Origin of the sequence: Comamonas fluminis, from assembly GCF_019186805.1 — a bacterium.
GTDB lineage: Bacteria > Pseudomonadota > Gammaproteobacteria > Burkholderiales > Burkholderiaceae_C > Comamonas > Comamonas fluminis.
The window spans coordinates 487,501-545,171 of sequence record NZ_CP066783.1; the positions used below are offsets into that span (position 1 = coordinate 487,501).

A 57,671-nucleotide genomic window follows, 5' to 3' on the forward strand; every position below is an offset into this window, starting at 1 on the left:
ATCACCTCCTTTCTGGAAAAACGCTGCTTAAAATTGAACGTCCACACTTATCGGTTGTTGGAACAAGCCAAGTCTGGTTGAAATCGAGAAATCGATGATGGCCAGGAATGGAATGGGTCTGTAGCTCAGCTGGTTAGAGCACTGTGTTGATAACGCAGGGGTCGTTGGTTCGAGCCCAACTAGACCCACCAAAGATTCCAATGTCTGGTTCGAGGATCCCGGGGGATTAGCTCAGCTGGGAGAGCACCTGCTTTGCAAGCAGGGGGTCGTCGGTTCGATCCCGTCATCCTCCACCAAAAAAGATGGCGCCGGAAGGTGCTATAATCGTTGGCTCAGCAGATGTGAAGCGCAAGCGGATCAAAAGCAGAGTAAAAGCGAAAAACCAAATTCAATATAAAAGCAGTCTGAAGCAGACTGCTTTTATATTGATCTTTGATCAATAGGCTGTTCTTTAAAAATTCATAGAGTCGAAATCAGCGTTGCTGGTGGAAAGCATAAATCAAGGTTTGTGCACCGTGCCATCAGCAACTTTTTGATTGCGTCAAAACAGATATTTTGCGAATGCAAATTTATCTAGTAATGACGAATATTCTCTAAGCTGCATTGAAAGATGCAGCCAAAGATATTCACATTACGGCATAACGCGTGAGGTGCAAGACCTCACCAGTCTTTGAAATCTAGAGCTTAGATTCTCGCAAGAGAGTCCAAAGTTATAGGGTCAAGTGACTAAGAGCATATGGTGGATGCCTTGGCGATGATAGGCGACGAAAGACGTGATAGCCTGCGATAAGCTTCGGGGAGTTGGCAAATAAACTTTGATCCGGAGATTTCTGAATGGGGGAACCCACCTCGCAAGAGGTATCGCATACTGAATACATAGGTATGCGAAGCGAACCTGGAGAACTGAAACATCTAAGTACCCAGAGGAAAAGACATCAACCGAGATTCCGATAGTAGTGGCGAGCGAATTCGGAAGAGCCTTGCAGTGATAGTCGACCGGTTAACAAAACGGCATGGAAAGGCCGACCATAGTGGGTGATAGTCCCGTATGTGAAAACCGATCGGTGGTACTAGGCTGCAGACAAGTAGGGCGGGGCACGAGAAACCCTGTCTGAATATGGGGGGACCATCCTCCAAGGCTAAATACTCATCATCGACCGATAGTGAACCAGTACCGTGAGGGAAAGGCGAAAAGAACCCCGGGAGGGGAGTGAAATAGATCCTGAAACCGTATGCTTACAAAAAGTCGGAGCCCTTAGGGGTGACGGCGTACCTTTTGTATAATGGGTCAGCGACTTACATTCAGTGGCAAGCTTAACCGAATAGGGGAGGCGAAGAGAAATCGAGTCCGAATAGGGCGACTAGTCGCTGGGTGTAGACCCGAAACCAAGTGATCTATCCATGGCCAGGATGAAGGTGCCGTAACAGGTACTGGAGGTCCGAACCCACTAATGTTGCAAAATTAGGGGATGAGCTGTGGATAGGGGTGAAAGGCTAAACAAACTTGGAAATAGCTGGTTCTCTCCGAAAACTATTTAGGTAGTGCCTCAAGTATTACCGTCGGGGGTAGAGCACTGTTTAGGCTAGGGGGTCATGGCGACTTACCAAACCTATGCAAACTCCGAATACCGACGAGTACAGCTTGGGAGACAGAGCACCGGGTGCTAACGTCCGGACTCAAGAGGGAAACAACCCAGACCGCCAGCTAAGGTCCCTAAAATTGGCTAAGTGGGAAACGAAGTGGGAAGGCTAAAACAGTCAGGATGTTGGCTTAGAAGCAGCCATCATTTAAAGAAAGCGTAATAGCTCACTGATCGAGTCGTCCTGCGCGGAAGATGTAACGGGGCTAAGCCAGTTACCGAAGCTGCGGATGTGCAATTTATTGCACGTGGTAGGAGAGCGTTCTGTAAGCCTGTGAAGGTGTCTGGTAACGGATGCTGGAGGTATCAGAAGTGCGAATGCTGACATGAGTAGCGTTAAAGGGGGTGAAAAGCCCCCTCGCCGTAAGCGCAAGGTTTCCTACGCAACGTTCATCGGCGTAGGGTAAGTCGGCCCCTAAGGCGAGGCAGAGATGCGTAGCTGATGGGAAACAGGTCAATATTCCTGTACCGATATGTAGTGCGATGTGGGGACGGAGAAGGTTAGCTCAGCCAACTGTTGGATATGTTGGTTCAAGCCTGTAGTCGTGCCTGGTAGGCAAATCCGCCAGGCTTAGATGAGGGGTGATAACGAGTGTGCTTGCACACGAAGTGAGTGATACCCTGCTTCCAGGAAAAGCCACTAAGCTTCAGCTACATACGACCGTACCGCAAACCGACACTGGTGCGCGAGATGAGTATTCTAAGGCGCTTGAGAGAACTCAGGAGAAGGAACTCGGCAAATTGACACCGTAACTTCGGGAGAAGGTGTACCCCAAGTAAGTGAAGTTGTACAAATGGAGCTCAAAGGGGTTGCAAAAAATTGGTGGCTGCGACTGTTTAATAAAAACACAGCACTCTGCAAACACGAAAGTGGACGTATAGGGTGTGACGCCTGCCCGGTGCTGGAAGATTAAATGATGGGGTGCAAGCTCTTGATTGAAGTCCCAGTAAACGGCGGCCGTAACTATAACGGTCCTAAGGTAGCGAAATTCCTTGTCGGGTAAGTTCCGACCTGCACGAATGGCGTAACGATGGCCACACTGTCTCCTCCTGAGACTCAGCGAAGTTGAAATGTTTGTGATGATGCAATCTCCCCGCGGAAAGACGGAAAGACCCCATGAACCTTTACTGTAGCTTTGTATTGGACTTTGAACGGATCTGTGTAGGATAGGTGGGAGGCTTTGAAGTGCGGTCGCTAGATCGCATGGAGCCAACGTTGAAATACCACCCTGGTGCGTTTGAGGTTCTAACCTAGGTCCATTATCTGGATCGGGGACAGTGCATGGTAGGCAGTTTGACTGGGGCGGTCTCCTCCCAAAGCGTAACGGAGGAGTTCGAAGGTACGCTAGTTACGGTCGGACATCGTGACGATAGTGCAATGGCATAAGCGTGCTTAACTGCGAGACTGACAAGTCGAGCAGATGCGAAAGCAGGACATAGTGATCCGGTGGTTCTGTATGGAAGGGCCATCGCTCAACGGATAAAAGGTACTCTGGGGATAACAGGCTGATACCGCCCAAGAGTTCATATCGACGGCGGTGTTTGGCACCTCGATGTCGGCTCATCTCATCCTGGGGCTGTAGTCGGTCCCAAGGGTATGGCTGTTCGCCATTTAAAGAGGTACGTGAGCTGGGTTTAAAACGTCGTGAGACAGTTTGGTCCCTATCTTCCGTGGGCGCTGCAGATTTGAGGAAGCCTGCTCCTAGTACGAGAGGACCGGAGTGGACACACCTCTGGTGTACCTGTTGTCACGCCAGTGGCATCGCAGGGTAGCTAAGTGTGGAAGAGATAACCGCTGAAAGCATCTAAGCGGGAAACTCGTTTCAAGATGAGATCTGCCGGGGCCTTGAGCCCCCTGAAGGGTCGTTGTAGACCACGACGTTGATAGGTTGGGTGTGGAAGCGCAGTAATGCGTTAAGCTAACCAATACTAATTGCCCGTGCGGCTTGACCCTATAACTTTGGGTTTAGCTCAGAATTTAAGACTGAATGATCTGGAGACGGACATTCAAGTTATGCCGAAAAGGCGCAATCGAAAAGCTGATTGAGACTCTATGAATTCGTTGGATTGAGAGGGAAGTCATTAAGAAGTTAATGGCAGCCGATTAATCTGACAAAAAGTTTATGCCTGATGACCATAGCAAGTTGGTACCACTCCTTCCCATCCCGAACAGGACAGTGAAACGACTTTGCGCCGATGATAGTGCGGGTTCCCGTGTGAAAGTAGGTCATCGTCAGGCTCTTACGCCAAAACGCCTGGCTCACGCCAGGCGTTTTCTTCTCTCTCTTCAAAAAGAGGGGTGAGAAGAAAACGCAAAAACGTTTTAAAAGTGCAGTGAAAACTGTGCTAAAATCTAAGGCTTCGCTGATCGCAGCAAAGCAAGAAATTTGAATCGGTTTTACCGGTTTTTGAATTCAGATCCTTAAAAAAATACAGCCGATAAGCGTGGGCGTTTGGTGGCAAGCAGCCAGTTCTACGGAACAAACTCTTCGGAGTTATCAAACGTTCACAAAAACAGTAATGAAGAAGATTTATCTTCTGATTTCCGTCAAGTGAATGAGCAGTCGAAAGACTTTAAATTCAAGATCGAACTATAGAGTTTGATCCTGGCTCAGATTGAACGCTGGCGGCATGCTTTACACATGCAAGTCGAACGGCAGCACGGACTTCGGTCTGGTGGCGAGTGGCGAACGGGTGAGTAATACATCGGAACGTGCCTAGTAGTGGGGGATAACTACTCGAAAGAGTGGCTAATACCGCATGAGATCTACGGATGAAAGCAGGGGACCTTCGGGCCTTGTGCTACTAGAGCGGCTGATGGCAGATTAGGTAGTTGGTGGGGTAAAGGCTTACCAAGCCTGCGATCTGTAGCTGGTCTGAGAGGACGACCAGCCACACTGGGACTGAGACACGGCCCAGACTCCTACGGGAGGCAGCAGTGGGGAATTTTGGACAATGGGCGAAAGCCTGATCCAGCAATGCCGCGTGCAGGATGAAGGCCCTCGGGTTGTAAACTGCTTTTGTACGGAACGAAAAGCCTGAGGCTAATATCCTCGGGTCATGACGGTACCGTAAGAATAAGCACCGGCTAACTACGTGCCAGCAGCCGCGGTAATACGTAGGGTGCAAGCGTTAATCGGAATTACTGGGCGTAAAGCGTGCGCAGGCGGTTTTGTAAGACAGTGGTGAAATCCCCGGGCTCAACCTGGGAACTGCCATTGTGACTGCAAGGCTAGAGTGCGGCAGAGGGGGATGGAATTCCGCGTGTAGCAGTGAAATGCGTAGATATGCGGAGGAACACCGATGGCGAAGGCAATCCCCTGGGCCTGCACTGACGCTCATGCACGAAAGCGTGGGGAGCAAACAGGATTAGATACCCTGGTAGTCCACGCCCTAAACGATGTCAACTGGTTGTTGGGTCTTAACTGACTCAGTAACGAAGCTAACGCGTGAAGTTGACCGCCTGGGGAGTACGGCCGCAAGGTTGAAACTCAAAGGAATTGACGGGGACCCGCACAAGCGGTGGATGATGTGGTTTAATTCGATGCAACGCGAAAAACCTTACCCACCTTTGACATGTACGGAAGTTTCCAGAGATGGATTCGTGCTCGAAAGAGAGCCGTAACACAGGTGCTGCATGGCTGTCGTCAGCTCGTGTCGTGAGATGTTGGGTTAAGTCCCGCAACGAGCGCAACCCTTGCCATTAGTTGCTACATTCAGTTGAGCACTCTAATGGGACTGCCGGTGACAAACCGGAGGAAGGTGGGGATGACGTCAAGTCCTCATGGCCCTTATAGGTGGGGCTACACACGTCATACAATGGCTGGTACAAAGGGTTGCCAACCCGCGAGGGGGAGCTAATCCCATAAAGCCAGTCGTAGTCCGGATCGCAGTCTGCAACTCGACTGCGTGAAGTCGGAATCGCTAGTAATCGTGGATCAGAATGTCACGGTGAATACGTTCCCGGGTCTTGTACACACCGCCCGTCACACCATGGGAGCGGGTCTCGCCAGAAGTAGGTAGCCTAACCGCAAGGAGGGCGCTTACCACGGCGGGGTTCGTGACTGGGGTGAAGTCGTAACAAGGTAGCCGTATCGGAAGGTGCGGCTGGATCACCTCCTTTCTGGAAAAACGCTGCTTAAAATTGAACGTCCACACTTATCGGTTGTTGGAACAAGCCAAGTCTGGTTGAAGTCGAGAAATCGATGATGGCCAGGAGTGGAATGGGTCTGTAGCTCAGCTGGTTAGAGCACTGTGTTGATAACGCAGGGGTCGTTGGTTCGAGCCCAACTAGACCCACCAAGATTCCAATGTCTGGTTCGAGGATCCCGGGGGATTAGCTCAGCTGGGAGAGCACCTGCTTTGCAAGCAGGGGGTCGTCGGTTCGATCCCGTCATCCTCCACCAAAAAAGATGGCGCCGGAAGGTGCTATAATCGTTGGCTCAGCAGATGTGAAGCGCAAGCGGAGCAAAAGCAGAGTGGAAGCGAAAAAACAAAATTCAATATAAAAGCAGTCTGCATCAGACTGATTTTATATTGATCTTTGATCAATAGGCTGTTCTTTAAAAATTCATAGAGTCGAAATCAGCGTTGCTGGTGGAAAGCATAAATCAAGGTTTGTGCACCGTGCCATCAGCAACTTTTTGATTGCGTCAAAACAGATATTTTGCGAATGCAAATTTATCTAGTAATGACGAATATTCTCTAAGCTGCATTGAAAGATGCAGCCAAAGATATTCACATTACGGCATAACGCGTGAGGTGCAAGACCTCACCAGTCTTTGAAATCTAGAGCTTAGATTCTCGCAAGAGAGTCCAAAGTTATAGGGTCAAGTGACTAAGAGCATATGGTGGATGCCTTGGCGATGATAGGCGACGAAAGACGTGATAGCCTGCGATAAGCTTCGGGGAGTTGGCAAATAAACTTTGATCCGGAGATTTCTGAATGGGGGAACCCACCTCGCAAGAGGTATCGCATACTGAATACATAGGTATGCGAAGCGAACCTGGAGAACTGAAACATCTAAGTACCCAGAGGAAAAGACATCAACCGAGATTCCGATAGTAGTGGCGAGCGAATTCGGAAGAGCCTTGCAGTGATAGTCGACCGGTTAACAAAACGGCATGGAAAGGCCGACCATAGTGGGTGATAGTCCCGTATGTGAAAACCGATCGGTGGTACTAGGCTGCAGACAAGTAGGGCGGGGCACGAGAAACCCTGTCTGAATATGGGGGGACCATCCTCCAAGGCTAAATACTCATCATCGACCGATAGTGAACCAGTACCGTGAGGGAAAGGCGAAAAGAACCCCGGGAGGGGAGTGAAATAGATCCTGAAACCGTATGCTTACAAAAAGTCGGAGCCCTTAGGGGTGACGGCGTACCTTTTGTATAATGGGTCAGCGACTTACATTCAGTGGCAAGCTTAACCGAATAGGGGAGGCGAAGAGAAATCGAGTCCGAATAGGGCGACTAGTCGCTGGGTGTAGACCCGAAACCAAGTGATCTATCCATGGCCAGGATGAAGGTGCCGTAACAGGTACTGGAGGTCCGAACCCACTAATGTTGCAAAATTAGGGGATGAGCTGTGGATAGGGGTGAAAGGCTAAACAAACTTGGAAATAGCTGGTTCTCTCCGAAAACTATTTAGGTAGTGCCTCAAGTATTACCGTCGGGGGTAGAGCACTGTTTAGGCTAGGGGGTCATGGCGACTTACCAAACCTATGCAAACTCCGAATACCGACGAGTACAGCTTGGGAGACAGAGCACCGGGTGCTAACGTCCGGACTCAAGAGGGAAACAACCCAGACCGCCAGCTAAGGTCCCTAAAATTGGCTAAGTGGGAAACGAAGTGGGAAGGCTAAAACAGTCAGGATGTTGGCTTAGAAGCAGCCATCATTTAAAGAAAGCGTAATAGCTCACTGATCGAGTCGTCCTGCGCGGAAGATGTAACGGGGCTAAGCCAGTTACCGAAGCTGCGGATGTGCAATTTATTGCACGTGGTAGGAGAGCGTTCTGTAAGCCTGTGAAGGTGTCTGGTAACGGATGCTGGAGGTATCAGAAGTGCGAATGCTGACATGAGTAGCGTTAAAGGGGGTGAAAAGCCCCCTCGCCGTAAGCGCAAGGTTTCCTACGCAACGTTCATCGGCGTAGGGTAAGTCGGCCCCTAAGGCGAGGCAGAGATGCGTAGCTGATGGGAAACAGGTCAATATTCCTGTACCGATATGTAGTGCGATGTGGGGACGGAGAAGGTTAGCTCAGCCAACTGTTGGATATGTTGGTTCAAGCCTGTAGTCGTGCCTGGTAGGCAAATCCGCCAGGCTTAGATGAGGGGTGATAACGAGTGTGCTTGCACACGAAGTGAGTGATACCCTGCTTCCAGGAAAAGCCACTAAGCTTCAGCTACATACGACCGTACCGCAAACCGACACTGGTGCGCGAGATGAGTATTCTAAGGCGCTTGAGAGAACTCAGGAGAAGGAACTCGGCAAATTGACACCGTAACTTCGGGAGAAGGTGTACCCCAAGTAAGTGAAGTTGTACAAATGGAGCTCAAAGGGGTTGCAAAAAATTGGTGGCTGCGACTGTTTAATAAAAACACAGCACTCTGCAAACACGAAAGTGGACGTATAGGGTGTGACGCCTGCCCGGTGCTGGAAGATTAAATGATGGGGTGCAAGCTCTTGATTGAAGTCCCAGTAAACGGCGGCCGTAACTATAACGGTCCTAAGGTAGCGAAATTCCTTGTCGGGTAAGTTCCGACCTGCACGAATGGCGTAACGATGGCCACACTGTCTCCTCCTGAGACTCAGCGAAGTTGAAATGTTTGTGATGATGCAATCTCCCCGCGGAAAGACGGAAAGACCCCATGAACCTTTACTGTAGCTTTGTATTGGACTTTGAACGGATCTGTGTAGGATAGGTGGGAGGCTTTGAAGTGCGGTCGCTAGATCGCATGGAGCCAACGTTGAAATACCACCCTGGTGCGTTTGAGGTTCTAACCTAGGTCCATTATCTGGATCGGGGACAGTGCATGGTAGGCAGTTTGACTGGGGCGGTCTCCTCCCAAAGCGTAACGGAGGAGTTCGAAGGTACGCTAGTTACGGTCGGACATCGTGACGATAGTGCAATGGCATAAGCGTGCTTAACTGCGAGACTGACAAGTCGAGCAGATGCGAAAGCAGGACATAGTGATCCGGTGGTTCTGTATGGAAGGGCCATCGCTCAACGGATAAAAGGTACTCTGGGGATAACAGGCTGATACCGCCCAAGAGTTCATATCGACGGCGGTGTTTGGCACCTCGATGTCGGCTCATCTCATCCTGGGGCTGTAGTCGGTCCCAAGGGTATGGCTGTTCGCCATTTAAAGAGGTACGTGAGCTGGGTTTAAAACGTCGTGAGACAGTTTGGTCCCTATCTTCCGTGGGCGCTGCAGATTTGAGGAAGCCTGCTCCTAGTACGAGAGGACCGGAGTGGACACACCTCTGGTGTACCTGTTGTCACGCCAGTGGCATCGCAGGGTAGCTAAGTGTGGAAGAGATAACCGCTGAAAGCATCTAAGCGGGAAACTCGTTTCAAGATGAGATCTGCCGGGGCCTTGAGCCCCCTGAAGGGTCGTTGTAGACCACGACGTTGATAGGTTGGGTGTGGAAGCGCAGTAATGCGTTAAGCTAACCAATACTAATTGCCCGTGCGGCTTGACCCTATAACTTTGGGTTTAGCTCAGAATTTAAGACTGAATGATCTGGAGACGGACATTCAAGTTATGCCGAAAAGGCGCAATCGAAAAGCTGATTGAGACTCTATGAATTCGTTGGATTGAGAGGGAAGTCATTAAGAAGTTAATGGCAGCCGATTAATCTGACAAAAAGTTTATGCCTGATGACCATAGCAAGTTGGTACCACTCCTTCCCATCCCGAACAGGACAGTGAAACGACTTTGCGCCGATGATAGTGCGGGTTCCCGTGTGAAAGTAGGTCATCGTCAGGCTCTTACGCCAAAACGCCTGGCTCACGCCAGGCGTTTTCTTCTCTCTCTTCAAAAAGAGGGGTGAGAAGAAAACGCAAAAACGTTTTAAAAGTGCAGTGAAAACTGTGCTAAAATCTAAGGCTTCGCTGATCACAGCAAAGCAAGAAATCTGAATCGGTTTTGCCGGTTTTTGAATTCAGATCCTTAAAAAAATACAGCCGATAAGCGTGGGCGTTTGGTGGCAAGCAGCCAGTTCTACGGAACAAACTCTTCGGAGTTATCAAACGTTCACAAAAACAGTAATGAAGAAGATTTATCTTCTGATTTCCGTCAAGTGAATGAGCAGTCGAAAGACTTTAAATTCAAGATCGAACTATAGAGTTTGATCCTGGCTCAGATTGAACGCTGGCGGCATGCTTTACACATGCAAGTCGAACGGCAGCACGGACTTCGGTCTGGTGGCGAGTGGCGAACGGGTGAGTAATACATCGGAACGTGCCTAGTAGTGGGGGATAACTACTCGAAAGAGTGGCTAATACCGCATGAGATCTACGGATGAAAGCAGGGGACCTTCGGGCCTTGTGCTACTAGAGCGGCTGATGGCAGATTAGGTAGTTGGTGGGGTAAAGGCTTACCAAGCCTGCGATCTGTAGCTGGTCTGAGAGGACGACCAGCCACACTGGGACTGAGACACGGCCCAGACTCCTACGGGAGGCAGCAGTGGGGAATTTTGGACAATGGGCGAAAGCCTGATCCAGCAATGCCGCGTGCAGGATGAAGGCCCTCGGGTTGTAAACTGCTTTTGTACGGAACGAAAAGCCTGAGGCTAATATCCTCGGGTCATGACGGTACCGTAAGAATAAGCACCGGCTAACTACGTGCCAGCAGCCGCGGTAATACGTAGGGTGCAAGCGTTAATCGGAATTACTGGGCGTAAAGCGTGCGCAGGCGGTTTTGTAAGACAGTGGTGAAATCCCCGGGCTCAACCTGGGAACTGCCATTGTGACTGCAAGGCTAGAGTGCGGCAGAGGGGGATGGAATTCCGCGTGTAGCAGTGAAATGCGTAGATATGCGGAGGAACACCGATGGCGAAGGCAATCCCCTGGGCCTGCACTGACGCTCATGCACGAAAGCGTGGGGAGCAAACAGGATTAGATACCCTGGTAGTCCACGCCCTAAACGATGTCAACTGGTTGTTGGGTCTTAACTGACTCAGTAACGAAGCTAACGCGTGAAGTTGACCGCCTGGGGAGTACGGCCGCAAGGTTGAAACTCAAAGGAATTGACGGGGACCCGCACAAGCGGTGGATGATGTGGTTTAATTCGATGCAACGCGAAAAACCTTACCCACCTTTGACATGTACGGAAGTTTCCAGAGATGGATTCGTGCTCGAAAGAGAGCCGTAACACAGGTGCTGCATGGCTGTCGTCAGCTCGTGTCGTGAGATGTTGGGTTAAGTCCCGCAACGAGCGCAACCCTTGCCATTAGTTGCTACATTCAGTTGAGCACTCTAATGGGACTGCCGGTGACAAACCGGAGGAAGGTGGGGATGACGTCAAGTCCTCATGGCCCTTATAGGTGGGGCTACACACGTCATACAATGGCTGGTACAAAGGGTTGCCAACCCGCGAGGGGGAGCTAATCCCATAAAGCCAGTCGTAGTCCGGATCGCAGTCTGCAACTCGACTGCGTGAAGTCGGAATCGCTAGTAATCGTGGATCAGAATGTCACGGTGAATACGTTCCCGGGTCTTGTACACACCGCCCGTCACACCATGGGAGCGGGTCTCGCCAGAAGTAGGTAGCCTAACCGCAAGGAGGGCGCTTACCACGGCGGGGTTCGTGACTGGGGTGAAGTCGTAACAAGGTAGCCGTATCGGAAGGTGCGGCTGGATCACCTCCTTTCTGGAAAAACGCTGCTTAAAATTGAACGTCCACACTTATCGGTTGTTGGAACAAGCCAAGTCTGGTTGAAGTCGAGAAATCGATGATGGCCAGGAGTGGAATGGGTCTGTAGCTCAGCTGGTTAGAGCACTGTGTTGATAACGCAGGGGTCGTTGGTTCGAGCCCAACTAGACCCACCAAGATTCCAATGTCTGGTTCGAGGATCCCGGGGGATTAGCTCAGCTGGGAGAGCACCTGCTTTGCAAGCAGGGGGTCGTCGGTTCGATCCCGTCATCCTCCACCAAAAAAGATGGCGCCGGAAGGTGCTATAATCGTTGGCTCAGCAGATGTGAAGCGCAAGCGGAGCAAAAGCAGAGTGGAAGCGAAAAAACAAAATTCAATATAAAAGCAGTCTGCATCAGACTGATTTTATATTGATCTTTGATCAATAGGCTGTTCTTTAAAAATTCATAGAGTCGAAATCAGCGTTGCTGGTGGAAAGCATAAATCAAGGTTTGTGCACCGTGCCATCAGCAACTTTTTGATTGCGTCAAAACAGATATTTTGCGAATGCAAATTTATCTAGTAATGACGAATATTCTCTAAGCTGCATTGAAAGATGCAGCCAAAGATATTCACATTACGGCATAACGCGTGAGGTGCAAGACCTCACCAGTCTTTGAAATCTAGAGCTTAGATTCTCGCAAGAGAGTCCAAAGTTATAGGGTCAAGTGACTAAGAGCATATGGTGGATGCCTTGGCGATGATAGGCGACGAAAGACGTGATAGCCTGCGATAAGCTTCGGGGAGTTGGCAAATAAACTTTGATCCGGAGATTTCTGAATGGGGGAACCCACCTCGCAAGAGGTATCGCATACTGAATACATAGGTATGCGAAGCGAACCTGGAGAACTGAAACATCTAAGTACCCAGAGGAAAAGACATCAACCGAGATTCCGATAGTAGTGGCGAGCGAATTCGGAAGAGCCTTGCAGTGATAGTCGACCGGTTAACAAAACGGCATGGAAAGGCCGACCATAGTGGGTGATAGTCCCGTATGTGAAAACCGATCGGTGGTACTAGGCTGCAGACAAGTAGGGCGGGGCACGAGAAACCCTGTCTGAATATGGGGGGACCATCCTCCAAGGCTAAATACTCATCATCGACCGATAGTGAACCAGTACCGTGAGGGAAAGGCGAAAAGAACCCCGGGAGGGGAGTGAAATAGATCCTGAAACCGTATGCTTACAAAAAGTCGGAGCCCTTAGGGGTGACGGCGTACCTTTTGTATAATGGGTCAGCGACTTACATTCAGTGGCAAGCTTAACCGAATAGGGGAGGCGAAGAGAAATCGAGTCCGAATAGGGCGACTAGTCGCTGGGTGTAGACCCGAAACCAAGTGATCTATCCATGGCCAGGATGAAGGTGCCGTAACAGGTACTGGAGGTCCGAACCCACTAATGTTGCAAAATTAGGGGATGAGCTGTGGATAGGGGTGAAAGGCTAAACAAACTTGGAAATAGCTGGTTCTCTCCGAAAACTATTTAGGTAGTGCCTCAAGTATTACCGTCGGGGGTAGAGCACTGTTTAGGCTAGGGGGTCATGGCGACTTACCAAACCTATGCAAACTCCGAATACCGACGAGTACAGCTTGGGAGACAGAGCACCGGGTGCTAACGTCCGGACTCAAGAGGGAAACAACCCAGACCGCCAGCTAAGGTCCCTAAAATTGGCTAAGTGGGAAACGAAGTGGGAAGGCTAAAACAGTCAGGATGTTGGCTTAGAAGCAGCCATCATTTAAAGAAAGCGTAATAGCTCACTGATCGAGTCGTCCTGCGCGGAAGATGTAACGGGGCTAAGCCAGTTACCGAAGCTGCGGATGTGCAATTTATTGCACGTGGTAGGAGAGCGTTCTGTAAGCCTGTGAAGGTGTCTGGTAACGGATGCTGGAGGTATCAGAAGTGCGAATGCTGACATGAGTAGCGTTAAAGGGGGTGAAAAGCCCCCTCGCCGTAAGCGCAAGGTTTCCTACGCAACGTTCATCGGCGTAGGGTAAGTCGGCCCCTAAGGCGAGGCAGAGATGCGTAGCTGATGGGAAACAGGTCAATATTCCTGTACCGATATGTAGTGCGATGTGGGGACGGAGAAGGTTAGCTCAGCCAACTGTTGGATATGTTGGTTCAAGCCTGTAGTCGTGCCTGGTAGGCAAATCCGCCAGGCTTAGATGAGGGGTGATAACGAGTGTGCTTGCACACGAAGTGAGTGATACCCTGCTTCCAGGAAAAGCCACTAAGCTTCAGCTACATACGACCGTACCGCAAACCGACACTGGTGCGCGAGATGAGTATTCTAAGGCGCTTGAGAGAACTCAGGAGAAGGAACTCGGCAAATTGACACCGTAACTTCGGGAGAAGGTGTACCCCAAGTAAGTGAAGTTGTACAAATGGAGCTCAAAGGGGTTGCAAAAAATTGGTGGCTGCGACTGTTTAATAAAAACACAGCACTCTGCAAACACGAAAGTGGACGTATAGGGTGTGACGCCTGCCCGGTGCTGGAAGATTAAATGATGGGGTGCAAGCTCTTGATTGAAGTCCCAGTAAACGGCGGCCGTAACTATAACGGTCCTAAGGTAGCGAAATTCCTTGTCGGGTAAGTTCCGACCTGCACGAATGGCGTAACGATGGCCACACTGTCTCCTCCTGAGACTCAGCGAAGTTGAAATGTTTGTGATGATGCAATCTCCCCGCGGAAAGACGGAAAGACCCCATGAACCTTTACTGTAGCTTTGTATTGGACTTTGAACGGATCTGTGTAGGATAGGTGGGAGGCTTTGAAGTGCGGTCGCTAGATCGCATGGAGCCAACGTTGAAATACCACCCTGGTGCGTTTGAGGTTCTAACCTAGGTCCATTATCTGGATCGGGGACAGTGCATGGTAGGCAGTTTGACTGGGGCGGTCTCCTCCCAAAGCGTAACGGAGGAGTTCGAAGGTACGCTAGTTACGGTCGGACATCGTGACGATAGTGCAATGGCATAAGCGTGCTTAACTGCGAGACTGACAAGTCGAGCAGATGCGAAAGCAGGACATAGTGATCCGGTGGTTCTGTATGGAAGGGCCATCGCTCAACGGATAAAAGGTACTCTGGGGATAACAGGCTGATACCGCCCAAGAGTTCATATCGACGGCGGTGTTTGGCACCTCGATGTCGGCTCATCTCATCCTGGGGCTGTAGTCGGTCCCAAGGGTATGGCTGTTCGCCATTTAAAGAGGTACGTGAGCTGGGTTTAAAACGTCGTGAGACAGTTTGGTCCCTATCTTCCGTGGGCGCTGCAGATTTGAGGAAGCCTGCTCCTAGTACGAGAGGACCGGAGTGGACACACCTCTGGTGTACCTGTTGTCACGCCAGTGGCATCGCAGGGTAGCTAAGTGTGGAAGAGATAACCGCTGAAAGCATCTAAGCGGGAAACTCGTTTCAAGATGAGATCTGCCGGGGCCTTGAGCCCCCTGAAGGGTCGTTGTAGACCACGACGTTGATAGGTTGGGTGTGGAAGCGCAGTAATGCGTTAAGCTAACCAATACTAATTGCCCGTGCGGCTTGACCCTATAACTTTGGGTTTAGCTCAGAATTTAAGACTGAATGATCTGGAGACGGACATTCAAGTTATGCCGAAAAGGCGCAATCGAAAAGCTGATTGAGACTCTATGAATTCGTTGGATTGAGAGGGAAGTCATTAAGAAGTTAATGGCAGCCGATTAATCTGACAAAAAGTTTATGCCTGATGACCATAGCAAGTTGGTACCACTCCTTCCCATCCCGAACAGGACAGTGAAACGACTTTGCGCCGATGATAGTGCGGGTTCCCGTGTGAAAGTAGGTCATCGTCGGGCTCTTACAGAGAGAAACCCCGTAGTCGAAAGGCTACGGGGTTTTTTATTGGGTGCTTCAAAAGTGGGAGCGCCTGGCGCAGGTCAGGGAATGATCTGAGGCTGATAAATACCGGATACCTAAAAAAAGAGAGCGCTAGGCGCTCTCTTTTTTGTTCATGCTCTATGGAGTTGAAAGCGCAGCACGCCGTTTTCATCAAGCCTGCGCATGAGTTTCTGGGAGAACCACAGGTAGTGAAGATGGGCCGGGGCTTCGCCCATGGCAAATGTCATCTGGTGGGCATCCAGTTGTCGCTTGAACAGAGTGGGCAGAATGTCGGTCGCGCTCAGGTTCTGGGTCTGGGCAGCCTGCATGATGTCCTGGAGTCTTGCCTCGTGATGTTCAATCAGTTGATGGACTCTTTGGTGCAAGCCGGTGAAGGGTTTGCCGTGCGAGGGCAGAACGTAGCAGTCCTGCGGAAGCTCCAGATAGCGTCTGAGTGAATCCAGAAACAGTTGCAGCGGGTTGGCCTCAGGTTCTGAGGAATGAACGCTGACATTGGCGGATATGCGGGGAAGGACCATATCGCCGCTGATGAGGATATTCGTTTCCGCACAGTACAGAGCCATGTGCTCCGGTGCATGGCCATAGCCTGCGATGCATGTCCAGTTGCGGCCACCGATGATGATGGCGGAGCCATCCATGATGCGGCGGTAGGTTTCTGGAATCTGGGCTACCAGTGAGGAGTAATAGCTGCCGCGACCGCGCACATGTTTGAGGAAGTCGCCTTCCGGCTGCCCATGCAGGCTATAGAACTCAGAGCCGGATTCTCCGCCAAAGCCATCTCTGTCCTTTATGGCGACGCGGGCAGTGTTGTAATCCGTGGCGCTGATCCAGAGCGGGGCTTTCCAGTGTTCGCAAAGCCAGCCTGCCAGGCCTATATGGTCTGGGTGCATGTGGGTGACGATGATTCGCAAGATGGGCAGGCCTTCGAGTTCGGAGGCAAAGATCTGTTCCCACTGCTGGCGTGCCTCTGGACGGTTGACGCAGCAGTCAACGACTGTCCATCCTTCAACGATCTGGCCATGCATATCTTCCTGATGGTCGCGTAGCAGCCAGAGATTGATATGGTCCAGCGCAAAAGGCAGGGACATGCGAATCCACTTGATGCCATCGGCGATGCTCAGGCACTGGCCGGCGGCGGGCAATTGATCGCCAAGCGGATAGTGGAGAGCTGATTCTTGGGGATGGGTCATGAGCGGCCTATATCGTTTAGCATTGACGTTAACGTAAACGTCACTAATTTCAAACCGTATTTTAGAGAGTGAGCCATGCCTCGCAGTCACTTGTGCGATGCGCTCATTCGCCTGATAGAACTATGTCTAACAGCTACACCATCAGCGATCTGGCCAAGGAGTTTGACCTCACGACGCGGGCCATTCGCTTTTATGAGGATATGGGCTTGCTGCAGCCAGAGCGATCTGGCGCGGGCGGGCGTAACCGCGTCTATTCACCCAGAGATCGGGCAAGACTGCGGCTGACGCTGAGAGCCAAGCGGCTGGGTCTTTCGCTGTCTGAAGCCAAGGAAATCATTGATCTGTACGACAGCCCCAGAGATACCGGTGTGCAATTGCGTAAATTTCTGGATGTGCTGGCAGTGCATCGCAAGCAACTGGAGTCTCAGATGGCGGACTTGCAGGCGACCTTGGATGAAGTGCGGGAGCAGGAGAAAGAAGCGCGTCAGCTACTCAAGAAGTCTGATCCGAAAAATAACGCATAATTGACGTTTACGTAAACGTCAATTTGGCTGAACTTCTTCTGGAGACTTGTCCATGCAAACTGGCTCTGTACCGCAATCGACTGATTTTGTGGCTCGTGTTCAGCAGAGCTTTGCCAAACAAGGCGCAATGCAGACTCTGGGAGCCCAGTTGACGCGCGTGGAGCTGGGGGCTGTGGATATCTGCCTGGACTGGGCGCAAGGCCTGACGCAGCAGCACGGTTTTCTGCATGCAGGCATGGTTTCGACGGCGCTGGACTCTGCCTGTGGCTATGCGGGTCTTACCCAGATGCCTGCCGATGCCGCAGTGCTCACCATTGAATTCAAGATCAATCTGCTGGCACCGGCAAAAGGCCAGCGGTTTCGCATGGAAGGTCGCGTCATCAAGCCCGGGCGCACGATTGTGGTGACCGAGGGGCGTGCCTATGCCATCGACAACGGCCAGGAAAAGCTGATTGCCACCATGGGCTGCACACTGATGTGTCTGCGCGACAGAGATGGACTGAACAACTGACGTATTTGCACCGACTCATACATACCTGAAGGAGACAACCATGAGCCTTGCCAACCTGCCCGGACTGAATTTCCAGCTTGGAGAAGATATCGATGCTCTGCGTGATGCAGTGCGTGAGTTTGCCCAGAGCGAGATTGCTCCGCGTGCGGCTGAGATCGATCGCAATGACCAGTTCCCCATGGACCTGTGGCGCAAGTTTGGTGACCTGGGCGTGCTGGGCATCACGGTGTCTGAGCAGTACGGCGGAGCCGATATGGGCTATCTGGCCCATATGGTCGCGATGGAAGAAATCTCGCGTGCTAGCGCTTCCGTAGGTCTGTCCTATGGCGCACACAGCAATCTGTGCGTGAATCAGATCAATCGCAACGGCAATGAAGCCCAGAAGGCCAAGTACCTGCCCAAGCTCATCAGCGGCGAACATGTGGGCGCGCTGGCCATGAGCGAGCCTGGCGCTGGCTCCGACGTCATCAGCATGAAGCTCAAGGCGGAAGACAAGGGTGGTTATTACCTGCTCAACGGCAGCAAGATGTGGATTACCAACGGCCCGGACGCCGACACGCTGGTGGTCTATGCCAAGAGCGAGCCGGAAATGGGCGCGCGTGGCATAACAGCCTTTCTGATCGAGAAGGGCATGAAGGGTTTTTCCATTGCCCAAAAGCTCGACAAGCTGGGAATGCGCGGCAGTCACACGGGAGAACTGGTCTTTCAGAACGTGGAAGTGCCTGCCGAAAACATTCTGGGTGGCCTGAATAACGGTGCCAAGGTGCTGATGAGCGGCCTTGATTACGAGCGCGCCGTGCTGACTGGCGGGCCGCTGGGCATCATGCAGTCAGTGATGGATAACGTCGTTCCCTATATCCACGATCGCAAGCAGTTTGGCCAGAGCATTGGTGAGTTTCAGCTCATCCAAGGCAAGGTGGCTGATATGTACACCGTGCTGCAAGCGGGCCGATCTTTCGCCTATACGGTGGCTAAAAATCTCGATCTGCTGGGAACTGACCATGTTCGCCAGGTTCGTAAAGACTGCGCCAGCGTCATTCTGTGGTGTGCCGAGAAGGCAACCTGGATGGCTGGCGAAGGTGTACAAATCTATGGCGGCAATGGGTATATCAACGAGTATCCGCTCGGCCGCCTGTGGCGAGATGCGAAACTCTACGAGATTGGTGCTGGCACCAGCGAAATTCGTCGCATGTTGATCGGGCGCGAATTGTTTGCTGAAACCTGCTGATGAAGCAGGGGCTGCGCCATCCTTCAACCACCACAAAAAAGGATAGCTTCATGACAACGACCTCCATCGAAGACCTGTTTGTCCATAACCGTGAATGGGCAGACCAGATGGAGCGTGATCGTCCTGGTTTCTTTACCGGACTGATGGCGCAGCAAAAGCCCAAATACATGTGGATCGGCTGTTCGGACAGCCGCGTTCCCGCCAACCAGATCACCGGTCTGGAACCTGGTGAAGTGTTTGTGCACCGTAACGTGGCCAATGTGGTGGTGCCCAGCGATCTGAACTGCCTGTCCACCATCCAGTACTCGGTTGACCACCTGAAGATCGAGCACCTGATGGTGGTCGGTCACTACGGCTGCGGCGGTGTGTATGCCGCGCTGAACAACCTGCGTCTGGGTCTGGTGGATAACTGGACCCGTCACGTGCGCGATGTGCGCGACAAGCACGTCAAACTGCTGGAAGGCATTTCCACCCAGTTCCGCCACGATGCGCTGTGCGAGCTGAACGCCATCGAGCAGGTGGTCAACGTGGCGCAGTCCACCGTGATGCAGGACGCCTGGGCGCGTGGCCAGAAGGTTACGCTGCACGGCTGGTGCTACAGCCTCAAGAACGGCCACATCACCAATCTGGAGATGACTCTGCCCGATGTGGCAGGTCTGGAAGAAACCTACAACCTGGCTGTCGAAAAGGTCGCAACGCGCAAGCGTGACTGATCGCTGCTTGCAGTGCTTTCATGAAGGTTTTAAGCCTCTAGCGCTTATTCCACATGTGAGCACTGCTCACTTATCTGGAGCGACTGGCCCGCCATGTTTCCGCAACGACTGGACGCCCCGCAGGCCTATGCCATTGCACAGGCCTTGATGCATGGCTTCAATCTGCACTACCGCATGTTCAGTGCAGAAGCGGCCCGCGCCAAGCAGCGCTTTGAGGCCATGGACTGGCAGGGCCAGCAGCAAGCCCAGCGCGAACGCATAGAGTTCTACGATTTGCAGGTGCGTGCCTGCATTCAGCGGCTGGAAGATGAGTTTTCCGCCAGCCAGCAAAGCATGGCGGTGTGGCAGCAGGTCAAGCTGCACTACATCGGCTTGATGGTGGACCATCTGCAGCCCGAGCTGGCTGAGACCTTCTTCAACTCGGTCACCACCAAAATTCTGCACCGCACGCACTTCCAGAACGACTTCATCTTTGTGCGGCCCGCTGTCAGCACCGAGTATCTGGAAAACACGCAGGCCGGTGCCATACCCACCTATCGCGCCTATTACCCCGGCACGCTGGCCCAGCTTGAGGACAGTCTGCAGGCCTTGTTTGAGCAATTGCAGCTTGAATGCGCGTTTGAAGACCTGGCGCGTGATGTGCACCTGCTGGCCGAGCGCATTCGCAGCAGGCTGGCAGGCCTGACGCTGCGGCCCAATTTCCAGATACAGGTGCTCTCCAGCCTGTTCTATCGCAACAAGGGCGCCTATCTGGTGGGCAAGCTCATCACCGGCTATACCGAGTTGCCGCTGGCCATTCCCATCCTGCATGGCGCGCAGGGGCAGCTCATTCTGCACGCCGCCCTGTTTGGCGAAGACGATCTGCATGCGCTGTTCAGCTTCGCCCGCGCCTATTTCATGGTGCATATGGAGGTGCCCAGCGCCTATGTGGGCTTTTTGCACAGCCTCATGCCGCGCAAGCCCAAGGCCGAGATCTATAACGCGCTGGGGCTGGCCAAGCAGGGCAAGACGTTGTTTTACCGAGATTTTCTGCACCATCTGCGCCATTCCAGCGACCAGTTGCGCATTGCCCCTGGCATCAAGGGGCTGGTCATGCTGGTGTTTGACCTGCCCAGCTTCCCCTACGTCTTCAAGCTCATCAAGGACCGCATCGCCAGCAGCAAGAACGTCACGCGCTCTCAGGTCAAAGCCAAGTACCAACTGGTCAAACGGCATGACCGTGGCGGGCGCATGGCAGACACCATGGAATACAGCCTGGTGGCCTTTCCCAAAGACCGCTTCAGCGATGAACTACTGGCCGAGTTGCAGGCGCAGGCACCCGAGCAGATCGAGATCAGCGACCGCGATGGAGACGGGCAGGTGGAAGTCATCATCAGTCACCTCTACATCGAGCGGCGACTGGTGCCACTGAACCTGTTTCTGATGGAATGCCTGGCGGACGCCGATACCAAGCCGGAGCGCCGCGCCGCCATGGAGCGGGCCATTCTGGAATATGGCAATGCCATCAAGGATCTGGTGGCCACCAACATCTTTCCGGGGGACATGCTGTGGAAGAACTTTGGCGTCACACGCGGCGGCAAAGTGGTCTTCTATGACTATGACGAAATTGAGTACCTGACAGACTGCAACTTCCGCAACGTGCCCGAGCCGCGCAATGAGGAAGAGGAGATGTCGGGCGAGATCTGGTATTCCGTCTCTCCCGGCGATGTTTTCCCGGAAACCTTTGGCCCATTTCTGCTGGGCCACCCTGCCGTGCGCGACATCTTCATGCGCCATCACGCCGACCTGCTGGAGGCCGACTTCTGGCGCGGCCATCAGGGCCGCATTCGTGATGGCCAGATCATCGACGTCTTCCCCTACGAGCGCAGCCGCTTTCTGCATGCGGGCGACGAGGGGCTGCAGACACAGACTTGCAACGCTTTTACTCATAGCCCGGCCTGAGCCGGCATTTATTCCTTCAGGAGACACACCATGCATCAAGATCCCGTCGTCATCGTCAGCGCAGCCCGCACGCCCATGGGCGCATTCCAAGGCGATTTTTCCGACCTCGCAGCCCATGACCTGGGCGGCGCAGCCATTCAGGCTGCCGTAGAGCGTGCAGGCATCAAGCCCGAGTTGGTGGAGGAAGTACTGTTTGGCAACTGCCTGATGGCGGGCCAGGGCCAGGCGCCTGCGCGTCAGGCGGGCTTCAAGGGCGGGCTGCCGCAATCCACGGGCGCAGTCACCCTGTCAAAAATGTGCGGCGCTGGCATGGAGGCCACCATCCTGGCCCACGACCAGCTGATTGCCGGCAGCCGCGAGGTGATGATTGCGGGCGGCATGGAAAGCATGACCAATGCGCCTTATCTGCTGAAGAAGGGGCGCGGCGGCTACCGCATGGGTCACGACAAGATTTTTGACCACATGATGCTCGACGGTTTGGAAGACGCCTACGAACCAGGCCGCTCCATGGGCACCTTTGGTGAAGACTGCGCAGCCAAGTACCAGTTCACCCGCGAGGCGCAGGACGCCTTTGCCATTGCCAGCGTGCAGCGCGCGCAGGAAGCCGCCAAGAGCGGTGCGTTCGACGCTGAAATCACCCCCGTCACCGTCAAGACCCGGAAGGGCGATGTGACCGTGAGCGTGGACGAAGGCCCGGCCAAGGCCAAGCTGGACAAGATCACCAGCCTCAAGCCCGCGTTCAAGAAGGATGGCACCATCACCGCCGCTTCCAGCTCCAGCATCAACGACGGCGCCGCCGCCATGGTGCTGATGCGTGAATCCACCGCCAAGCAACTGGGCTGCAAGCCGCTGGCGCGCATCGTCTCGCACGCCACTTTTGCGCAAGCGCCCGAGTGGTTCACGACGGCCCCCGTCGGCGCCACTGAAAAGGCACTGAAGAAGGCGGGCTGGAAGGTGGAGGACGTGGACCTGTGGGAAATCAACGAAGCCTTTGCCGTGGTGCCCATGGCGCTGATGGCGGACCTGAAAGTGCCGCACGATAAGGTCAATGTGAACGGCGGCGCCTGTGCACTGGGCCACCCCATTGGTGCCAGCGGCGCCCGCATTCTGGTGACGCTGCTGCACGCGCTCAAAACCCGTGGCAAGAAGAAAGGCCTGGCGACGCTGTGCATCGGCGGCGGCGAGGCAACAGCCATGGCGGTGGAGCTGATCTGAACGTTTGCGCAATGTGGGCCAGACCGGTGAGAGTTGCCAAAAGCTGTCACCGGCTTGCGATACATTGAAGTCATGTTCAACGGCTGGCCTGGCCCGCAGGCGGCCATCTAGCGAGAGCCCTTCATGAGCGCAGACATTGACCAAGACGACGGCCAGACCGTGGTTCCCCTGAGTGACCCGCAGGCCGAGACATTCTGGCGGGAGTTTTCCCGGCAACTGCCCCAGCTGCAAACTCTGGATGGGCAAGGCTTTGTAATGGAAGCCAACGAGCTGCTGCACAACTATGCGCCGGGCCTGTCGATAGAGCTGGAAGGCGTGGCGAAGGAAGCTGGCTCCAAGCTGGTGATCTCGGCCCATGGCAACACGGCAGAGTTCGAAAACGCTCAGGTGCTGGTGCGCAACGCCCCCCAACTGCAGAACTTCACCGTGCAGGCCTACCGCAGTCGCACGCTGGGTGCGGACTTTGGCATGCGCATGGAAGACTTTGAGCTGACCAGCTCCGACGTGCTGGTGGGCTATTACGACGCAGGCGGCATCACCGGGCTGGAGCTGGCCTTTGCCAAGCCCATCCCTTCGGACATGATGGGCCATGCCCAGCATATGTCCTTCATCATGCTCGACCATGTGCTGGGCGAGTGGGACTTCTCGGTGCGCGTGGGGCCGGTGGAGTTTGTCGAAGAAATCACAAACGGCCTGAACGGGCCAGTGAAGCTCTCAGAGTTCCCGGCGGTTTTTGATGCGTTTGTGCGCCAGACGCTGGGCCGCACCTACGAATATCCGCAGGAGCAGGACAGCCGCTGGCTGTCGCTGGAAGTGCGTGCCCGCGATACCGATGAGGACGCACCGCCCGATATTCTGAGTTTTCATGACTCGGCCAACGCCGTGGCTACGCGGGCCGATCTGTCCTACTTTCTGGAATGGCGTCTTTCCTTCGACAGCCAGGAACAGCTGGATCAGGTGCGTGATGTGCAGGACGCGCTGGATACCGAGCTGGCGCACCACCAGCGCGGCATTCTGGTCTTCACCCGTGTGGAGAACATGAGCAGCCGCGTGGCCGCTTTCTATGTAGACGACCCGGCGCACGCCCAGCAACTGGCACAGCAGCTTGCTGCCAAGCATGCCAAGGGCATCAAGGCCGAGCTGAACCTGAGCTTTGACCCCGCCTGGAATGAATATCTGTCGCTGTACGGCGCGATTCACCGCAGAGGCGAAGACGCATGATCCAGTCGCATGAACAGTTGCGCCAGCTTTATTCAGAGCCTGCAGAGCGTGCCTTGCTCAAGCAGCAACTGGAGCTGGATCGCTACTGCCTGCGTTTCATCGCCTTGTCGCCGTTTGTGGTCATGGCCACAGGCGGCGCCAACGGCAGCCTGCTCGATGCCTCGCCGCGAGGCGGCAAGCCCGGTTTCGTCAAGGCGCCCGATGCCCAGACGCTGCTGATTCCCGATGCCGGCGGCAACAACCGGCTGGACAGCCTGAGCAATCTGATTGACGACCCGCGTCTGGGCCTGCTGTTTTTTGTGCCCGGCTTTGATGAAACCCTGCGCGTCAACGGCACGGCCCAGCTGCGTGATGAGGCGCATTACACAGCGCTGTTTGCCAGCGACCATTTCCGCCCCAGGCTGGTCATTGAGGTGAACGTGCAGGAAGCCTATCTGCACTGCGCCAAGGCCTTGATGCGCTCACGCCTGTGGAGTGCCGAGGCCCAGGTGCCGCGCAAGGTCATGCCCACGCTCAACCAGATGATCCAGTCGCAGCTGGGCATGACGGGCGAGCCAGAGTCGCAGGAGCTGATGATGGCCCGCTATGGCGCGGTGATTGCGGCTGAGCAAGGCAAACAAAATTAATAGCTGCCAGCGCTGATGTTGAAAGGGGTTTGCATGAAAAACAACTTGAAATTCAATACCAACAGGCGCTGCCAGCTATGTCTTTGATACTGATTCTGGGGGCCTCTCGCGGGCTGGGCAAGGCTTTGACGCAGGCCTATCTGGAGCAGGGCCATCGCGTCATTGCCACGGTGCGCAAGGCGCAGGACATGGCCGAGCTGCAGTCCATGGGGGCCGAGGTTCTGCAGATTGATCTGGCCAGCCCCGCCAGCGTCAGCGGCCTGGCCTGGCAGCTGGATGGCGAGGCCATTGATCTGGCGCTTTACGTTGCAGGCATCTGGGATGGTCATGCCGCAGGCGTGCCGCCCACACAGCCGCAGTTCGATGCGGTCATGCACAGCAATGTGCTGGGCTTTATGCAGGCGCTGCCGCAGATTGCGCCCATGGTGCAGGAGGCGGGTGGCGTCATCGCTGCTTTTTCCAGCGAAATGTCGCTGCCGGCGCAGGCCGATGAAAACGCCTGGCTTTACCGCGTCAGCAAGGCCGCGCTCAATATGGCCGTGGCATCAGCCTGCCAGCACTGGCCGGGCCTGACGCTGCTGGCGCTGGACCCCGGCTGGGTGCAGACCGAAATGGGCGGGGCATCCGCCCCCATCACCGTAGAGAAAAGCGTGCAGGGCCTGATGCAGGCGCTGGAGCAAGTGCGCCCCGAAGACCGCGGCAGCCTGCTGCGCTATGACGGCACAAGCACCAGACTTTTAGATGCCTAGCCCAGGCTGAATATGGGCATACAGCTATAACTATTGGAGACACACATGCTGCTGAACCAGGACCAGGAAATGATCCGCGACGCCGTGCGCGACTTTGTGCGCGAGCAGATTACCCCCCACGCTGCGCGCTGGGACAAGGACCATCACTTTCCCAAGGATGTGCACCAGGGCCTGGCCGCGCTGGGCGCCTATGGTATCTGCGTGCCTGAGGAGCTGGGCGGCGCGGGTATGAACTATCTGAGCCTGGCGCTGGTGCTGGAAGAAATTGCCGCAGGCGACGGCGGCACCAGCACCGTCATCAGCGTGACCAACTGCCCGGTCAACGCCATCCTGATGAAATACGGTAACGCCCAGCAGCAGGAGCAATGGCTGCGCCCACTGGCCCAAGGCCAGATGCTGGGCGCCTTCTGCCTGACCGAGCCGCATGTGGGCAGTGATGCATCGGCACTGCGCACCACGGCCATCAGGGATGGTGGCGATTACGTGATCAACGGCGTCAAGCAGTTCATCACCAGCGGCAAAAATGGCGACGTGGCCATTGTCATTGCCGTGACCGACAAGGCGGCGGGCAAGAAAGGCATGAGCGCCTTTATCGTGCCCACCAGCAACCCCGGCTATCAGGTGGCGCGGCTGGAAGACAAGCTAGGCCAGCATTCCAGCGATACAGCGCAGATCAATTTTGAAAACTGCCGCATTCCCGCCGCCAACCTGATTGGTGCGGAGGGCGAGGGTTACAAGATTGCACTGAGCGCGCTGGAAGGCGGGCGCATCGGTATTGCCGCGCAAAGCGTGGGCATGGCGCGTGCGGCATTTGAATGCGCGCTGCAATACAGCAAAGAGCGCGAAAGCTTTGGTCAGCCCATCTTCAATCATCAGGCTGTTGGCTTCAGGCTTGCGGAATGCGCTACGCAAATTGAAGCGGCCCGCCAACTGATCTGGCACGCCGCCAGCCTGCGCGATGCAGGTCTGCCGTGCCTGAAGGAAGCCGCCATGGCCAAGCTGTTTGCCAGCGAAATGGCCGAGCGCGTGTGCAGCATGGCCATCCAGACCCTGGGCGGCTACGGCGTGGTCAACGATTTCCCGGTGGAGCGCATCTACCGCGATGTGCGCGTGTGCCAGATCTACGAAGGCACCAGCGATGTGCAGAAAATCCTGATCCAGCGCGCGCTGGCCTGAGCGCTGCATCTGTAAGCAATGAGTACCACTGACACCCGGCGACCGCTGGACGGCCAGGCTGTCGGCCTGATGCTGCTGCTGTGCCTGATCTGGAGCCTGCAGCAGATTCTGCTGAAGGCGACGGCGCAGGACTTCTCGCCCACGCTGCAACTGGCGCTGCGCTCTGGCATTGCTGCGGTGCTGGTGTGGCTTTATATGCGCTTCAAGGGTGAGCGGCTGACGCTTGCCAGCGGTATCTGGCAGCCCGGCTTGCTGGTGGGGGTGCTGTTTGCGCTGGAGTTCGTCATGGTCGGGCAGGCCGTGCGCTACACCACGGCCGGGCATGTGGTGGTGTTTCTCTACTCGGCTCCGGTGTTTGCGGCGCTGGGCTTGCACCTGAAACTGCCTGAGGAGCGGCTGGCACCGCTGCAGTGGTTTGGTATTGCGCTGGCTTTTGGCGGGATAGCCGTGGCTTTCTTGGGGCAGGCGGCGCAGAGTCAGGGCCAGACCTCTGTGCTGGGTGATGCACTGGCGCTGGGCGGTGCGCTGGCCTGGGGGCTGACCACGGTGGCGATTCGCACCACGGCGCTATCCAGCCTGCCTGCCACGCAGACCTTGCTGTACCAGCTGGCAGTGGGCTTTGTGCTGCTGGGCATTGCGTCGGTGTGGATGGGGCAGACTACCTTTCATTCCAGCTGGCCGGTGTGGGCTTCTCTGGCTTTCAATGCAGTGGCGGTGTGCTTTTTCAGCTTTCTGGTCTGGTTCAGCCTGCTGCGCACCTATCTGGCATCACGTCTGGGTGTGTTTTCATTTCTGACACCTATTTTGGGCGTGGTGCTGGGAGCCTGGCTGCTGGATGAGCCCGTAGAACCCAACTTTGCGCTGGGGGCGCTGCTGGTGCTGGCAGGCATCGTGCTGGTCAGTGGCTACCGCTGGCTGGTGCGTTATCTGCCTGCTCGCAAAAGCTGACGGCTGTCAACTCTGCGCCGCTGACTGTGGCGGCATAGGGGCTTGCCGGTTGATGTTGTCACCGGCTCTGCCTAGGATGTTTTCAATCAGGGGCTTGCGCGCCCCGTTTCTATCCAACTGTCGCAGGGAGTCCGCACATGCCTTTTGCCCCAGTCAATGGCCAGAACATCTATTACGAAGACACGGGTGGACGCGGCCCGGTGATTGTGTTCTCGCATGGGCTGCTGATGGACCGCAGCATGTTCGATCCGCAGATTGAAGCCCTGCAGGGGCAGTTTCGCTGCATCAGCTGGGATGAGCGTGGTCATGGCCAGACGGCTGACCCTGAACACTGCGCGCCTTTTAGCTATTACGACAGTGCGGACGATCTGGCAGCGCTGCTCAAATTTCTGGGTGTGGACAAGGCTGTGCTGGTGGGCATGTCGCAAGGCGGCTATCTGTCGCTGCGCTGCGCGCTGATTCACCCTGATGTGGTGGCCGCACTGGTGCTGATAGACACCCAGGCCATGATGGAAGACCCCGAACTGCTGCCCCACCACGAGGCGCTGCTTAAAGCCTGGATGGAGCATGGCCTGTCTGACGACATGGCGGCCACGGTGGAGCACATCGTGCTGGGCGAGGGCTGGAGCGGTGCAGCCCAGTGGCGTGCCAAGTGGAAGCAGGCATCACCCATCAACCTGGGGCAGAGCTTTGCCACGCTAGCGCTGCGCGACGACATCAGCCCGCGTCTGGCCGAGATCAAGGTACCCACGCTGGTCCTTCATGGCGACAAGGACGCAGCCATTGCCCCCGAGCGTGCCCGCGCCATGTTCAAGGCCTTGCCCAATGCGCGCTGGGTGGATGTGGCGGGTGCGGGGCATGCATCGAATCTGACGCACCCAGAGCCGGTCAATGCCGCCATTCAGGCATTTTTGAACGAGCAGCACTGATACGGCATCAGGCCTCACCTATTTCAGAAGCGCTGCGCTTGCGCAGCACCACGGTAATCTGGCCATTGGTTTCGATGGTGGCGCGTTCCACCTCATGGGCATTGAGGCAGCCATTGGCGCGCAAGGCGGCGGCCAGGTCATCGGCGGTGATCTGCTCCTGCTTGAGTAACTCTTGCTGCACGGCGCCTGAATGAATCAGCACTTTGGGTTTGCCGTCGATGATGTGGCGCAAAGACGGGTAGCGATAGCTCAGGTGCGAGAGCAGTGCATGGCAGGCAATCAGAGTGCTGGCGCTGACCAGACCGCCAATCAGCGAGTTGTCACCGGCGTTCATCGAGTTTTGCACCGCGTTGGAAAGAATCAGCAGCAGCACCAGATCGAACGGAGCGTATTGCCCCGTCTGGCGCCTGCCGGTGATGCGCAGAAACACCAGCAAAAACAGATAGACGGCCACGCCGCGAATCACAAATTCCCACCATGGGACGGCCATTGCAAACATCGATAGCTCCTTGCTGCGAGGATTTGACTGTGCCGTGCAAGCCGCCTCGTCGCAAGCGATGAGTGCTGCAGCAGTACAGCTGTTGCATGAAAAGTGTTCCAAAGTGGCGCATTCTGGGCCGTGCGCATGCGCCAGGGGGCGTCGCCGCTCTGCCGCAGTGCCCTCTTCATGCTGGCATTTTTCTTGCGGCTGTTGGCAGAGACTGAATCTCCGGGAGATTGCGTTTTGCTGCGTCGTGAACTACTGCTGGGCTCCGTGCTGGGAGCCACCCTCCATGCCAGGGCAGATGATGACAAGACCGGCGGGGACCCTCTGGGTTCCATGCAATGGCCATCGCTGCGTGAGCAATTCATTGCGGGGCAGCCCATGCGCTTTTCGCAGGCGGTCGTGCTGCGCACACCACCATTTGCCGATGATGCGATGAACGTGCCGCTGCAGCTGGATGCGCGTGCGCTGTCAGCCGTGGGTGGTGGGGTGGAAAAGATTGTGGTGGCAGTCGATCGCAACCCCATTCGTGAAGTACTGACCTTCGAGCCTTTGCAGGCGCTGCCCATGCTGTCTTTTCGTATCCGGCTGGAGCAGGCATCGCCCATCCGTGCCATGGTCAGAACACGGGACGGGCAGTGGCATGTAGGCGGTGCCTGGGTACAGGCCGCAGGCGGTGGCTGCACCGTGCCCGGTGCCTCGCGTGCAGACGGCTCCTGGAAAACGACGTTGAACCAGGTGCAGGCCCGCATTTTCGGCAATGTCGTGGAAGGAAGCCGGCGCTTGCGCGTGCGCATCATGCACCCCATGGATACGGGGCTGGTGGCCGGGATTCCTGCGTTCTACATTGACCAGCTGGAGCTGCTGGATGCCGCAGACCAGGCATGGTGGCGTCTGCACATGCGCGAGCCGGTGTCGGAAAACCCCATGCTTACCTTTGAGCTGCCTGCTCAGGGCCCGCAACAATTCAGGCTCAAAGGCCAGGACAACAACGGCAACCGTATTGATGCACAGGTGCGGGCATGAGGTCGCGGCTTGCACTCTTCAGTGTCTCTTTCAGTGCGGCGCTGGCCATGGTCTTTGCGCAGACCCTGCATGCAGAGAGCTTGCCCGCGCCGCCCCGGCCCGATATGGCCACTCTGGACTACGGCCTGCAGGCACGGAAGATTTCCAATCAGACCTGGGTCATCGAAGGTGCGGTGGCCGACTTTGCCAGAAGCAATGGCTGCAACATCATCAACACGGCGTTCATGGGCACTGCTGATGGGGTGGTCGTCATCAACACCGGCCCCTCGCGACGGTATGGAGAGCAGCAGCGCCGCCTGATTGAGAAAGTGACCGGGCAGCAGGTGCATCAGGTGCTGAATCTCAACTTGCATCCCGACTACTTTCTGGGCAATCAGGCCTGGCAAGACAAGCCCATTCAGGCGCTGGCAGGCAGCATTGCTGGCATGCAGGCAGAAGGTGCTGCGTATGAGGACAATCTCTATCGCATCTGCGGCGACTGGATGAAGGGAACCCAGGCCCATGCCGCGCAAAAAACGATTGAACCGCAGACCTTGAAAGTCGGCAATCGCACGCTGGAGCTACGCCGCTTGCAGGGGCACACAGCCGATGATTTGCTGGTTATCGACAGGCAGGCCGGAGTGCTTTTTGCGGGAGGTCTGATCTTTGCCGACCGCGTTCCCACCACACCGCATGCCGATATCAAAAAATGGCTGGAAAGTCTGGACACACTGGAGCAGTGGCACAAGCAGGGGCAGTTTTCACTGGTGGTGCCAAGCCACGGGCCGGTGCACCAGGGCTCGCGCGGAATTGCGCAGACCCGGGACTGGCTGTTGTGGCTGGATGCGTTGATGCGAACGCACGCCGAGCGCGGCGCTGATCTGGCAGAGCTGCTGCAAACCCGTGTGCCAGAGCGCTTTGCAGCATGGGCGGCGCAGCCCGCGGAGTTTCATCGCAGTCTGGTGCAGTGGTTCCCAAGGTATGAGCAGCAGGCTCTGGGGCCGGTGCTTGAAACAGAACCAGGGGCGAAACCTTGAGAGGGCTCGGCCAGCGACTGTGCTGCATTTCTGAACAGCGCATGGTGCAGTTTCTGTGTCAGTTCGGTACTGATTGAGAACATCACTCTGCGCATTTTCGGCATCAAGACAAAAGATGAAAGGCACTGACGCAGATCAAAAGCTGGCATGGATGTTGCCACTCTTTCTGCGTATCTGTGTAGAGCCGTTATCGGCCCCATTTCATTTCGGATTGGATTGACTTATGCGCACTCAAGTTCTTCTGGGTCTTCTCTGGATTGGCGCTTGCAGCCAGGCATCCGCGGCAGATTCGGCTGCTGTTGCAGATCTGGCCAAAGCCAGCGGCTGCTTTAGCTGCCACTCTGCCAAGGAAAAAATTGTGGGCCCTGCTTTCAGCTCGATTGCCGAGAAATATGCAGGTGAAAAGGATGCCGTCTCGACGCTGACGCAGTCCATCCAGCGGGGCTCTCAGGGCAAGTGGGGGCGGATTGCCATGCCGGCCCACGCGAGCCTGAGCAACGATGAGCTCAAGTCTCTGGCCACCTGGGTGATGTCCAACAAGCCCTGAGGCCATAAAACAGCGCTGAGCGACATGCCGCACCAGAATCATCCTCTCACCTTGCTGGGTGCAGCCCGGATGATTCTGATGCCCGACGAGAGCCCGCAGGCGTTGCGACTCAAGGTAGTTGCTGCCAGCAGGCTGGGCTATCACGCTCAGGCGCGTGAAATCCTGTCCCGGCTGGCGCTGGCAGACGAGGAAGAATCACCAGTGGGCGGTGCGGCGAGTTGTCGATGAATGGCTGAGCGCTGCGTGATGGGATGAGTCAGCGATCCCAGATATCGGTGCTGATGGCCTGGTACCAGGCGCTGCCGTAGCGAGCCTCGGCAGTGCGAACGCTGGCATCGGCATGGAGTGCGCTGATTCCGACCGATCCCGGCATATCCACCAGCCTGCCTTGCTGGGCGCGATAAATGCCTGCGACAGAGATGCCGTAATCCTGCCCGACCAGGCTGTAGCAGGTATTGGCATAGACGGCCGTGGGGGGCGCTTGATCGCTGAGCGCTGCAGCAATGGCTGCGGCCACCATCTTTCCCTGGTTGTTGGCTGCAAACCCGGATTTGGGCATGGGCCCGGCAAAGCTGGCATCGCCCAGCACATAGACATTGGGCACCTGTGCCGATTCAAAACTCTCACCGCGCACAGGGGCCCAGCCGCTGAAGTCAGTCACGCCAGCGCGCTCCGCAATCAGTCCGGCTTTTTGCGGGGGAATCACATTCAGCACATCGGCCTTGTGCCGCTGGCCGAACATTGTCTCCACTTCCAGTGCCGCCGCATCGACGCGTGTAACCTGTCCATCACGCGAGAGGCTGATCCACTCAATCATCTCGCCGTACAGCGCTTTCCAGCCTTCCAGGAAAAGAGCTTTCTTGGAGAAGTTTTCCTTGGCATCAAGCAGCAAAATTTTGCTGCGTGGTTTGTGCTGTTTGAAGTAATGCGCCACCATGGAGGCTCGCTCGTAGGGCCCTGGCGGGCAGCGAAACGGGTTGTCTGGAATCGCCATCACAAACAGGCCGCCATCCTTCATTGCTTCCATTTGCTGGCGCAGCAACTGGGTCTGCGCGCCGGCTTTCCAGGCGTGAGGTGCCAGCTTGGCCGCAGCCTTGTCATAGCCTTCCAGCGCGTTCCACCGCATGTCCACGCCGGGGGAAAGCACCAGTTTTTCCCAGTTCAGTCGCTGGCCGTTGTCCAGTGTGATGTTGCGCTGAGTGGTGTTCACATCCAGCGCGGTGGCATGAATGACTTCGATCCCGATGGCGCGCAGGCCGTCAAAGCCATGGCCCAGGCTTTCCCAGCTGCGCAGCCCTGCCAGGTACAGATTGGAGAAAGGGCAGGTGTAGAAGCGCTGTGCAGGCTCAACCAGTGTGATGCGCAGCTGCGGAAGATGCTGGCGCAGGTGGCGGGCGACTGTGCCACCGCCAAAGCCACCGCCCACCACGACAACATGGGCAGACGCCATTTGTGATCTTGCAATGGCAGGCATGGCCAGGCTGGCTGTGCCTGAGAGCGCGTGCGTCAGGAGATGGCGCCTGCTCAAACTCATGGCGCGGCCTTTTGTGCTTGCGAGAACCACTGCGCCAGTGCCGCTATTTCTGCAGTTTCGTAGCCGCTCATGATCCAGTGCATGACAGTGGCGTCTGGGGCTTTGCCATTCTTGAAATCCAGCATGCGCTGCTGCAGCCGTTGAGCACTCTGGCCGCGCAGCTCGGGCATGCCCGCAGGTGTGTACCCGGGCTCGCCATGGCAGCTGAAGCAGGTTCCAGTCAGGACTTTCAAGTCTGCTGTATTGGGCACTGTGGTGGTCTGTGCCTGCAGGCTCAAAGGCAAAGCTATCAAAAATGATAGCTGTATGCCCTTGAAGGCATTGCGCAGGGGCGCACTCATGGCATGGAGCGCGACTCGGCGTCGTTGCGAAAGACGATGGGAATGTGGCGCCGCTCTGGCGCGCTGCGCACCAGTTGCACCACCTTGTCATGGTGTGCAGATTTGCTGCAGACAGGGTCTGTGGCTGCGGCATCGCCCGTCAGCAGAAAAGCCTGGCAGCGGCAGCCGCCAAAGTCTTTGTGGCGTTCATCGCAGCTGCGGCAGGGCGCTTGCATCCACTCATCACCGCGATAGGTGTTGAAGGCCTGGCTGCGATGCCAGATATTGGCCAGCGGCTGCTGGCGCACATCGGGCAGGGCCAGGCCCGGCAGGTCGCGGGCGTTGTGACAGGGCATGGCCAGGCCATCGGGGGCCACGCTGAGAAAGACCGAACCCCAGCCATTCATGCAGGCCTTGGGGCGTTCTTCAAAATAATCGGGAACAACGAAAAGCAGGCGGCAGCGCTTACCTATCTGTGCGCGGTAGCGGTTGACGACGGCTTCTGCTTCCACGAGTTGCTCGCGCGTGGGCATCAGGTGATCACGGTTCAGCCAGGCCCAGCCGTAGTACTGGGTGTTGGCCAGCTCCAGGTACTCTGCCTCCAGTTCCAGCGCCATCTCGATGATCTTGCCCACATGGGGCAGGTTGTGGCGGTGCAAAACGCAGTTCATCACCATGGGCCAGTCGTGCTGCTTGATGGTGCGAGCGACTTTCTTCTTCAGATCGAAGGTGCGGGTATGGCTCAGAAAGTCGTTGAGTTCACGGGTGCTGTCCTGAAACGAGAGCTGAACATGATCCAGCCCTGCCTGCTTCAAACGCGTGGCTCTGGCATCTGTCAGGCCAACGCCAGAGGTGATGAGGTTGGTGTAGAAGCCCAGGCTGCGCGCTTCCTGCACCAGTTCTTCCAGATCATCGCGCAGCAGAGGCTCGCCGCCGGAAAAGCCAATCTGCGCCGCACCCATGGCACGGGCCTGGCGCATCACATCAACCCATTCAGCAGTGCCCAGCTCACTGCCCGTGTGTGCATAGCGTGTGGGGTTGTAGCAAAAAATGCAGTGCAGCGGGCAGCGATATGTCAGCTCGGCCAGCAGCCACAGCGGTGGCTTGATGTCATTCGATCCAGCCACGGTGCGTGCCCTCATCAATCAGTGCCTGCACCTGAGCGGCGATGCCCTGAATATTGAACAGTTTTTCGAGTTCCTGAACGATGGCGGCAATGGTGTGGCTGCCGTCGCAGCGGCGCAGAATTTCAGCGGCGCTGGCATTGAGTTGCACCATACCTTCTGGGTAAAGCAAGACCCAGCTTTCCTGCGCAGGTTCGTATTGCAGACGCAGGCGCCGGGAGAGCGTGGGGTGCTCGGAGAAGTGGGTCTGTTCTAGGTCCATGGCTGCGTTCATTGGCAGGCTTTCTCAATGGCGTCGAGCATGCTCCACAGAATGTCGAGCTTGAATTGCAGAATCTCCAGCGCTCGCTGCTGGGACTCGCGCGTGGTGAAGTGCTCCAGCGTGACACGCAGGCCATGCTCCACATCGCGCGAGGCCAGCGGAATGCGAGAGCGGAAATAGGCCAGCCCCTCGGCATCAATCCAGGGGTAGTGCCCGGGCCAGCTGGCCAGCCGGTCCTTGTGAATCTGGGGGGCAAACATTTCTGTCAGCGATGAGCAGACTGCTTCTTGCCACGGGGCTTTGGTGGCAAAGTTCACATAGGCATCGCAGGCGAAACGCACGGCAGGCGCAACCTGGCGCAGTGACCAGAGTTCCTCTCGGTCAATGCCCACGGCTTCACCCAAGCGTGTCCAGGCTTCGATACCGCCTGCGGACGGGCCTTCGTAGTCGCCATGACCGTCGTGATCGAGGATGCGCTCCACCCATAGCCTGCGCTGAGCGCGGTCAGGCATGTTGGCCAGAATAGCGGCGTCTTTGCGCGGAATGCAGATCTGGTAGTAAAAGCGGTTGACCACCCAGCAGCGCAGCTCCTGCGGTGTGCAGCCGCCAGCGTTCATGCGCACATTGAAGGGGTGATGGATATGGTAGGCCTGCCCTTTGTCGCGCAGGCGGGCTTCAAATTCACTGGACGACCAGGCCTGATGAACCTGTGCGGAAGATGGTGTGGCGGCCATGTCCATGGGTTTTTCCTCAAAAGACGATTTCCATGCCATCGCATGCGACTTCTATGCCAAGTTTCTGCAGCAGCGCGCGCTCTGCTGAGTCTTCGTTGAGGATGGGGTTGGTGTTGTTGATGTGTATCAGCAGCTTGCGCGTGCGCTGGGGCAGCCGCTGCAGGTGTTCGATCATTCCGCCAGCGCCACTTTGCGGGAGATGCCCAGTGTCGAAAGCGCTTTTGTGGGACAAGCCTAGCTGCTGCATTTCGTCGGCAGTCCAGAAAGTACCATCGACCAGCACGATGTCGCACTCAGCCATGAGTGCGTGGAGCTGGGGCGTGACTTCCGCAAGGCCCGGGGCGTAGAAAAGTCTGGGTGTACCAGGGCCTGCATGGGCGATAAGACCGATGTTGTCGCCAGGGCGCGGGCACTCTCTGAATGGCGAGTAGGGCGGTGGCTTGGAAGAAAGACTGACCACCGTCAGCTCAAGGCCATCGACGCCGGGAACCTGAATATCGGCAGCATTGCATGACAGCGGGTGCAACTGCACGCCGCAGTAGTGCGAGAGTATGCGGGTGATGGGGAAGCCTTCGCTGACATCGGCAATGACTTCTGGCGTGGCCAGCAGCGGCAGCGCTGCCTTGCTTTCGCGCAGCATCAGCAGGCCGGTGACATGGTCAATCTGGGCGTCCATCAGCAGAACTGCGGCGATGCCGCTGTCACGAATGGCGCGGGCGGGCTGCAAGAGCGGGGTCTGGCGTATCTGCGTCAGTATGTCGGGGGAGGCATTGACCAGCAGCCAGTCGATTCCGTTTGCACTGAGCGCGATGGAAGACTGTGTTCTGGCCTGGGCGCGCACTGTTCCGCGTCGCAGCCCATCGCAGTTGGGGCAGTTGCAATTCCACTGAGGAAAGCCGCCGCCTGCAGCAGAACCAAGAACACGCAGATACATAGAAAGGCCTGAGGATGGCAATCAAGGCCCGCCCCGGAAGGCAAGGCCTTGACTGCGTTACGTTAGGAAGTGGATGGGTTTAGCGGTTGGCGATGTACATGGTGATTTCAAAGCCGAAACGCAGGTCCGTGAAAGAAGGTGCTGTCCATTGCATGGTTGTCTCCTGAAAGTTGGTTGGCATGAAACATGTGTGTCAGCCGTGGTTTGAAACTCCATCGACTGCAATGAAGAAAAGCAATATCAATGCCATTTGCTCCGACCTTGAGACCTGGCCCAAGCCTCAGTGTTTGCAGCGCCCGGCCATGCATCGCATTGGCTGGCGTGATGCGGGCTGCAGGCAGGGGGAGCCATGGTTGCTGGTACATGGCGGGCCGGGTGGCGCCTGCCAGCCATCCATGCTGGCAGCGTTTGATTTGCAGCGACAGCGCGTGATTGCGCTGGACCAGCGCGGCAGTGGTGCATCCAGACCGAAAGGTGGAATACGGGGAAGCCATGTCATGGCGCTGGTTCAGGACATGGAGGCGCTGCGCAGGCATCTGGGGCTGGAGCGCTGGTCTTTGCTGGCGGGCTCCTGGGGAACGGTGCTGGCGCTGCTCTATGCACATCACTATCCGCAGCATGTGCAGCGTCTGGTACTCAGAGGTTCTTTCGGTGCATCGAGCAAGGAGATTGGCGCTTTGCTGCGGCCCGCATCAGCGCTGGGGAAGGCGTTGCCTGCATTGCGCAAGATCAACTGGCCGGTGCAATCTGCGCAAGCTGTGCCACAGGCACTGGCGAAATTGGGACAGGTGTTCCAAAGCGCAACACCGAATGCCAGATCGCTGGGAATCGTGCGGGGCTGGAATTTGCTGGAGCTGAGAGATGCCCTCAGAGGCATACAGCGCAGCCTGATTCACGCGGATGGGAAGCTTGCCATGGCCATGAGGCGTGAGAGAGCGCAACTTAAGCGGCAGCAGCGGCGAGCAGCCTCTGTATTGAAGGCACCAGGGGCGACGGTGCGTGATGCTCAGCTATGGCAAAAGTACAGATTGCAGGCCCACTATCTGGGGCAGCGCAGACATTTGCAAAGAGTGAAGCTGGATGCCGCCGTGAAAGCCATTGCGCAGCAGCGCATTGCGGTGGACTGGGTGCATGGGCGCTTTGACGCGATCTGCCCGCCGGACAACAGCAAGCGCTGGTTTGAAATGGGAATGTCCGCAGGTGGGCTGATGCGATTGCATCAGCCGCATTGCGGACATCTTGGAAGTGAGGCAGAGATGCTGTTGAGCCTGCGCTATTGCGTGCATCTGCTGCTGAAAAACCAATGAAGAAGTGATGCCAGACGCTGTTTACTTCGGTGCAGTTTCGACAAAGCTGCGCATGGCCCACACCACTTCAGGCGCAATGATTCCTTCCCATGGTGGCATGTGGATGATGCCGAATTTCTGTTTGCCATAACGCACGGATTTGACAAAGAATGCATCGGCATCGGACATGCACCGTTGTTGCAATTCGGGCTCGCGAACGCGCTTGCAGGCCAGGCCGATACGGCGCAGATCAGGCGCGGGTGAGCGTGATGCGTTGGCATCGGCGCCGTGGCATTTTGCGCAGCTTTGGTTGAAGGCACTTTTGCCAATGGCGATGGCATCGGGGTTGCCGCGAACGGGGTTGATCTCTGCCCATTGACGGGCTTGCTCTGGCAGGCCTGATGCATCCACCTGCGGCGCAATGGCTTCAATTGCGACAGCGGCGCCCGCTGTGCTCAGCAAGGCCAGCGCTAGGCTGGCGTGACGGATGCCGCGTGACAGTTTTTGGAGAAGGAAAGAGCATGCTTGCATATCACTTCCAGCTTTCTTTGCAGCCTTTGCAATCGTCCAGATTGGATTCGGTAAACACGGTGTAGAGCGTGTAGTTGCCATCAAAGCTGGCGCTTTTCATGTTGGTTGCGACAAACTTGGTTTCCTGAAAATTGCTGGCCACAAACCGTGCGCCGACAAACCACGCGTGGTTGAAGCGGGCCATCTCCAGATTGGCGCCAATGAACTCCGCCCCGGAGAAGTCCGAACGCATGAGGCGGGCTGAATCCAGATCCGTGCCAATGAACTTGGCATTCTTGAAATCGGTATTGGCCGCGGTGGCTTTGGTCAGGCGTGCGCCTGTCAGATTCGCGCCTGTCAGATTGGCCACTGCCAGATTGGCTCCGCGCAGGTCGGCGCGGCTGAGATCGGCGCCGCGAAAGTCTGCGCCCACCAGGTTTCTGCCCACCAGATTGGCGTGCCGCAGATCAGCGCCCGGGCAGCGTGTGTAGGGCCAGATGGGGCAGCCATTAATGACCAGGGTTTCATTTTCATGGTCTGGCTGGCCCACATGGTCGGGCTGTGCAAGCGCACCCAAGGCATGGACCCCGATAGCGAGACTCAGCAGATATCGCAACACAGTCTTCATTCAGATCTCCGAAACACCCGGCTAGCCATGTTGGCCAGCCGGGCCTGTTCGTTTAACGGCTGGCGACTTGCTTGGGCAGCTTGAAGACCCACATGGAGCCGCCCTGCGACACCTGCTTGGTCAGCTCGGCCATGTCACCGCCCCACAGTGGCACGGCGCCGCCATAGCCGGATTGAATGCCGATGTACTGCTCGCCATCCATCTCCCAGGTCACAGGAACCGATACCACACCAGAGCCGGTCTGGAACTTCCACAGTTCCTTGCCAGTCTTCTGATCCAGGGCTTTCACAAAGCCATCCGAGGTGCCGGTGAACAGCAGGCCACCGGCGGTGGTCAGAGTGCCCGCCCACAGAGGCAGTTGCTCTTTGTGTTCCCAGGCAATTTTTCCGGTCTGCGGGTTGATGGCGCGCAGAATGCCGACGTGGTCTTCGTGCAGCTTCTTGATGCGGAAACCCTGACCCAGATAGGCCGCACCGGGCTTGTAGGTGATCTGTTCAGACCAGTAGTCCATGGCCCAGTGGTTGGCGGGGATGTAGAACAGTCCGGTGTCGGGGCTGTAGCTCATGGGCATCCAGTTGGTGCCGCCCAGGAATGGTGGCGATACAAAGATGCTTTCACCCTTTTCTTCACCGGCCTTGGGCTCTGGCGGGCGATTGTTCTTCTCGATGGGCAAGCCCGTCTTCAGGTCAAAGCCGGAAGCCCAGGTGATGCCATCGACAAACGGCCACGCATTGATGATGGCGTTTTGCTTCCAGGGATGGCCGTCGCCAGCTTGCGCGAGCTTCTGGCGGTCGGTCACAAAGAAGAAGCCATTGCGGTCGGCGTGGGCCGATGCCTTGACGGTCTTGCCGGTCTTTTGGTCCTTGTAATCGAACAGCAGCACGGAGTTGTTGCCGGAGAAGTCCCAGGCGTCATTGGGAGTGTGCGAGAAGAAGCCTTTCAGATCGCCGGTTGTGGGGTCCACATAGGCCTGGCCTGATGTGTAGAGGCTGGGCCAGTTTCTGGGGTCGTCGCCCTTGGCGGTGCGCTTCCAGGTGTTCCAGGGGGCGGGGTTGCCGGTGCCCACCACGATGGTGTTGGTTTCCACGTCAAAAGAAGGGGTCTGCCATGGTGCGCCGCCGCCCTGGCTCCAGGCCTCGACCTTGCCAGTGGGGGAGTTCGGGTCGTTAGGCCAGGTGGGGGCCTTGGGGTCGCCAGTGGGGGTGCTGGGCTGGCCGTTGAGGCGGCCTACATGACCTTCCACCATGGGCCGTGCCCAGACTTCCTTGCCGGTATCGGGGTCACGGGCGTAGAGCCAGCCCACCACACCGAACTCATCGCCCGAGGAGCCGTGCACCAGCAGCACCTTGCCGGACTTCTGATCCTTGATGATGAAAGGCGCACCGGTCATGGTGTAGCCCACCTTGTGATCGCCAAACTTCTCATTCCAGACGACTTTGCCGGTGGTTCTGTCCAGGGCCACGACGCGGGCATCCAGAGTGCCGAAATAGACTTTGTCGCCATAGATGGCCGGGCCACGGTTGACCACGTCGCAGCAGGGGCGGATGTCTTCGGGCAGGCGGTGCTCATAGGTCCACAGACGCTTGCCGGTGCGGGCATCCAGCGCCACAAAGCGCGAGTACGAGGCGGTAACGTAGATCACGCCGTCGTGGATGAGCGCCTGGGCTTCCTGGCCACGCTGTTTTTCACCGCCGAACGAATAGCTCCATGCAGGCAGCAGGTTGGCCACGTTCTTGGTGTTCACGCTCTTGAGCGGGCTGTGACGCTGTGCCGTAAGGCCCAGGCCATAGGTGAGCACGTCATTCGTGGTCTTGTGGTCGTTGGCAATGTCTTCCCACGACACCGGCTTTACAGCCAGTGCGGGCAGGGAAACAGCGGCGGCCAGCGCAAGACACAGTGTGTTCAGGCGCAAAGGACGGTTGGCAGAACTTTTCATTGATTTTGGCTCCTCGTTTTCTGGTGGCGGGCAGGTCTGCTATGGGGCATGAGCCCGGCAGCGTCCTCAGTATCTCGATGAGAGCGCGTCAGAGTCGAGGGAGGCTGGAGCTGAAAAGCCGGGAAATTTTCCCGGGCAGGCCGGGAACTGGCCCCGGGTGGCATATGTTTTGCATCAGCACTGCTATCGCATCTTGAGGAGGTCACGCGATGCAGTCGAAAACACGCCTCGTTCAGTACCTGACAGGCGCATGCGTCATCTGGTTGCTGATGGCTTTTACAGGCGGTGTGGCGCACTGGCGGCAGCTGGCGCAGGACAGTGCACGCACCTCAGAGCAACTGGTAGAGCTGTTGCTGATGGCGTCTGAACTGCGGATGAGCGGCGAGGCCGTGAATGCAGAAACGGTGACTGCACTGATGGCCGATGTGGAAATGGCCAATGCGTCTGTGTATCTGGAGCGTTCAGATATGGAGCGAACACTGCTCAGTTCCGGAGCAGGGTCTGCACTGGCGCTGTCACCAGAAGGGCACACTTTCAGACTGCCGCTGAACCAGGGCGGAAGCAGCCTGCTTGTGTATCTGCACCATGCAGGGCAGCAGGCCTTGCTGCACAAGCTGCTGATGTATCAGCTTGCCTTGTTTTTGCTGATGTGCGTCAGCGTGACTCTTATCTTCAGCGTCGCCAGTCGCCGCATGCGCAATGAACTCAGGAACATTACGGTGACGCTGCGCCAGTCCAGGGCCAGCGTGCAGCAACTGGGGCAGCGCCTGCTGCAATTGCAGGACGAGGAACGCAGCTTTCTGGCCAGAGAGCTGCACGACGAATTTGGTCAGAACCTGACGGCTGTCAGCACGGCTGCTGCGTTTGTGGAGCGCCATGCTGCGAACGGCAATGCGGAGCTGCTGGCGGAGTGCGGCAGGGATATCCGGATTGCCGCGGCCTCCATGGCGCAGCAGGTCAGAGGCATGCTGAGATCGCTGCGGCCTCAGGGGCTGCAAGGCTCGGGCCTGAAGCAGGCCTTGCAGGATCAGGTCAACAACAGCCGTCTGCATGCCGAGGGTGTGCAGCTGCAGGTGCAGATGCCATCAAGCCTGCCCCTGCTGTCAGATGCGGCGGCGCTGGCCCTCTATCGCACCTTGCAGGAAGCACTGACCAATGTGCTCAAACATGCGCAGGCACGAGTTGTGCGTCTGGTGATTGAGCACGATGAACACAGGCTCTGGATGCGCATTGATGACGATGGATGCGGTCACGAGCTTGATGTACGCAGCATGGCCCGTGGTGGTGTGACTGGCATGCAGGAAAGGGCGCGGGCAGGCGGCGGAAGCTGTGAGTTCAATGCGTCCGTTCTGGGGGGCATCTGCGTGTATCTGAGTTTGCCCGTGCTCGGTAAAAAGAATGAAGGAGACCTGTCCAATGCTCAATGTGCTGTTGCTTGATGATCATGCGGTGGTTCGCACCGGATACAGGCGCCTGATCGACGCCGAGCCAGACATGCAGGTGGTGGCGGAGGCTGCTACGGCCGCTGAGGCTTATGCGCTGCTGCAACAGCAGCACATTGACCTGGCCGTGGTGGATATCAGCCTGCGCGGAACCAGTGGCATTGATGCGATCCGGCGGATTGTCACCCGGGACATCAGCGCCAAGGTTCTGGTGCTTTCCATGCATGACAACCCCGGCATCGTCACGCAGGCCATGCGTGCAGGTGCGCTGGGCTACCTCACCAAGAGCAGCGAACCCGGAGATCTGCTGGATGCCATTCGCACGGTGGCGCGGGGGCGCAGAGTCCTGTCGCCCGATGTGGCCCAGGTGCTGGCCGAAGCCAGTCTGGATCAAGAGCAAATGCTCAACCGCCTTACGCCGCGCGAATTTGAAGTTCTGCGCATGGTGGCCTCAGGCGAGGAAACCCGGCAGATTGCAAGCTGCATGCACCTGAGCCCCAAGACGGTGTTGAATCATCTTTCCATGGTGCGCCAGAAGCTGGAAACCGATAGCGATTTCAAACTGCTGAGGCTGGCGGTTCGCCACGGTCTGGTGGACTTGCATGCGGTGTAGAGAAAAGGGTCTGTGCTCCTATTTTTGAGAGCAGACCCGGAACGCATGAGGGGAGAGCAGGTGCTGCAATCCGCAACACCGGTGTGTGCCGTTCAGTAACGCATGCGGCGAACCAGAGCATCTTTCAGGATGAACTGGTGATGCAGAAAGGCGAGCAGATGCAGGGTAACAAGCATGATGAGTGCGTAAGCTGCCCAGTGATGCAGCAGGCTTAGCCATTCTTTGCCTTCATCCCAGCGCTGGGCCAGTTGCGGCAAGCGCAGGCCAAAAAAACGAATGGGGTAGCCCGAGAAGACCGATCCCAAAAAGCCGGAAAGCGGCAGGATCAGCATCAGCGCATACAGCAGGCCGTGGCTGGCTGCAGCAAGCCTGCGCATCACAATGACAGCGGGGGCAGGTTTCACCCGGGGCCGCAGGCAAGCCCAGATTGCGCGCACAAGAATCAGCATGCCAAGCAGCATGCCGCAGGACTTGTGAATATTGAACCAGTAGGCGCGCATGCCAGAGGGGCCTTTGGGAAGGTCCAGCATCCAAAGGCCCAGTGCCAGCTGGAAGATCAGCAAAATAGCCATCAGCCAGTGAAGTGTTACCGAGAGTCTGTCGTACTTTGCTGCTTCAAGTTTCACCAGGCCTCCTGCGACCGCAACCATCAATCAAGAAAGTTGGGCGGCAGCAGACCTTTTTTACGGTAGATGGTGTTGCGTGAGACGCCGAGCGCCTTGGCTGCTGCCGACACATTTCCTTTGTGTGTACGCAACATCTGTGCCATGGCATTGAGTGTCACATCCTGCAAGCGCTGACCGTCGGGGCCAGTGTCTTCGGCGCTGGGCAAAGCGCCTGGTTCTGTAGCGACTGGTACGGGCGTGGCAGCTGCAGCATAGGCAGGCCTTGGGGTGTTCATCTCTTCCAGAAAATCGTCGGGCAGGTGCTCGACTTCGATATTTCCGTCGTCATCCACCATGACCATGGCCGTGCGCAGCAGGTTGTGCAACTGTCGTACATTGCCCGGCCAGTGATAGCCCTGAAGCAGGTGCATGACCTGGTCAGAGATACCAATGGTCTGACGGTCTTGCGCCAGCAGGCGCATGAGGTTTTTGACCACCGATTCAAAGTCCGTGCGTTCGCGCAGCGCTGGCAGGCGCACCACCAGACCGTTGAGCCGGTAGTAAAGGTCTTCGCGGAATTCGCCGCGCCCCATCATGTCCTTGAGGTTTTTATGGGTGGCGCAAATGACGGTGACATCCACGTCCACCTCTTTGCCTGCCCCCAGAGGGCAGACTTTGCGCTCTTGCAGCACGCGCAGCAGGCGGGCCTGGAGGTGTTTGGGCATGTCTCCAATTTCGTCGAGAAACAGCGTGCCTCCGTTGGCCTGCAGAATTTTCCCGGGAGAGCCTTTTTTCTTGGCACCGGTAAATGCGCCGTCTTCATAGCCGAACAGTTCGGCTTCGATCAGCGTATCGGGGATGGATGCGCAGTTGAGCGGGATGAAGGGCTGGCCAGCGCGGGCGGAATCGTTGTGGATTGCCTGGGCCAGCAGGTCTTTGCCGGTTCCGGTCTCGCCCAGAATCATGACGGGGATATCGCGGTCGGTGACTTTGCGCAGCTTGTGAACAATGGCCGATACCTGTGCATCGCCCGTGTCCAGATGGGTCAGCGAAAAAGGACGCTGCTTTTGTGGTGCTGCAGGGCGGGAGGCTGACGCAACAGGGGGCGTTGTGGTGACCGAGGGGGCAATGTCCGGGAGTACGGGATGAGTCCAGATATTGCTGGCCTTGATTTCTGCGCGGCACCAGACGGAAACCCCGTTGTGCATGCACATCTGGCGAGGCGTAGGGGTTGCGCTGCGAAAGCTCTCCATCAGGGTGGACAGAGGCAGGTCAAACAGCGAAGAAAACGTGTGCGCTTTCAGTGCGTTGACCGACAGACCCAGCTGGAACTGAGCGCTGCGGTTGGCAGAGATAAAGCGCCCTTCAGGAGTGAAGACGGCAATGCCTTCGACCAGAGTGCCCAGGAACTCCGAGCGCGAGTGGAAATGAACGCGGACAGCTTTGGGAAAGCTGTCTGTGAACATATGGTTTTCAATCATCTGCGCAGACATGCGCACCAGTGCCAGCGTGTGCTGGTGGTAGCTGCGGTGATCTCCTGTCACGTCCAGCGCGCCAATCACCTGGCCGTAGGGGTCGATGATGGGCGCGCATGAGCAGGTCAGTGCCTTGTTGGCATTCATGTAGTGCTGGCTGCCATGCACCGTCAGCGGCTCTTCTTCGCTCAGTGCGGTTCCGATGGCGTTGGTGCCTTTGGTTTTCTCAGACCAGTCAATGCCGGGCATCAAGGCAACCCGCGATGCTTTTTCGAGAAAGTCGTTATCTCCCAGGGTGTGCAGTATCAGCCCTTTGGAAGAGGTCAGAAGCACCATGCTGTGGGTGTTGGCAATCTGTTCGTACAGCGTCTCCATGACAGGCGCTGCGTGCTGGAACAAGAAGCGGCTTTCATCCAGTACATCGTTGAAATGGGTCTTGGCCATTCCGCTGTAGTCGGGCGTCTCGTGAATGGCCACGCCATAGGCTTGCGAGCGGCGATGCGACTTGTCGATGACCTGCGTATAGCGCTCGGACGATGCCATCAGCTCTGCTGCGACCTGCCGAGATTCGTGGGTACGGCTCAAAGTATCTGTACGCATCTTGTCTCCTGAGGCTGCGCCCCTCTCTTTGATGCGAGAGGCGTGACGCTCTCGCATTGCCCCTGCTTTTGGGGGCTGTTATGTCTGAACCTGTGGATTGAAATTGTCTAAAAACCTGTTGCTGACAACAACATGGATATCCCCGACCCCGTTTGTAAGTGCGCCAGAGAGAGGCTGTGCTAGGCACGCAGCTGCACTGCTCCAGCATGGAACACATGACGGGGTTTGATGAAGATCAGGTCGTGAAAAAAGAGAAATGCCGTCCGGATTGTTCTGTTTTGGGACAGTGCCTGAAAAATTCAGATGGCTGGCGTGTAAATGGCGCGCAATTTGCATGAAAGGTTTTGCACTCACCAAAATTTTCAAACAGGAGACAAATCTGATGAAGCAAGCCTTATCCAAACTGACTCAAAAGGGGCTGCAAGGCCTTGTTGCGCTTGCCATGGCTGCAGGTGCCACCGCTGCCATGGCGCACGGCGATGTGGTTCCTCAGGCGGTTGATACCAGCACACTGCCCCAGCTGGGAACCAAGTGGCGGGAGAGCAACCCCTATTCCAAGGGGGAGGGGCATAAGGAAGCGCTTCGCATTGGCTCGTCCGCCTATAACCAGAACTGCGCGCGCTGCCATGGGCTGGAGGCACTTTCCGGTGGGATTGCGCCGGATCTGCGCAAGTTTGACGACGACTGCCGCAGTCTGGCAGATGAGGCCAAGAAGTCTGCCTGCTACAAGGAAATGGATGACTACTACGCTGCTACCGTGCGCCGTGGTCGCGTGCGCGATGGGCGCGTGTACATGCCGCCGTTTGATGATGTGCTCTCGCAGGAAGCTGTCTGGGCCATTCGCACCTATCTGGAGTCGCGACGCGAGCCATAAAACAGAGATTCAGCGTTTTCGGGCCGTCCTTTGGGCGGCCTTTTTTTGTGTGTTGAACAGACCGGGGCTTATGCGCAGCATTTTTTGTGCAGACATGAAAAAAGCACGCGGCTGGAATGCCGCGTGCTTTTGAGAGGAAAGACCGGGGTTTAGAAGAAGCCCATGGCCTTGGGGTTGTAGCTGACCAGCAGGTTCTTGGTCTGCTGGTAGTTGTTCAGCGCGACCTTGTGGGTTTCACGGCCGATACCGGACTTTTTGTAGCCGCCGAAGGTGGCGTGTGCAGGGTACAGGTGGTAGCAGTTGGTCCACACGCGGCCTGCCTGGATGGCGCGGCCCATTTCATAGGCCTGTGTGCCGTTACGCGTCCAGACACCGGCGCCCAGACCGTATTCGCTGTCGTTGGCAATGCGGATGGCGTCTTCTGCGTTCTTGAAGGTGGTGACGGAAGCGACGGGGCCGAAGATTTCTTCCTGGAACACGCGCATATCGTTTTTGCCGTACAGCAGCGTGGGCTTGATGAAGAAACCGTCGTTGATGTCACCGCCCAGACGGTGGCGCTCGCCACCGGTCAGGCACTGTGCGCCTTCCTGACGGCCGATGTCGATGTAGCCGAGGATGCGCTCCAGCTGCTGGTTGGACACTTGCGCGCCGACCATGGTGGACTTGTCCAGCGGGTGACCCTGCTTCATGGCCTGCACGCGCTTGACGGCTTTTTCCATGAACTTCTCGTAGATGGACTCCTGCACCAGAATGCGCGAGGGGCAGGTGCAGACCTCACCCTGGTTCAGCGCAAACATGGACAGGCCTTCCAGCGCCTTGTCCAGGAACTCGTCATCGGCATCCATCACATCGGCAAAGAAGATGTTGGGGCTCTTGCCGCCCAGTTCGATGGTGGAGGGGATCAGGTTGTCGGCAGCGGCACGCAGAATGCGCTGGCCCACGGCGGTGGAGCCGGTAAAGGCAATCTTGGTAATGCGCTTGCTGGTCGCGAGCGCTTCGCCTGCCTCGCGGCCAAAGCCGTTGACCACGTTGAGCACGCCCGGTGGCAGCAGGTCGGCAATCAGCTCCATCAGCACCATGATGGAGGCGGGAGTCTGCTCGGCTGGCTTGAGCACCACGCAGCAGCCAGCGGCCAGGGCCGGTGGCAACTTCCAGGCCGCCATCAGCAGCGGGAAGTTCCAGGGAATGATCTGGCCGACCACGCCGATAGGCTCGTGGAAGTGGTAGGCCACGGTCTTTTCGTCGATTTCGGAGATGGCGCCTTCCTGCGCACGCAGGCAGCCCGCAAAGTAGCGGAAATGGTCAATGGCCAGAGGCAGGTCGGCGGCCATGGTCTCGCGCAGCGGCTTGCCGTTGTCGATGGTTTCGGCAATCGCCAGCAGCTCCAGGTTCTGCTCCATGCGGTCGGCGATCTTCAGCAGGATTCTGGAACGCTCGGCCACGGACGTCTTGCCCCATTTTTCCTGGGCGGCGTGGGCAGCGTCCAGAGCCAGGTTGATGTCATTGGCATCAGACTGAGGAATGCGGCAGAAAGGCTTGCCGGTGATGGGCGAGACATTGTCGAAATAGCGACCCGCCACTGGTGGTACCCATTTGCCGCCAATGAAGTTGTCGTACTGCTGCTTGTAGGGATAGGCGATATCGAGGTTGAAACGCTTGAGTTCGAACATGTCCATGCTTGTCTCCTTATGAATGAGACCGGCGCGCCACCGTGCCGGCTGCAGCAGCACATACAAGCTTTGTGCCAGATTCGCGCCCATGGTGCGCTCTATGGAAGATGGGCCCAAAGCCTGTTGCTGCGCGGGACGTGCTGTACCAGTTTGCAGCACTGCTGCATGGGTTTGGAGCAGCGCCACCTGTGCCATGTGGCACTGAGGCAGAATTCGCGCAACTTGTAATTGCCCAAAGCCTGTTGTCGTGATGTCTGACCAATCCTCTGCGCCCTGCCCCTGCGGGCGTGCTGATACCAAAAACCGTGTGTTTGCCTACGGGGCCTGCTGCGGGCGCTATATCGACCACAGGGATGAAAGCCCCGCCCCGGATGCCGAGGCGCTGATGCGTTCACGCTACACCGCCTTTGTGCGCGAGAACGCCAGCTATCTGCAAGCGACATGGCATGAAAGCCAGCGCCCACTGCAACTGGATTTTGATGAGGGCGTCAAATGGCTGGGCCTGCAGGTCAAGGATTTCAAGCCCACGGGGGATGACCGTGCCGAGGTCGAATTTGTCGCCCGCTACCGCCTTGCAGGCCGCGCCGTGCGCCTGCATGAGCGCAGCCGGTTTGTGCGTGAGGCTGGGCGCTGGCTTTATGTGGATGGCGATCAGTTCTGAGCGGGCCAGAGTGTCCTTTCACTGAACTCCAAAACAGACAAGCTCGCATAATCGGGCCATTGTTTTTGACCCAAGGCGCCTCTGGCGCCTTTTGCATTGCGCGTTTTGCAATGCGGATGACCTCATGACTGCTTTTGACGCTGTGCTTTTCGACTGTGATGGTGTGCTGGTAGACAGCGAATCCATCACCAACCGTGTGCTGTGCACCATGCTCAACGAATCCGGCTGGGCTATCAGCCAGGAAGAGTGCACGCGTGATTTCATCGGCAAGACGGTGCGCAGCCAGGCGGCAGTGATTGAAGCCCATACCGGCAAGCCGCTGACGGATGCCTGGATGGCCGAGTTCTATGAGCGCCGCAATGCTGCACTGCAGGCCGAGCTGGTGGCCATTGATGGGGCGCTGGAAGCCGTCAAGCAGATTCACGCCATGTGCCAGGGCCGCATTGCCTGCGCATCAGGCGCAGACCGCGCCAAGGTGGAGATGCAGCTGGCCAAGGTAGGCATGGCACCTTACTTTGAAGGCCATGTTTACAGCGGCCACGAAATGTCGCGCAGCAAGCCTTTCCCTGATGTGTATCTGGCCGCAGCCAGCGCGCTCAAGGCAGACCCGGCCAAGTGCCTGGTGATTGAAGACACGGTGACGGGCGTGCAGGCCGGTGTGGCTGCGGGTGCCACCGTCTGGGGCTACTTCCCGGCAGATCAGGGGCATGCCTCGGCAGAACAGCTGCTGGAAGCTGGCGCTGCCTGCGTGTTTGGCGATATGGGCGATCTGCCCGCCATGTTCGAAGCCGTGCGCAAAAGCGCCGCCAGAGCCATTGCAGGCGATGGCTACGAGCACGAAATTCAGTAAACCTCTGGCTGAACTAATCCCAGATTGATAGCGCCTCTCGCAGGCGCTGCATTGGCTGGGTGTCAATAATGCTGTTGTGCAGCAAAATCACGCGCTGCACGGGCAGGCTTTCAATCTGCCGTGCGCAGGCTTGCACGGCGGCCTTGTCCTTGACCAGCAGGCGCACGGTGCGCGGCACCGTCAGGCGTTCATGGCCGCCGGTCAGGCCCAGATACATGCGCACAGGCAGGCTTAGCGGCCCTTGCCAGCATTGCAGCAGGTCAGTCGCAATCAGGCTGCCGCTGGCCGGGTGGAACCAGAGGGTTTCATTGAGTGTGGGAATGCCTTTGACGGGCAGGCACTGCAGCTGGCCAGCCCAGGGCGCGACATCATCGGGCGGAATGCGCTGCATCTGCGGCAGCTCCGGGTGCTTGGCCAGCACGCCAGACGTGCCATAAAGCTGAGCCTGTGGATAAAGCTGGGCCAGCGGCGGCACAAACATATGGTGCATGGCGCTGGGCGCCACGATATGGCGCAGCGGCCCCAACTCGTCCAAGGCGGCTTTTTGCGCCGGACTCAGCGGCACGGCAGAGTGGGCGAACAGACTGCCGTCAACCAGCCGGATCACGGTCATGCGCGTGCTGATGCGCATTCCCATATTGCTGAATTGATAGCTGAGAGCCCAGACTCCGTCTGCGATAGCCTGCCATTTTTCAGTGGATTCCTGCATTGAATGCTCCGGTGCAATCAGGCGGCCCGCTGGCCTGCCGTCTTGCGAAATTCCGACGGTGACAGCCCCGTCCACAGCCGGAAGGCGCGAATAAAGCTCTTGTCATTGAGAAAGCCGCAGGCCTGCGCCACGCGCTTGATGGGGCGGCTGGTGCGCAGCAGCAGGGCAATGGCACGCTCGCGCCGTATTTCATCCTTGAGCGCCTGCAGCGAAGCGCCTTCTTCCTTGAGCTGGCGGTGCAGGCTGCGCTGCGATACATGCAGTTGGCGCGACAGCGTTTCGGCCGTCTGCTGCTCTTCGGTGCTGGCAGTCAGCAACTGGCGCACGCGCTGCACCAGCGTTTTCTCGCGCTGATAGGGGCGCACCTGAATCGGCAAGGCGCGCTGCAGCATGCGGTTGAGTGCAGCCTCATCGCGTGCCAGCGGGGCTTGCAGCCAGCGTGCCTCGAACTGAAGGCTGGCCACGGGTGTATCGAACTGCAGATTGACCGGGGAAAACAGCACCTGATACACCCCGGTATGCTGCGGCGCCGCAAATGGGAAGCCTGCGTGCAGCAAGGCAATGGGCTCGTTCACCAGCCAGCTGGCAAAGCCGTGAATATTGCGCAGCACGGAAATCAGACAAAACTCGTGCATGGCGCCTAGCGGGCGGCGCTCATGCAGCGTCAGCGTGGCAACACCGGCCTGCTCGCTCAGGCTCAGTTCAATGTCGGGCGCAATCAGGCCGTGGTGGCGGCACCAGCGTGCCAGAGCCAGCCCCAGATGCGGCGCACTGATGCTGGCACGGGCCAGCATTCCATAGCTGCCCCAGGGCAGGCGGCGTTCAAACCAGCCCAGGGCTTCATCGTCCAGCTCGCGCATGGCGGCATCCGACAGGGCTTCCATCTGCAAGGCGGTAATGCACTCATCAGCATGGCTGACCAGCTCTGGCGGTATTTGTGCCTTTTCCAGTGCAACCAATGGTGACATCTGCCGCGCTTCATAGGCGTGAATGATGGCGTTTACAAAGGCCATGGGGGTAATTGCCGGGTGCGACTTGAGCACAGAGCTGGCATGGTGTGGCAGTGGCGTCTTGACCAGAGAAGGGGTGAGCATTTGGCAATTATTGCAACCTATGTGACTTCTTCTGGACAGGGCTTGCCCTTATTCTGAGGCGCAGAAAAGGTACTGAATTGAAGTCGCGCAGCCATCACCATGGGGGCGCGAGTGCACGGAGACAAAGCACCATGAACGCATTGACGGCCAGCTACGCCAAGGGGCGCACGGATATTCCGCTGATCGAGCAGACGATAGGCGATTTTTTTGCGGATATGGCCCAGCGCCAGGGCGGCCGCGATGCGCTGGTCAGCCGCCACCAGGGCTTGCGCTATAGCTATGCCGAACTGCATGCCGCCACGCGCCGGCTGGCCAGTGCGCTGCTGGGGCTGGGCCTGGTCAAGGGCGATCGCGTAGGGATCTGGAGCCACAACAACGCCGAATGGGTGCTGATGCAACTGGCCACGGCGCAGGTCGGTCTGGTGCTGGTGAATATCAACCCGGCGTATCGCACCTCGGAAGTGGAATATGCACTGAACAAGGTGGGCTGCAAGGCGCTGGTGAGCATGCCGCAGTTCAAGACCAGCGACTATCTGGGCATGCTGCGTGAACTGGCCCCTGAGCTGGCCAGCTGCGCCCCAGGCCAGCTCAAGGCCGCGAAGCTGCCAGAGCTGCGCACCGTGGTGTGGATTGATGTGGCTGGGCAAGGGCAGGATGAGCCCGGAATGCTCCGTTTTTCGCAGCTGCTGGCGCAGGGAACATCTGGGGATGAGCGCATTAATACCATTGCTGCCACGCTGAAGAACACCGACCCCATCAACATCCAGTTCACCAGCGGCACCACGGGCTTCCCAAAGGGTGCGACGCTGACCCACCGCAATATTCTGAACAACGGCTTTTTCATCGGCGAATGCATGCGCCTGACGCCTGAAGACCGCCTGTGCATTCCCGTGCCGCTGTACCACTGCTTTGGCATGGTGCTGGGCAATCTGGCCTGCTTCACGCACGGCTCCACCATCGTCTATCCCAATGATGGCTTCGACCCCATCACGGTGCTGGAGACGGTACAGGCCGAAAAATGCACCGGCTTGCATGGTGTGCCCACCATGTTTATTGCCGAGCTGGATCACCCGCGTTTTGCGGAGTTTGATCTGTCCACATTGCGCACCGGCATCATGGCGGGCTCGCCTTGCCCCATCGAGGTGATGAAGCGTGTGGTGCGCGATATGCATCTGTCCGAAATCACCATTGCCTATGGCATGACGGAAACCAGCCCCGTCAGCTGCCAGAGCGATAACGAAACACCGCTGGAAAAGCGCGTGGCGACGGTGGGCAAGGTGCAGCCCCATCTTGAGGTGAAGATCATCGACCCCACCACGGGCGAGACCGTGGCCCCTGGCGTCTCGGGCGAGTTGTGCACGCGTGGCTATTCGGTCATGCACGGCTACTGGGGCGATGAGGTCAAGACCCGCGAAGCCATTGACGCCGAGCAGTGGATGCATACCGGCGATCTGGCCACCATGGATGCCGAAGGCTATGTGAACATCGTGGGCCGCAGCAAGGACATGGTGATTCGCGGCGGCGAGAACATCTACCCCCGTGAAGTCGAAGAATTTCTCTATCGCCACCCCCAGGTGCAGGATGTGCAGGTGGTGGGCGTGCCCGATGTGCGCTATGGCGAGGAGCTGTGCGCCTGGGTCATCGTCAAGCCCGGTCAGACGCTGAGCGAAGAAGACGTGCGCGACTTCTGCAAGGGCCAGATTGCCCACTACAAGGTGCCGCGCTACATCCGCTTTGTGCAAGCCTTCCCGATGACGGTGACGGGCAAGATTCAGAAGTTCAAGATCCGCGACGAGATGATCGAGTTGCTGGATCTGCGCGTCATCAAGACTGCATAAATGATGAAGTCCCCCCTGAGCCGCTTCGCGCCTTCCCATCAAGGGAGCGGCGCCTTCGCCGCGAGGCGCCTCTTACTCTGCGCCTCTGGCGCTGAGCGGGTTGGGTCAGGGGTGCATAACGTCCGCCACGGGCAGGCCCGCAGCCTTGCGTGCCACCACCAGACGTTTGCGCATGGCAATTTCCTGCATGTCCAGCTCGCTGACCAGACTGCGCAGCGATTCGTCGTTGATGCGGTGGGCTTGCCGCTCGGCGTAGTAGAAGTCGCGCTCGGCATGAATGCACTCGATGCGCGTTTCAATCTCCAGCACATAGCGCAGCTTGCGCTGGCGCACGACTTCGGGCGCTTCGCGCAGAGACTCAATGGTCTGCGCTGCACCGCTGCCGTCATCCAGCAGCTGAATACGGTTGCGGTATTCCTGGGTCAGGTGGCCGTTGACTTCCTGACGCATGGCCACCCACTCCGGGTCGCGTTGCGCAATTTCTTCCTCGCTCAGTGTCAGCTTGGTCATGGCTGCGATGCAGGCCTGTTCGCGGGCCAGTCGCTCCTCACGCACGGTGGGCGATTCTGCGTGCGCGGGAATGTAGCGCAGCACAATGGGCAGGCCCACCGCGCCAATGACCAGGGTAAACAAAATCGTGCCCGTGGCCAGAAAGATCAGCATGTCGCGGGCTGGAAAGGGCTGGCCGTTGTTCAGCAGCATGGGCACGGACAGCGCACCAGCCAGCGTCACGGCGCCGCGAATGCCGGCCAGTGTGGTGGCCAGGTTCAGCAGGGCCGAGGGGCGCTCGCTCATCTTGCCCTGTCGGTGGGCACGCAGCAGCGATCCGTGCACACCCAGCACCAGCCAGATCCAGCGCATCAGCAGCAGTGCCACCGAGATGACGGCCACATAGCCCACCAGAATCCACCAGTCGTGGCCCGCCTGATGCAGGGGCACGCCGATGATGGAGGGCAGTTGCAGCCCCAGCAGCAGGAAGATGGCGCCGTTGAAGGCCGCTTCCACCATGCTCCAGGTGCCCGCAGTCTGCATGCGTTCGCTGATGTAGCTGCTGCGTTCCAGATCGGCAAAGTTGGTGGCAATACCTGCGGCCACCGCAGCCAGAATGCCGGAGACGCCAATCTTTTCACCCACGATGTAGGCCGCGAAGGGCAGCAGCACCAGCAGCAGCACCATCTGTGTGGCGGCAACATCGCCCAGGCGGCGCGTGATGGTGCCGCGTGCATGGCTGAAACCCCAGCCAATCGCAGCGCCCACGCCCAGGCCGCCCACGGCCATCCAGGTAAATTCCTTGGCGACTTCACCCCAGGAAAACATGCCGGTCAGCGTGGCGGCAATCGCAAATTTCAGGGCCACCAGGCCCGATGCGTCGTTGAGCAGCGACTCGCCTTCCAGCACATGCATGGTCTTTTCGGGCATGCCCAGATTGCGCGTAATGGCCGAAACGGCCACGGCATCGGTGGGCGAGATCACGGCGGCCAGCGCGAAGGCGACGGTCAGGGGAATCTCTGGAATCATCCAGTTAATCAGATAGCCAAGCCCCAGCACGGTGAACAGCACCAGTCCCAGAGCCAGCAGCAAGATAGGCTTGGCCAGGGCAAAGAACTCGCGCTTGGGAATGCGCCAGCCGTCGGCAAACAGCAGTGGCGGAATGAAGAGCAGCAGAAACAGTTCTGGGTCAAATGCGATGTGCAAACCGGCCTGTGGCCAGGCGATCAGCGCACCCAGCGCAATTTGGATCAAGGGCAGGGGAATGGCCCGTATGTAACGGGCCACGATGCCGGTCAATGCGCCAAGGAGCAGGACCAGCAGAACAGTTTCAACAGCGTGCATATGGGTGCATTTTCTTCAACTGCAGTTTCTGTACTGTGTCTGGGCAAGAAAAAAACCAAGTTCGCATATCAGTTATCAACGGTTGGCACCACGCCACCCTTCGTGAAGTCAGCGCACCTTGAGCGCGAAGCGGCTCAGGGGACAACTATTTTTAGAGGTGAGCAATGAGCATTCTGGGCACACAACTGAATCCGCGTTCGGCGGAATTTCTGGCCAACGCTGCCGCCATGCAGGCCGTGGTGGACGATCTGCATGCGCGCTGCGATCAGGCGGCGCTGGGTGGCAACGAAGCCGCGCGGGCCAAGCATGTGGCACGCGGCAAGCTGCTGCCGCGTGAGCGCGTGCAGCGCCTGCTGGACCCCGGCTCGCCATTTCTGGAGCTGTCGCCGCTGGCAGCCCTCAATATGTACAACAACGATGCACCGGGCGCAGGCGTGATTGCAGGCGTGGGCCGCGTCAGCGGCGTGGACTGCATGATCGTCTGCAACGACGCCACCGTGAAGGGCGGCACCTACTACCCGATGACGGTGAAAAAGCATTTGCGCGCGCAGGAAGTGGCGGCGCAAAACCAGCTGCCCTGCATTTATCTGGTGGATTCGGGCGGTGCCAATCTGCCCAATCAGGATGATGTCTTCCCTGACCGCGAGCACTTTGGCCGCATCTTCTTCAATCAGGCCAATATGAGCGCGCGCGGCATTGCGCAGATTGCCGTGGTCATGGGCTCGTGCACGGCAGGTGGCGCCTATGTGCCTGCGATGAGCGATGAGTCCATCATCGTCAAGAACCAGGGCACCATCTTTCTGGGTGGCCCCCCGCTGGTCAAGGCTGCTACAGGTGAGGTCGTCAGCGCCGAAGATCTGGGCGGCGGCGATGTGCACACGCGCCTGTCGGGTGTGGCTGACCATCTGGCAGAAAACGATTTGCATGCGATAGCGCTGGCCCGCCAGTCCGTAGCCAATCTGAATAAATACAAGGCTGAAAACAAGGCAGATCATGCGCCTGCAGCTCCTCTTTTTGAGAGCAAAGAGCTGTATGGCGTGATTCCTGTCGATACCCGCAAGCCCTTCGACGTGCGCGAAATCATTGCGCGTGTGGTGGATGGCAGCGAGTTCGACGAGTTCAAGGCCCGCTTTGGCAACACGCTGGTCTGCGGCTTTGCACGCATCGAAGGCATGCAGGTGGGCATCATCGCCAACAACGGCATTCTGTTCAGCGAATCTGCCGTCAAGGGTGCGCACTTTATCGAGCTGTGCTGCCAGCGCAAAGTGCCGCTGGTGTTTTTGCAGAACATCACCGGCTTCATGGTGGGACGCAAGTACGAAAACGAAGGCATCGCACGCCATGGCGCCAAGCTGGTGACGGCAGTGGCCACGGCAGCAGTGCCCAAGTTCACCATCATCATTGGTGGCAGCTTTGGCGCGGGCAACTACGGCATGTGTGGCCGCGCCTACTCGCCACGCTTTCTGTGGATGTGGCCCAACGCACGCATCAGCGTGATGGGCGGCGAGCAGGCGGCCAGTGTGCTGGCCACCGTCAAGCGCGATGGCATTGAAGCCAAGGGCGGCAACTGGAGTGCGGATGAAGAAGAAGCCTTCAAAGCCCCGATTCGCCAGCAGTACGAAGACCAGGGCCACCCTTACTACGCCACAGCCCGCCTGTGGGATGACGGTGTGATCGACCCCGCTGACACGCGCCGCGTGCTGGCGCTGGGCCTGTCGGCCACGCGTAATGCACCAATTGAAGACACCAAGTTTGGTGTGTTCCGCATGTAATCGATCAGGGCCCCCCATGCTGCGCCGCATCTCTTGGTATTCGCTGCAAGTTCTGCTTTGTGCAGGGCTGGCGCTACCTATGGCGATGCAGGCAGCGCAGGCCGCAAAACCGGCAGATGTGCTGCAGATGGGTGCCAGCATTCCTGTATCCGTGCCTGCAAGCGCTACAGAGGCTGCGCATACGGCCAATCTGGTGGGGCAAGTGTACCGCCCGCCGGGCGATGGCAAGTGGGGGCTGGTGGTGCTTAGCCACGGCACGCCCGCAGGTCAGGAGGCGCGTGAAGCGCTGACCGATGGGTACGGGCCGCAGGCCAGGGCGATTGCGGCTCTGGGCTATGTGGTGGTGACAGGGCTGCGCCGTGGCTATGGCGCATCAGACGGCCCGCTGGCGGACCGCTATGGCAGCTGCAGTGCGCCCAACTATCAGCGTGCTGCAGAGGAGGCCGCACGCGATGTGGAAGCCATCATGCGCTACGGTCAGTCGCTGCCTTTTGTGGACAGCGGCAATGTGGTGCTGATGGGCAAGTCTGCCGGTGGCTTTGCATCGCTGGCGCTGGCGGCTCAGCGGCCAGTGGGGCTGCGTGGTGTCATCAGCTTTGCCGGTGGTCGCGGCGCACAGCCGAAGATGCGTGCGAAGAAGACCATCTGCAATGAGGCGGTGTTTTTGAAAACCATCACCGACTTTGCCAGCACCACCGACGTGCCCATGCTGTGGATTTACGCGAAAAACGATAGCTACTTTCGCCCTGCGCTGGTCGAAAAGATGTTCAAGCGCTACCAGCAGGTGGGCGATGAGCCAGCGCTGGAACTTCACTTCGTCACGCCTGCCAATGCGGCCCGTGATGGCGGCCATGGCTATTTTGATAAGACTTCCAACATCAATTTCTGGCTGTCGGATG

Annotated in this window: 44 protein-coding genes, 6 tRNA genes and 9 rRNA genes (2 of these 59 only partly in view); 41 read left to right on the plus strand and 18 right to left on the minus strand. The window is 57.4% G+C overall.

Going from position 1 to position 57,671, the window contains the following annotated elements:
- From JDW18_RS02570 to rrf (JDW18_RS02640), 15 genes are all read left to right on the plus strand, one after another.
- Positions 1-12 (plus strand): 16S ribosomal RNA (locus JDW18_RS02570); it begins 1,523 nt to the left of the window's first position.
- A 102-nt stretch (positions 13-114) separates the two neighbouring features.
- Positions 115-191: transfer RNA gene (locus tag JDW18_RS02575), tRNA-Ile, on the plus strand.
- Positions 192-220: 29 nt separating this feature from the next.
- Positions 221-296: transfer RNA gene (locus JDW18_RS02580), tRNA-Ala, on the plus strand.
- Positions 297-716: 420 nt separating this feature from the next.
- A 23S ribosomal RNA gene (locus JDW18_RS02585) occupies positions 717-3,594 on the plus strand.
- A gap of 172 nt (positions 3,595-3,766) precedes the next feature.
- Positions 3,767-3,879 (plus strand): 5S ribosomal RNA (gene rrf / locus JDW18_RS02590).
- A gap of 349 nt (positions 3,880-4,228) precedes the next feature.
- Positions 4,229-5,763 (plus strand): 16S ribosomal RNA (locus JDW18_RS02595).
- Between the two features lie 102 nt (positions 5,764-5,865).
- Positions 5,866-5,942: transfer RNA gene (locus JDW18_RS02600), tRNA-Ile, on the plus strand.
- 28 nt (positions 5,943-5,970) lie between these two features.
- A tRNA-Ala gene (locus tag JDW18_RS02605) sits at positions 5,971-6,046 on the plus strand.
- A gap of 421 nt (positions 6,047-6,467) precedes the next feature.
- Positions 6,468-9,345 (plus strand): 23S ribosomal RNA (locus tag JDW18_RS02610).
- Between the two features lie 172 nt (positions 9,346-9,517).
- Positions 9,518-9,630, plus strand: a 5S ribosomal RNA gene (gene rrf, locus JDW18_RS02615).
- Positions 9,631-9,979: 349 nt separating this feature from the next.
- A 16S ribosomal RNA gene (locus tag JDW18_RS02620) occupies positions 9,980-11,514 on the plus strand.
- A gap of 102 nt (positions 11,515-11,616) precedes the next feature.
- Positions 11,617-11,693 (plus strand) — tRNA-Ile (locus JDW18_RS02625).
- Between the two features lie 28 nt (positions 11,694-11,721).
- A tRNA-Ala gene (locus JDW18_RS02630) sits at positions 11,722-11,797 on the plus strand.
- A 421-nt stretch (positions 11,798-12,218) separates the two neighbouring features.
- Positions 12,219-15,096: ribosomal RNA gene (locus JDW18_RS02635) — 23S ribosomal RNA — on the plus strand.
- A gap of 172 nt (positions 15,097-15,268) precedes the next feature.
- Positions 15,269-15,381, plus strand: a 5S ribosomal RNA gene (gene rrf / locus JDW18_RS02640).
- Together the 16S, 23S and 5S rRNA genes with 6 tRNA genes alongside form the textbook arrangement of a ribosomal RNA operon.
- A 153-nt stretch (positions 15,382-15,534) precedes the next feature.
- Here the strand turns inward: rrf (JDW18_RS02640) and JDW18_RS02645 are convergent.
- Complete coding sequence (locus JDW18_RS02645) at positions 15,535-16,614, minus strand: MBL fold metallo-hydrolase (protein WP_218242206.1); 1,080 nt, start codon at positions 16,612-16,614, stop codon at positions 15,535-15,537.
- 122 nt (positions 16,615-16,736) lie between these two features.
- Here JDW18_RS02645 and JDW18_RS02650 point away from each other — a divergent pair, with 122 nt between their 5' ends.
- The 12 genes from JDW18_RS02650 to JDW18_RS02705 all read left to right on the plus strand — a co-directional run bounded on the left by JDW18_RS02650 (position 16,737) and on the right by JDW18_RS02705 (position 28,395).
- Complete coding sequence (locus JDW18_RS02650; RefSeq protein ID WP_218242207.1) at positions 16,737-17,138, plus strand: MerR family transcriptional regulator; 402 nt, start codon at positions 16,737-16,739, stop codon at positions 17,136-17,138.
- A 52-nt stretch (positions 17,139-17,190) separates the two neighbouring features.
- A complete protein-coding gene (locus tag JDW18_RS02655) occupies positions 17,191-17,649 on the plus strand; it encodes a PaaI family thioesterase (RefSeq protein ID WP_218242208.1) in 459 nt (152 codons plus the stop codon).
- A gap of 40 nt (positions 17,650-17,689) precedes the next feature.
- Positions 17,690-18,877: an isovaleryl-CoA dehydrogenase gene (locus JDW18_RS02660; protein WP_218242209.1), complete on the plus strand. Its 1,188-nt coding sequence runs from the start codon at positions 17,690-17,692 to the stop codon at positions 18,875-18,877.
- 50 nt (positions 18,878-18,927) lie between these two features.
- A complete protein-coding gene (gene can, locus JDW18_RS02665) occupies positions 18,928-19,590 on the plus strand; it encodes a carbonate dehydratase (RefSeq protein ID WP_218242210.1) in 663 nt (220 codons plus the stop codon).
- Between the two features lie 93 nt (positions 19,591-19,683).
- The gene (gene aceK, locus JDW18_RS02670) at positions 19,684-21,531 is read left to right on the plus strand and encodes a bifunctional isocitrate dehydrogenase kinase/phosphatase (RefSeq protein ID WP_218242211.1); all 1,848 of its coding nucleotides are present in this window, start codon (positions 19,684-19,686) and stop codon (positions 21,529-21,531) included.
- A 30-nt stretch (positions 21,532-21,561) separates the two neighbouring features.
- On the plus strand, positions 21,562-22,746 hold the full coding sequence (locus JDW18_RS02675) for an acetyl-CoA C-acyltransferase (protein WP_218242212.1): 1,185 nt from the start codon (positions 21,562-21,564) through the stop codon (positions 22,744-22,746).
- A 123-nt stretch (positions 22,747-22,869) separates the two neighbouring features.
- On the plus strand, positions 22,870-23,967 hold the full coding sequence (locus JDW18_RS02680) for a DUF695 domain-containing protein (RefSeq protein WP_218242213.1): 1,098 nt from the start codon (positions 22,870-22,872) through the stop codon (positions 23,965-23,967).
- A complete protein-coding gene (locus JDW18_RS02685) occupies positions 23,964-24,593 on the plus strand; it encodes an MSMEG_1061 family FMN-dependent PPOX-type flavoprotein (RefSeq protein WP_218242214.1) in 630 nt (209 codons plus the stop codon). The genes JDW18_RS02680 and JDW18_RS02685 overlap by 4 nt, the downstream gene beginning before the upstream one ends.
- 77 nt (positions 24,594-24,670) lie before the next feature.
- Positions 24,671-25,342 carry an SDR family oxidoreductase gene (locus JDW18_RS02690; protein ID WP_218242215.1) on the plus strand — a complete coding sequence of 224 codons (672 nt, stop codon included), beginning with the start codon at positions 24,671-24,673 and terminating at the stop codon, positions 25,340-25,342.
- 45 nt (positions 25,343-25,387) lie between these two features.
- A complete protein-coding gene (locus JDW18_RS02695) occupies positions 25,388-26,518 on the plus strand; it encodes an acyl-CoA dehydrogenase family protein (RefSeq protein ID WP_218242216.1) in 1,131 nt (376 codons plus the stop codon).
- Positions 26,519-26,536: 18 nt separating this feature from the next.
- Positions 26,537-27,466, plus strand: a complete 930-nt coding sequence (locus JDW18_RS02700) for a DMT family transporter (protein ID WP_218242217.1) — start codon at positions 26,537-26,539, stop codon at positions 27,464-27,466.
- A 137-nt stretch (positions 27,467-27,603) separates the two neighbouring features.
- On the plus strand, positions 27,604-28,395 hold the full coding sequence (locus JDW18_RS02705; RefSeq protein ID WP_218242218.1) for an alpha/beta fold hydrolase: 792 nt from the start codon (positions 27,604-27,606) through the stop codon (positions 28,393-28,395).
- A gap of 7 nt (positions 28,396-28,402) precedes the next feature.
- On the opposite strand, the gene JDW18_RS02710 is transcribed toward JDW18_RS02705, so the two are convergent.
- The gene (locus tag JDW18_RS02710) at positions 28,403-28,894 is read right to left on the minus strand and encodes a DUF421 domain-containing protein (protein WP_218242219.1); all 492 of its coding nucleotides are present in this window, start codon (positions 28,892-28,894) and stop codon (positions 28,403-28,405) included.
- A 225-nt stretch (positions 28,895-29,119) separates the two neighbouring features.
- Here JDW18_RS02710 and JDW18_RS02715 point away from each other — a divergent pair, with 225 nt between their 5' ends.
- The 4 genes from JDW18_RS02715 to JDW18_RS02730 all read left to right on the plus strand — a co-directional run bounded on the left by JDW18_RS02715 (position 29,120) and on the right by JDW18_RS02730 (position 31,696).
- On the plus strand, positions 29,120-29,905 hold the full coding sequence (locus JDW18_RS02715; RefSeq protein WP_246610230.1) for a quinoprotein dehydrogenase-associated SoxYZ-like carrier: 786 nt from the start codon (positions 29,120-29,122) through the stop codon (positions 29,903-29,905).
- A complete protein-coding gene (locus tag JDW18_RS02720) occupies positions 29,902-30,921 on the plus strand; it encodes a quinoprotein relay system zinc metallohydrolase 1 (protein ID WP_246610232.1) in 1,020 nt (339 codons plus the stop codon). Before JDW18_RS02715 ends, JDW18_RS02720 begins: the two co-directional genes overlap by 4 nt.
- Before the next feature lie 223 nt (positions 30,922-31,144).
- A complete protein-coding gene (locus tag JDW18_RS02725; RefSeq protein WP_218242221.1) occupies positions 31,145-31,468 on the plus strand; it encodes a c-type cytochrome in 324 nt (107 codons plus the stop codon).
- 24 nt (positions 31,469-31,492) lie between these two features.
- The gene (locus JDW18_RS02730) at positions 31,493-31,696 is read left to right on the plus strand and encodes a hypothetical protein (RefSeq protein ID WP_218242222.1); all 204 of its coding nucleotides are present in this window, start codon (positions 31,493-31,495) and stop codon (positions 31,694-31,696) included.
- Positions 31,697-31,724: 28 nt separating this feature from the next.
- On the opposite strand, the gene JDW18_RS02735 is transcribed toward JDW18_RS02730, so the two are convergent.
- The 7 genes from JDW18_RS02735 to pqqA form a co-directional block, all read right to left on the minus strand.
- On the minus strand, positions 31,725-33,002 hold the full coding sequence (locus JDW18_RS02735) for an NAD(P)/FAD-dependent oxidoreductase (protein WP_218242223.1): 1,278 nt from the start codon (positions 33,000-33,002) through the stop codon (positions 31,725-31,727).
- Positions 32,999-33,343 (minus strand): c-type cytochrome, encoded by a 345-nt coding sequence (locus JDW18_RS02740; RefSeq protein ID WP_218242224.1) that lies wholly within the window; start codon positions 33,341-33,343, stop codon positions 32,999-33,001. The genes JDW18_RS02735 and JDW18_RS02740 overlap by 4 nt, the downstream gene beginning before the upstream one ends.
- On the minus strand, positions 33,340-34,464 hold the full coding sequence (pqqE, locus tag JDW18_RS02745; RefSeq protein WP_218242225.1) for a pyrroloquinoline quinone biosynthesis protein PqqE: 1,125 nt from the start codon (positions 34,462-34,464) through the stop codon (positions 33,340-33,342). Before pqqE ends, JDW18_RS02740 begins: the two co-directional genes overlap by 4 nt.
- On the minus strand, positions 34,433-34,708 hold the full coding sequence (pqqD, locus tag JDW18_RS02750) for a pyrroloquinoline quinone biosynthesis peptide chaperone PqqD (protein WP_218242226.1): 276 nt from the start codon (positions 34,706-34,708) through the stop codon (positions 34,433-34,435). The genes pqqE and pqqD overlap by 32 nt, the downstream gene beginning before the upstream one ends.
- 8 nt (positions 34,709-34,716) lie before the next feature.
- Positions 34,717-35,448 (minus strand): pyrroloquinoline-quinone synthase PqqC, encoded by a 732-nt coding sequence (gene pqqC, locus JDW18_RS02755; RefSeq protein ID WP_218242227.1) that lies wholly within the window; start codon positions 35,446-35,448, stop codon positions 34,717-34,719.
- A gap of 10 nt (positions 35,449-35,458) precedes the next feature.
- A complete protein-coding gene (gene pqqB, locus JDW18_RS02760; protein WP_218242228.1) occupies positions 35,459-36,376 on the minus strand; it encodes a pyrroloquinoline quinone biosynthesis protein PqqB in 918 nt (305 codons plus the stop codon).
- A gap of 79 nt (positions 36,377-36,455) precedes the next feature.
- Positions 36,456-36,530, minus strand: a complete 75-nt coding sequence (pqqA, locus tag JDW18_RS02765) for a pyrroloquinoline quinone precursor peptide PqqA (protein WP_084181563.1) — start codon at positions 36,528-36,530, stop codon at positions 36,456-36,458.
- Between the two features lie 70 nt (positions 36,531-36,600).
- Between pqqA and JDW18_RS02770 the strand changes: the two genes are divergently transcribed.
- Positions 36,601-37,683, plus strand: coding sequence for an alpha/beta fold hydrolase (locus tag JDW18_RS02770; protein WP_218242229.1), 1,083 nt, complete (start codon positions 36,601-36,603; stop codon positions 37,681-37,683).
- A 21-nt stretch (positions 37,684-37,704) separates the two neighbouring features.
- Here JDW18_RS02770 and JDW18_RS02775 read toward each other — a convergent pair whose 3' ends face one another.
- The 3 genes from JDW18_RS02775 to JDW18_RS02785 are packed head-to-tail and all read right to left on the minus strand — an operon-like array spanning position 37,705 to position 40,736.
- A complete protein-coding gene (locus JDW18_RS02775) occupies positions 37,705-38,193 on the minus strand; it encodes a c-type cytochrome (RefSeq protein WP_218242230.1) in 489 nt (162 codons plus the stop codon).
- Position 38,194: 1 nt separating this feature from the next.
- Positions 38,195-38,800, minus strand: a complete 606-nt coding sequence (locus JDW18_RS02780) for a pentapeptide repeat-containing protein (protein WP_218242231.1) — start codon at positions 38,798-38,800, stop codon at positions 38,195-38,197.
- A 52-nt stretch (positions 38,801-38,852) separates the two neighbouring features.
- Positions 38,853-40,736 (minus strand): methanol/ethanol family PQQ-dependent dehydrogenase, encoded by a 1,884-nt coding sequence (locus JDW18_RS02785; protein WP_218242232.1) that lies wholly within the window; start codon positions 40,734-40,736, stop codon positions 38,853-38,855.
- A 209-nt stretch (positions 40,737-40,945) separates the two neighbouring features.
- Between JDW18_RS02785 and JDW18_RS02790 the strand changes: the two genes are divergently transcribed.
- Together JDW18_RS02790 and JDW18_RS02795 are read left to right on the plus strand one after the other, a co-directional pair.
- Positions 40,946-42,175, plus strand: coding sequence for a sensor histidine kinase (locus JDW18_RS02790; RefSeq protein ID WP_218242233.1), 1,230 nt, complete (start codon positions 40,946-40,948; stop codon positions 42,173-42,175).
- Complete coding sequence (locus JDW18_RS02795; RefSeq protein WP_218242234.1) at positions 42,153-42,791, plus strand: response regulator; 639 nt, start codon at positions 42,153-42,155, stop codon at positions 42,789-42,791. Before JDW18_RS02790 ends, JDW18_RS02795 begins: the two co-directional genes overlap by 23 nt.
- 92 nt (positions 42,792-42,883) lie before the next feature.
- Here JDW18_RS02795 and JDW18_RS02800 read toward each other — a convergent pair whose 3' ends face one another.
- Entirely contained in the window at positions 42,884-43,417 is a 534-nt protein-coding gene (locus JDW18_RS02800; RefSeq protein ID WP_218242235.1) for a cytochrome b, read from the minus strand.
- A gap of 23 nt (positions 43,418-43,440) precedes the next feature.
- Positions 43,441-45,471 (minus strand): sigma-54-dependent Fis family transcriptional regulator, encoded by a 2,031-nt coding sequence (locus JDW18_RS02805; RefSeq protein ID WP_218242236.1) that lies wholly within the window; start codon positions 45,469-45,471, stop codon positions 43,441-43,443.
- Between the two features lie 206 nt (positions 45,472-45,677).
- On the opposite strand from JDW18_RS02805, the gene JDW18_RS22735 reads away from it, so the two are divergent.
- Complete coding sequence (locus JDW18_RS22735) at positions 45,678-45,809, plus strand: hypothetical protein (protein ID WP_281421596.1); 132 nt, start codon at positions 45,678-45,680, stop codon at positions 45,807-45,809.
- Between the two features lie 44 nt (positions 45,810-45,853).
- Positions 45,854-46,345, plus strand: a complete 492-nt coding sequence (gene pedF / locus JDW18_RS02810; RefSeq protein WP_218242237.1) for a cytochrome c-550 PedF — start codon at positions 45,854-45,856, stop codon at positions 46,343-46,345.
- Positions 46,346-46,494: 149 nt separating this feature from the next.
- Here pedF and exaC read toward each other — a convergent pair whose 3' ends face one another.
- Positions 46,495-48,021, minus strand: a complete 1,527-nt coding sequence (exaC, locus tag JDW18_RS02815) for an acetaldehyde dehydrogenase ExaC (RefSeq protein WP_218242238.1) — start codon at positions 48,019-48,021, stop codon at positions 46,495-46,497.
- A gap of 244 nt (positions 48,022-48,265) precedes the next feature.
- Between exaC and JDW18_RS02820 the strand changes: the two genes are divergently transcribed.
- Together JDW18_RS02820 and JDW18_RS02825 are read left to right on the plus strand one after the other, a co-directional pair.
- A complete protein-coding gene (locus JDW18_RS02820) occupies positions 48,266-48,676 on the plus strand; it encodes a YchJ family protein (RefSeq protein WP_218242239.1) in 411 nt (136 codons plus the stop codon).
- Between the two features lie 124 nt (positions 48,677-48,800).
- The gene (locus JDW18_RS02825) at positions 48,801-49,526 is read left to right on the plus strand and encodes an HAD family hydrolase (protein ID WP_218242240.1); all 726 of its coding nucleotides are present in this window, start codon (positions 48,801-48,803) and stop codon (positions 49,524-49,526) included.
- Between the two features lie 13 nt (positions 49,527-49,539).
- Here JDW18_RS02825 and JDW18_RS02830 read toward each other — a convergent pair whose 3' ends face one another.
- Both JDW18_RS02830 and JDW18_RS02835 read right to left on the minus strand, forming a co-directional pair.
- Entirely contained in the window at positions 49,540-50,235 is a 696-nt protein-coding gene (locus JDW18_RS02830; protein ID WP_218242241.1) for a DUF4336 domain-containing protein, read from the minus strand.
- A gap of 17 nt (positions 50,236-50,252) precedes the next feature.
- On the minus strand, positions 50,253-51,329 hold the full coding sequence (locus JDW18_RS02835) for an AraC family transcriptional regulator (RefSeq protein WP_218242242.1): 1,077 nt from the start codon (positions 51,327-51,329) through the stop codon (positions 50,253-50,255).
- A 131-nt stretch (positions 51,330-51,460) separates the two neighbouring features.
- Here JDW18_RS02835 and JDW18_RS02840 point away from each other — a divergent pair, with 131 nt between their 5' ends.
- On the plus strand, positions 51,461-53,167 hold the full coding sequence (locus tag JDW18_RS02840; protein WP_218242243.1) for an AMP-binding protein: 1,707 nt from the start codon (positions 51,461-51,463) through the stop codon (positions 53,165-53,167).
- A gap of 105 nt (positions 53,168-53,272) precedes the next feature.
- Here JDW18_RS02840 and JDW18_RS02845 read toward each other — a convergent pair whose 3' ends face one another.
- Complete coding sequence (locus JDW18_RS02845) at positions 53,273-55,000, minus strand: Na+/H+ antiporter (RefSeq protein ID WP_218242244.1); 1,728 nt, start codon at positions 54,998-55,000, stop codon at positions 53,273-53,275.
- A 164-nt stretch (positions 55,001-55,164) separates the two neighbouring features.
- Between JDW18_RS02845 and JDW18_RS02850 the strand changes: the two genes are divergently transcribed.
- Both JDW18_RS02850 and JDW18_RS02855 read left to right on the plus strand, forming a co-directional pair.
- Entirely contained in the window at positions 55,165-56,772 is a 1,608-nt protein-coding gene (locus JDW18_RS02850; RefSeq protein WP_218242245.1) for a carboxyl transferase domain-containing protein, read from the plus strand.
- A gap of 79 nt (positions 56,773-56,851) precedes the next feature.
- Positions 56,852-57,671: the 5' portion of an alpha/beta hydrolase family protein gene (locus JDW18_RS02855; RefSeq protein ID WP_246610238.1), read on the plus strand. 74 nt of this gene lie beyond the right edge of the window; the window shows 820 of its 894 coding nt (coding positions 1-820); it begins with the start codon at positions 56,852-56,854; the stop codon falls past the right edge of the window.

Excerpts from the sequence above, each read along its gene's own strand:
- JDW18_RS02645 (WP_218242206.1), bottom strand. The coding sequence starts at position 16,614 with ATGACCCATCCCCAAGAATCAGCTCTCCACTATCCGCTTGGCGATCAA.
- JDW18_RS02650 (WP_218242207.1), top strand. The coding sequence starts at position 16,737 with ATGTCTAACAGCTACACCATCAGCGATCTGGCCAAGGAGTTTGACCTC.
- JDW18_RS02655 (WP_218242208.1), top strand. The coding sequence starts at position 17,191 with ATGCAAACTGGCTCTGTACCGCAATCGACTGATTTTGTGGCTCGTGTT.
- JDW18_RS02660 (WP_218242209.1), top strand. The coding sequence starts at position 17,690 with ATGAGCCTTGCCAACCTGCCCGGACTGAATTTCCAGCTTGGAGAAGAT.
- can (WP_218242210.1), top strand. The coding sequence starts at position 18,928 with ATGACAACGACCTCCATCGAAGACCTGTTTGTCCATAACCGTGAATGG.
- aceK (WP_218242211.1), top strand. The coding sequence starts at position 19,684 with ATGTTTCCGCAACGACTGGACGCCCCGCAGGCCTATGCCATTGCACAG.
- JDW18_RS02675 (WP_218242212.1), top strand. The coding sequence starts at position 21,562 with ATGCATCAAGATCCCGTCGTCATCGTCAGCGCAGCCCGCACGCCCATG.
- JDW18_RS02680 (WP_218242213.1), top strand. The coding sequence starts at position 22,870 with ATGAGCGCAGACATTGACCAAGACGACGGCCAGACCGTGGTTCCCCTG.
- JDW18_RS02685 (WP_218242214.1), top strand. The coding sequence starts at position 23,964 with ATGATCCAGTCGCATGAACAGTTGCGCCAGCTTTATTCAGAGCCTGCA.
- JDW18_RS02690 (WP_218242215.1), top strand. The coding sequence starts at position 24,671 with ATGTCTTTGATACTGATTCTGGGGGCCTCTCGCGGGCTGGGCAAGGCT.
- JDW18_RS02695 (WP_218242216.1), top strand. The coding sequence starts at position 25,388 with ATGCTGCTGAACCAGGACCAGGAAATGATCCGCGACGCCGTGCGCGAC.
- JDW18_RS02700 (WP_218242217.1), top strand. The coding sequence starts at position 26,537 with ATGAGTACCACTGACACCCGGCGACCGCTGGACGGCCAGGCTGTCGGC.
- JDW18_RS02705 (WP_218242218.1), top strand. The coding sequence starts at position 27,604 with ATGCCTTTTGCCCCAGTCAATGGCCAGAACATCTATTACGAAGACACG.
- JDW18_RS02710 (WP_218242219.1), bottom strand. The coding sequence starts at position 28,894 with ATGTTTGCAATGGCCGTCCCATGGTGGGAATTTGTGATTCGCGGCGTG.
- JDW18_RS02720 (WP_246610232.1), top strand. The coding sequence starts at position 29,902 with ATGAGGTCGCGGCTTGCACTCTTCAGTGTCTCTTTCAGTGCGGCGCTG.
- JDW18_RS02725 (WP_218242221.1), top strand. The coding sequence starts at position 31,145 with ATGCGCACTCAAGTTCTTCTGGGTCTTCTCTGGATTGGCGCTTGCAGC.
- JDW18_RS02730 (WP_218242222.1), top strand. The coding sequence starts at position 31,493 with ATGCCGCACCAGAATCATCCTCTCACCTTGCTGGGTGCAGCCCGGATG.
- JDW18_RS02735 (WP_218242223.1), bottom strand. The coding sequence starts at position 33,002 with ATGAGTTTGAGCAGGCGCCATCTCCTGACGCACGCGCTCTCAGGCACA.
- JDW18_RS02740 (WP_218242224.1), bottom strand. The coding sequence starts at position 33,343 with ATGAGTGCGCCCCTGCGCAATGCCTTCAAGGGCATACAGCTATCATTT.
- pqqE (WP_218242225.1), bottom strand. The coding sequence starts at position 34,464 with ATGAGGGCACGCACCGTGGCTGGATCGAATGACATCAAGCCACCGCTG.
- pqqD (WP_218242226.1), bottom strand. The coding sequence starts at position 34,708 with ATGGACCTAGAACAGACCCACTTCTCCGAGCACCCCACGCTCTCCCGG.
- pqqC (WP_218242227.1), bottom strand. The coding sequence starts at position 35,448 with ATGGACATGGCCGCCACACCATCTTCCGCACAGGTTCATCAGGCCTGG.
- pqqB (WP_218242228.1), bottom strand. The coding sequence starts at position 36,376 with ATGTATCTGCGTGTTCTTGGTTCTGCTGCAGGCGGCGGCTTTCCTCAG.
- JDW18_RS02770 (WP_218242229.1), top strand. The coding sequence starts at position 36,601 with ATGAAGAAAAGCAATATCAATGCCATTTGCTCCGACCTTGAGACCTGG.
- JDW18_RS02775 (WP_218242230.1), bottom strand. The coding sequence starts at position 38,193 with ATGCAAGCATGCTCTTTCCTTCTCCAAAAACTGTCACGCGGCATCCGT.
- JDW18_RS02780 (WP_218242231.1), bottom strand. The coding sequence starts at position 38,800 with ATGAAGACTGTGTTGCGATATCTGCTGAGTCTCGCTATCGGGGTCCAT.
- JDW18_RS02785 (WP_218242232.1), bottom strand. The coding sequence starts at position 40,736 with ATGAAAAGTTCTGCCAACCGTCCTTTGCGCCTGAACACACTGTGTCTT.
- JDW18_RS02790 (WP_218242233.1), top strand. The coding sequence starts at position 40,946 with ATGCAGTCGAAAACACGCCTCGTTCAGTACCTGACAGGCGCATGCGTC.
- JDW18_RS02795 (WP_218242234.1), top strand. The coding sequence starts at position 42,153 with ATGCTCAATGTGCTGTTGCTTGATGATCATGCGGTGGTTCGCACCGGA.
- JDW18_RS02805 (WP_218242236.1), bottom strand. The coding sequence starts at position 45,471 with ATGCGTACAGATACTTTGAGCCGTACCCACGAATCTCGGCAGGTCGCA.
- JDW18_RS22735 (WP_281421596.1), top strand. The coding sequence starts at position 45,678 with ATGGAACACATGACGGGGTTTGATGAAGATCAGGTCGTGAAAAAAGAG.
- pedF (WP_218242237.1), top strand. The coding sequence starts at position 45,854 with ATGAAGCAAGCCTTATCCAAACTGACTCAAAAGGGGCTGCAAGGCCTT.
- exaC (WP_218242238.1), bottom strand. The coding sequence starts at position 48,021 with ATGGACATGTTCGAACTCAAGCGTTTCAACCTCGATATCGCCTATCCC.
- JDW18_RS02820 (WP_218242239.1), top strand. The coding sequence starts at position 48,266 with ATGTCTGACCAATCCTCTGCGCCCTGCCCCTGCGGGCGTGCTGATACC.
- JDW18_RS02825 (WP_218242240.1), top strand. The coding sequence starts at position 48,801 with ATGACTGCTTTTGACGCTGTGCTTTTCGACTGTGATGGTGTGCTGGTA.
- JDW18_RS02830 (WP_218242241.1), bottom strand. The coding sequence starts at position 50,235 with ATGCAGGAATCCACTGAAAAATGGCAGGCTATCGCAGACGGAGTCTGG.
- JDW18_RS02835 (WP_218242242.1), bottom strand. The coding sequence starts at position 51,329 with ATGCTCACCCCTTCTCTGGTCAAGACGCCACTGCCACACCATGCCAGC.
- JDW18_RS02840 (WP_218242243.1), top strand. The coding sequence starts at position 51,461 with ATGAACGCATTGACGGCCAGCTACGCCAAGGGGCGCACGGATATTCCG.
- JDW18_RS02845 (WP_218242244.1), bottom strand. The coding sequence starts at position 55,000 with ATGCACGCTGTTGAAACTGTTCTGCTGGTCCTGCTCCTTGGCGCATTG.
- JDW18_RS02850 (WP_218242245.1), top strand. The coding sequence starts at position 55,165 with ATGAGCATTCTGGGCACACAACTGAATCCGCGTTCGGCGGAATTTCTG.